Raw genomic sequence first — 57,671 nt, forward strand, 5'->3', positions numbered from 1 at the left:
ATGACCACAAATAAAAATGGTGGGCTTTATTTCTTTTAGGTGTTTCTTTACTCCCGTGGCGTATCTGGGAGGCTTGCCACCGATATGGATCATCATCACCCTAGCGCCTTCCAGATCAAAAATCAATTCCTCAGGATACTTTTGCTGACAGGCCAAGTCATCAATATTGCCATAGACAGCTCGGATTTTTTTCCCTTTGGGCAAGGCCTCCATGACTTTTTCATCGCCAATATCCCCTGCATGCCAGATTTCATCCACATCCTGCAGATGGGAAAGTGTCTTATCATCAATATAACTGTGGGAATCTGAAATTAACGCTATTTTCACCATATTGTTGCTGCTCAAATCTAAACTCAGACCAACTTGGATATGACCAAGCCGATAACAAAGAAATGGAATTTAACGACGCCACAAAAGATAAAGACGAATTCCCCCATCTCCATTCTTTTCTATGAAGGATTTTACTATTTTTAAGCTTTTAACAACAACCCTACTTACACTATGGCTTCAGGTTTTTTTGCAATTCTAGATGATATCGCCACACTCATGGATGATGTGGCCTCCATGACTAAAATAGCTACCCGAAAAACCGCGGGAATACTGGGGGATGATTTGGCCGTAAACGCCGAAAAAGCGGCGGGCTTTACTTCGTCCCGGGAGATTCCTGTACTCTGGGCCATTTCCAAAGGGTCCTTTGTCAATAAACTGATCATCCTTCCCATCGCATTTTTGCTAAGTTCGTTTTTGCCTTGGGCGGTCACGGTCATCCTGCTCATTGGCGGGATCTATTTGGCATTTGAAGGCGCCGAAAAAGTGTACCATTTCTTTGTGCCCCATCACCATTCCAAAAAAGAAGCCATCAAAGAAACACGGACCAAAGAGGAAATTTTGCAGGTCGAAAAAGAGCGGATAAAATCAGCCATTGTGACCGATTTTATCCTTTCTGTAGAGATCGTCATCATTGCCTTGGGAGCAGTGACGGGAGAGCCGCTTGTCAACCAGATCATCATCGTCACCTTTATCGCCATCTTGGCCACAGTAGGGGTCTATGGAATCGTAGCCTTGATCGTACGAATGGACGAAACAGGCTATAAAATCATGGCCAAAAGCAAGAAAAAATCCGGGCTTGTATTTAACATCGGCCAAGGTTTGGTCAATGCCCTGCCCATTGTCATCAAAGCTTTGGGAATCATCGGCACACTGGCCCTGTTATTGGTAGCAGGAGGAATCTTCACCCATAACATCGACTACCTCCACCACTTTGCCCCTGCTGTTCCTAGCATGCTCAAGGATTTTGTGATTGGGCTAATTGTTGGTTTTATCGCCTTGCTGATATTCAAAGGAGTGAAAAAGCTCCTTGGAAAGTAAACTTCCTTTAACGGATTTGTCAGTTTAGGAACAGTTTATGCTTCTTTATCCATAAGTCCATAAATTGATTTTGGACCGGATTTTAGCAATTATTAACCACTAAAACCTATCCTATGAAATCGATCAATCCCTATACAGGAGAACTTTTGGAAGAATATGCTGAACACACCGAAGAGCAAGTGGAATCAGCCATTCAAACAGGTCAAGAAGCATTCCTTTCTTGGCGGGAGTTGCCCATTGCCCAAAGGGCAGCACTCATGAAAAAGGCAGGCCAAGTCCTCAGGGACAATATCGATAAATACGGGAAAATCATCTCCCTAGAAATGGGCAAAGTCATCACTGAATCCAGGTCCGAAGTAGAAAAATGTGCCTGGGTATGTGAATACTACGCTGAGAAAGCCGAAGAGATGCTCGCTGACGCCCCCATATCACTGCCCGATGGAAAGGAGGCTAAAGTGGTCTATAACCCATTGGGCATAGTCTTGGCCGTGATGCCTTGGAACTTTCCTTTTTGGCAAGTGTTTCGCTTTGCCGCTCCCAACCTGACCGCAGGCAACGTAGGCCTGCTAAAACATGCCAGCAATGTCCCCAATGCGCACTGGCCATCGAAGAGGTCTTCACCAAAGCTGGATTCCCAGAGGGTGTTTTCCAAACCTTATTAATTGGCTCGGACAAAGTCGCTAACATCATTGCCCATCCTGATGTAAAAGCCGCTACCCTTACCGGAAGCGAAAAAGCAGGCCAAATCATTGCGGCGCAAGCTGGTGAGCAGATCAAAAAAACGGTGCTAGAACTGGGCGGAAGTGACCCTTTCATTGTTTTGAAAGATGCTGATGTGAAGGAGGCAGCCAAGGTTGCCGCCAAAGGACGTATGATCAACTTCGGGCAAAGCTGCATTGCCGCCAAACGTTTCATCATAGAAGAAGCCGTTTATGAGGAGTTCATTGCCCATTTTAAGTCAGCCATTGAGGCCTATTCCCCCGGGGATCCACTGGATGAAAATGCAGGATATGCCTGCATGGCCCGGCCTGACTTGGCGATGGAGCTTTATAAGCAAGTAGAAGCTTCTATTCAAAAAGGTGCAGAAGTGATTCTGCAAGGGGAAAAACCGGAAGAAGGCAAGGCGTTTCTCAAACCCTATATTCTAGGCAGCCTCCGTCCAGACATGCCCGCCTACAGCGAGGAGCTTTTTGGTCCGGTGGCTTCGGTGTTCAAAGTAAAGGATGAAGCTGAAGCGATAGCCATTGCCAACGACTCGGAATTTGGGCTGGGGTCTTCCCTATGGACAAAAGATTCAGAAAAGGCCGACCAACTGAGCAGGAAGATCGAAAGTGGCGCAGTTTTCATCAATTCCATGGTAGCCTCCAATCCCTATCTGCCCTTCGGAGGCATCAAGAAATCAGGCTATGGCAGGGAGCTGGCAGAAAACGGAATTAAGGAGTTTATGAATGTGAAGACAGTTTATATGGGGTAGGTGAATAGATTACACGGGTAGGTTCAGATATGTACTTAGGTCTCCAAACGAAATTTATTATATTTGTAATATGAATAAGCAAAAAAATGATATTGCCGGTCAAATCAAAGAATTCAAACGTAGGTTAAAGTTGCAAATGCCTCATGTTCGAAAGGAAATTTTGGTTTACGAAAAAAACACTGCCTTAGGTATACAAAAAAAACAACCTAAACCTTCTCCGCAATTTAAGTACTAAGTAATGTTATTGCCAGTACTTTTTGTAATAGGGGATGTAATGGAGCCGGAAAATCTACGTATTCTCGGGCCTTAACTCCTAGCACCATCGAGATTTTTGATTACGACAAGCATTTTTTGCGAATATATAAATCACTGATATCCTCAGAATTTCAGGACATCATGGCTCATAATATGGCCTTTCGAGAGCTAGAACAAAAAACGGATATTGCTATCAAAAATGGTCACAAAGCGTAACTTTAGGAGGTAAATTCCCTTAACCGAAACAAGAGGCAAGACTAAAACTTAATACATCATTTCTTTATAAGGTTTAAACACATCATTTTCTAAAGTGCGTTCATTAAAACACTACCACCTTAAAATATTCAAACCTTCTAACATTCCTAGGTTAATTCTGCAATCGACTTGGTAATTGAAGGATTACTTTCTATTTTTACGAGCGAAAATTTTGGCTAAAAAATGAGAGAAATACAATTTAGAGAAGCATTAAGAGAGGCCATGTCCGAAGAAATGAGACGCGATAAAGACGTGTTTCTCATGGGTGAGGAAGTGGCCGAATACAATGGAGCCTACAAAGTAACCCAAGGCATGTTGGATGAATTCGGACCAGACAGGATAATCGACACCCCGATCTCAGAAGGCGGTTTTGCCGGGCTGGGCGTAGGTGCCGGAATGAACGGTCTGAGACCAATCATCGAATTCATGACCTTTAACTTTTCCTTGGTGGCCATTGACCAAATCATCAATTCAGCTGCAAAGATGTACGCCATGTCTGGCGGTGCTTACAATGTACCTATCGTATTCAGGGGACCTACCGGTAATGCCGGACAATTGGGAGCAACCCACTCTTCCAACTTCGAAAATTGGTTTGCCAATACGCCTGGCCTCAAAGTAGTGGTACCAAGTAACCCCTATGATGCCAAAGGCCTGCTAAAAGCCTCCATCCGCGACGACGATCCGGTGATCTTCATGGAATCTGAGCTGATGTATTCCGACAAAGGCGAAGTTCCTGAAGGAGAATACCTCTTGCCTATCGGTGTGGCTGACATCAAGCGCAAAGGTGCTGATGTGACCATCGTCTCTTTTGGCAAAATCATGAAAGTAGCCCTCGAAGCTGCTGAAGAGCTTGCCAAAGATGGTATCGAAGCTGAGGTAATTGACCTTAGAACAGTTCGCCCTATCGACTATGGTACGGTATACGAATCAGTAAAGAAAACCAACCGATGTGTAGTGGTAGAAGAAGCCACCCCTGTCTCCTCATTGGCGACCGACTTGGCTTTCAACATCCAGAAAAACATGTTTGATTATTTGGATGCGCCAGTACTTAGGGTAAACTCCATGGACATTCCATTGAGCTATTCACCTACTTACATCGAGGCTACCCTTCCAAACGTGAAGCGAACCATAGAAGCTGTAAAGCAAGTGACTTACGTGAAGTAGTAGGCATGTTAACAATATAGATACTGAAAAGCATCCATCATCGTGGATGCTTTTTTTTATGCATCATACTTAACTTCTCCCGCATAGAATTTTCGCCAAACACCAGATCAAGCGAAAAAGTTAGGGAATTGGGAATGGTTTGGATAGAACGCTGATTTACCTAGGCAGGACAAGTGTTGCGGATGATTATGATTTGCACTGTTTTTTCTTTAACCAGATGCTAAGACATCAAAAAAGAGCATCATAAAGCAACTTACTTGACAACCACATTGGGCACAATAGGGGAAATTCCGTAATCAACCTACCCTGTACTTTTATATTGGGGCTTTGCTCCAACTGGTGGAACGTAGTGAGAGCCTTAAAAATAAATCTTCAATAACTTTCATTTTTATATCACAAAACAGAATCAAGGCTCACATTTTATTTTTCAAAACTAAAACAACAACAATACATAACTATTTTTTTTCATTTTTTATCATTAGACCATTTGCACAAATAATCAATATTCATTAATATTACAACAGCCTCCCTCAACACCCTATCATAACCACCTATAATATTATGGACCCACATAATATTCCGTAAACGACCCAATTTATCCAATTATCAAAAAAACAACTAAACGAAAGAAAAACCATAGCTTTCTTTAGTATTCTATTGCCTATTGATTAATGAATTTTATTTACCACCCAACTAAACGTTTATGAAAAAATTATTTACACTTATTGCCTTCTTCGCTGTAAGTCTGGCCTATGCGCAAGACGTTACAGTAAAAGGAACGGTAAAAGACGGAGAAACAGGAGAGCCATTAATTGGTGCCAATATCTTGGTAAAAGGCTCCTTAAGCGGTACTATTACCGATTTGGATGGAAACTACTCCATCACTACAGCACCAGAATCCACCTTGGTATTTAGCTTCATTGGATATGGAACCAAAGAGGTAGTTATCGGGAGTAAGACCACAATTGATGTAGCACTCTCGGGTTCTGAGCTTGATGAAGTCGTCGTAGTAGGTTATGGAACTCAAAAGAAGCAAAACCTTACGGGAGCCGTAGGCACATTAAACACAGAAGATATCGGAAGCCAAAGTGTTACCAGTGCAGCAAACGCATTACAGGGACGTGTCTCTGGGGTTCAGATAATCCAAGGTTCGGCTCAACCAGGAAATGACAACCCCACCATCCAAATACGAGGGGTAGGTACAGTAAGGTCATCCATTAGTGGTCAAAACAGTGACTCTGCCCCGCTGGTACTGGTAGATGGTGTTCAATCCACTCTAAACGATGTGCACCCAAATGACATTGAAAGCTTCTCCGTCCTAAAAGATGCCTCCTCAGCGGCAATATACGGAGCTAGAGCTGCAAATGGTGTTATATTGGTAACTACTAAAAGAGGAAAAACCGGGAAGCCAAAAGTGTCTCTGAACTCCTACATTGCGTTCCAAAATGCTACCGCCACTCCCAGTATGCTAAGCCCCTATAACTTTGCCCTCTTGAAAAACGAAGCCCAAACCAACACCGGAAGAGCTGAACTGTACTCACAAGAGGAACTTGAGCTGTTCCAAAATGGCAATGATCCAATGTACAATAGTGGTGGTTCATTCTTTGATGAAGGCTACCGAAAAGGAGCTCCTTTGCAAAACCATTACTTCTCTGTCACTGGAGGTACAGATTATGTAAAGTACATGTTTTCTGTTGGTTTTCAGGACCAAGAAGGCATAGTCATCGAAACCGACTCCAAACGATATAACTTCCGCTCAAATGTAGATGTTAAAATTTCAGAAAAATTCAGAACTGGTTTTAACATTTCAGGCAGTTATACAAACAGCAATGAACCTAATTACAATAACTATGGGGTAACCCAATTAATCCGGGACATGATCCGCTATGCCCCACTCAACCCATACCGCTATGAAAACGGCTACATTTCTATGGGCAATGTAGATCTGGCCGGACGTACTTCTAACGCTATCCATCCTATCGGATTAGCTAAATATGGAGGAGACGACAACACTAAATTTTATAGAGCCACCCCGAATCTCTATGTCGAATTTGAGCCAATCAAAGAGTTGGTGCTAAAGGCCAATGGATCGGTTTATGTACAAGATCGCAAGCAGAGTTTTTTCAGGAATAAAATGACTGTTTCAGACGGTGAAAGCGTGTTTACTTCCAACGGTTTAGGCGAATATAGAGAAACAGACCTCTTAAGCACCACCTCTACCTTCGAGCTTACTGCTCGGTACAACAAGACGTTTGGTAAATCTACCTTGGGCGGTTTGGCAGGATATACCAACCAAGCTTATCGCCAGGACTTCCTTTCTGCAGCCAATGAAGGCTACAACAGCGATTTACTTACCGAGCTTGACGTGGCTTCACTCAATCCCAGTGTAGGAGGAAATGCCACAGAATGGGCACTCCAATCGTACTTTGGACGCATTACATACGACTATGAAGAAAAATACTTGGCCGAATTCAACGTGCGCTATGATGGCTCATCCCGCTTTGGAGAAAACAACCGCTTCGGCACCTTTCCTTCCTTCTCTGTGGGGTGGAACATGGCCAAAGAAGCTTTCATGAGCCAGTTATCTAATGTCAACGAGCTAAAACTACGCGCCAGCTGGGGACAATTAGGCAACCAAAACATCGGTAACTACCCAAGTATTGCGACCGTAAACCTTGATCAACCTTATGTCTTCGGAAATAGCTTGGTCGCAGGAGCAGCCTCAAGAGCACTGGCCAATCCTGATGTAAAATGGGAAACGACCGAAACGACGGACATTGGGATGGACCTTACCATATTAGACTATAAACTATCGCTCACTGCTGACTACTACAATAGAAAGTCCAAAAACGTCCTGTTAAGCCCTCCTGTCGTAGCTACACTTGGCAACTTATCCCCTCCTGTCCAGAATCAGGGAGAAGTTCAAAACAAAGGATATGAATTCAGCTTAAATTACTACGGAAATATCGGAAGTGAATTTCAATACAGTCTTTCGGGAAACTGGTCTCATAACGACAATACAGTCTTAAAACTGGACAGTGAATTTCTCTCGGCCAATAAAGTTTTGACAAAAGAAGGATACCCCATCAATTCATTTTATGGACACGTGGTTACTGGCCTGTTCCAATCCGAAGCAGAAGCTCAAGATGCTGAAACATACGGAGCACAACCTGGGGGATCCTTGGTAGGCGCTGGGGATTATATTTATGAAGACACTGATGGAAATGGCATAGTGGACGCATCAGACCGGGTGATCATTGGTGACCCTAATATCCGAAACACCTATGGAATGACCCTTACGGTTGATTATAAAGGATTTAATTTCAGGGTAATGTTCCAAGGAGTACTGGGAAGAGATGTAGAAAATGGCGTATATGGTACTGATGGTCTAAGGGGGTTCAGTAACCTGACCAATCTCTACTTGGACAGATGGACTCCTGAAAACACCGACACAGACGTTCCAAGAGTAGCTACTGGATATAAATACAACACGTCGCTTTTTGTTGGTCCCGCCATCAGCCCTGCTATCTTGGATGCTTCCTATTTAAGAATGAAGCACATAGAACTTGGCTACACCTTTCCTCATGAAATGGTGGAAAAAATCGGCTTCTCCAACCTGCGCGTCTATATAGCAGGGCAAAACCTACTGACAATCACCAAATTTGCGGATGGGTTTGACCCAGAGGATGCTTCTACGTTCAATAACGTAAATGACAGTTACCCGCAGGCCAAAACGGTGTCTATGGGCGTAAACATTTCCTTCTAACATTGACCTCTCATACTATGAAAAAATACATTAACATAATCATAGCTGTACTGATCTGCAGCTGCACGGACTTAGAACGTTATCCACTTAATTCCATCGGTGAACCTCAATTTTGGGCCACCTCTGATGATGCGACTTCAGGAATAAATGGAGTATACAATGTACTGGCTAATAACCACATGTACAGGGACTTCATGCGGCACTCCGATGCTATCGGTGACAATGCCTATTCTCAGTTTTCATTCAATTATTATTTGGAAATCAGTGAAGGAAGAGGCTTTGATGCATCAAGTGTATGGCCCCAAAATTTTTGGCGTAAATCCTATGAAGGTATCGTCCGTGCCAATGAAGTGCTGGAAAATGTTCCAGCTATCACCATGGAAGAAGCAACCAAAAACAGAATATTGGGAGAAGCCAGGTTTTTAAGAGCCTTGTTTTATTTTCATCTTACCAACTTATACGGCGATGTACCGCTGATATTGGCCAAACAAACTATAAATGAATCCCTTGTGGCAAGAGACCCGAAAGCAGAGGTAACCGCTCAAATTCTGGAAGATCTTAACTTTGCCATTTCCAACTTGCCACAAAGCTACAGTCCCTCTGATCTGGGAAGAGCAACGAAGGGGGCTGCCTATGCCCTACAATCCCGAGTTCACTTGTACAACAAGCACTATGCACAAGCCATTACGGCGGCCAATGAGGTGATAGAGCTGGGGTATCAATTATTGCCAATGGAAAACTATAAGGATATGTTTTTACCCACCTTAGAAAACAATTCCGTTGAATCAATATTTGAGGTTCAATTTCTTGGCAAAACAGGTACTTCTGGTGTAGGAAGTGCTTTCAATGCCAGCTCAGGTGCCATTCCTGCATTTGGGAGCATCAGTTACTCCCCTTTACAGGAATTAGTAGACACCTATGAAGCTGGAGACATCCGTAAGAACATTACTGTACTTTCGGAAGGTCAAAGCTTCGCAGGCTTGGAATTCGACCCGGTCAGGTCCCTTACTGGCTTTGCGGTGATCAAGGGAGTCATTCCTGACGCAACGATCACAGATGATGGCGATGCTAATTTCGTAGTGTTTCGATTTGCCGAAATCCTCCTCAACCTAGCCGAAGCAGAAAACGAACTGAACGGACCTAATACCACAGTCTATGACGCTATCAACAAAATCAGAAACAGGGTCAACCTCAGTGATCTTCCATCAGGAATGTCCAAAGAAGCAATGAGAGTGGCTATCAAAAAAGAAAGAAGGTTGGAGCTAGCCTTTGAAGGGCATCGGTATTTTGACCTGCTGCGTTATGGTAAGGCTGACCTAAAAGCTTCCATGGAAAGTGTCACCAGTGTAGAAGGCCATGAAAGGGTTTATGCAGACAGACTGCTACAATGGCCAGTGCCTCAGAGCGAAATCAATATTGACCCAAACCTACTACCTCAAAACGAAGGGTGGTAAACAAATAGACTGTCTCATAAAATGCCTTATCGTTACGCTAACGATAAGGGGCCTGATATGCTCATTTTGCATGTTTTAGAAGATTATGTCATTCAACGAATATAGAATGGCGTAATCTTTTGAGACAGTCTATTTAACCCGGTTTCAATGCCGTTTAGTTAAGGGGATTCCCTTCTTTTCATATACCTAAAAGTCCTTTTTTTGATTGACTTTGGCTGGGGAAACCTGATCATCTTGGTGGATTTTATCCTTTTCCTTTTTTCCATTGATGAAAAAAGAAAGAAAAAAATCTAGGCCGGTGGTATGCCTTTTAAAATGGAACATGGATTTACCCTGCGACCGAGATCCGTCACCCATTTTAATTTCCACCCGATGGCTACGACCTAAAAGTGAGTGGGTCTCGCTGTTCCACGACGCGAGCCAACTCACTTTCTTAACGGCCTCCACCATCGGCTGGAAAACAGGCATACCAAGGGCCGTAATAAGGAAGCGATATCTTTTTTGGCTCAGGGGGGCTTATAGTTCTCGCTCAACTTGGTTACTTAAGAAAATATACCACTACATGGAATAATGATGATAATTTATCCATAAGAAACTTATTAATCGGATCCGCCTTGCAGGTATTGGGCGTTAAGAAATTAAAAAGCGGGTGGGCAAAAAGGCAGGCTTGTTTTACGAAATGCTGCCCAAAAAGAACGTTGGCAGCTAAAGAAGGTTTACCTGGCTTTAGATAAGCCTGCTTGGCTTTAGACAGGAGGAGTTTGCCTGCATGAGGGAAGATTTTAATTTTAGGCCAATAGATGCACAGCGGCGGGTTTTTTTGGTCACTTTTTTGACCTGAAGCAAAAAAGTAACAAAGGTAAAGGGATGAAAACCACCTAGGAATTTAGCTAGAAAAATAACTGCCCAAGGAAAAATATAGAACCCATATTTTCCAGATACACACTAAACTAAACGGCATTGATCCCAGTTTATGCATTAGGAATCGTGATCGCCTGCCTCGACTGGTGTCGGAAAGACCTGAAAGTAGAATACCCAATGCATAAATCGGGCTCTAATCACTTCTTTATACACTAATACATTCGTTTATTCCCAAAGGTATACCCCATCCCAAGCATTAGGAAGTTGGCCTGGCTAAAATCCTTGAGGTTATAACCGATGTGGATAAAGGCACTTTTGCTCACCCTTGTCTTCAATAAAAATACCTGATAAGTACCTTTGAAATCCCCTCCCCTGTGCAGCACATTCGTGCCAAGGCCTACACCGACGGAAAATACGGGCATGACAAACTCTGCACGTGCTGACACTCCAAGCGCCAACTGGTATTTTAAGTCGGGAGTGATGAAAGGCTGCTCCGTCCCAATGATAAAATCTTCTGTGTACACATTGGCACTGCCATCATAAAGGGGGTCGAGTGAAAGCCCTGCCCTAAATTTATGGCTAAAATTGTACAGGGTACTGATGTTTGCGCCGATGACCGGATAAGAATCAGGGGAAGGAACTCGCTCTCCATTATAAGCCACTCCCTTCCTTCGCCAAGAACCAAAGAGCACCACATCATAGCTCACGTGTTGTGAAAACATCAAATCAGAAGAAAACTGCTTTGATTTCGGATATTGATGGCGATCGACTTCCCCCAGCCGGTACACTGCACCTAATTTACCGCCAAGCATATTGACACCGGCATTGGGGTAGACCGTGTTGCCATTGGAAAAATGGGTAAGATCAGTACCCAAGGTAAAATAAAGGCGGTCGCTTGGCTTCCATTTGAGCAATAGGCCTGTATTGATATAGGCATTGAACCGCGATCCGACAGTTTTGTTATTTGGGTTACTTTCCACATCATAGGGCTCCCAACCTCCGGAAATACCAAAATTCCATTCAAAATTCAGCGTGATCTTTTGGGAGAGATTAGCAATCCGCGCACCTTGATACAGGTACAGGGCCAGCGGATTACCCAGTTCCTTTTTATTGCCAAAATAAAACTGCGCCATACCAATCCCCCAATACGTGTCCCCGTACACACGGTAGCGATTGGTTCCTTCAGGAAGATAAAACCCATACCGTAAATGCGCTGAAAACACGCTTCTGGACAGTCGTGAAGACGATTCTTGGTTTCTGTAAAAGGGCTTAGGCGGAAAAACATAAGCATATCGCATTTCCGTCTCGATTCCATGCAAGTACTTCTTTGCAGTTAAGTCACTTACAGAATCCACTTCAGGGTCATCTTGAGAAAAGACAGGGAAACACAAAAAAAACAAAGGGAGACAAACACTCCAAAAAATCCACACTTTACGCTTCTTCATTATGGACAATAATATAGTTTTACAGATGCCTTTAAAAGTCCAATTTACGATTTTATTCATTCGCTACCTCGCAACTTCATGAAATCCATATTGTCGAGTAGTTTCCTCAAAGCGGGGACACTTGATATTTCTATCTTCTCATTCCATATACCGCTCTAGCCATCATTGGTACAAAGCCAATTTTACTAACCTGAGCTCAACTTATTTTTAGTATTAAAATGTCATTGCGGTCCTTTTTTAGGAGGATATGGATTGGATCCAGATCGGCCTGCCTTTGGCTTCAGACAGGCTCTCAAGGAATGTTCCGACCACTGTACGGAAACGGTTTTATAGTCGAACTGAGGTTACTAGACTTTGTCTGGCTACTTAATCATCAAAAATCATGATACACCCTTGTCTATTTAATCAATTCACTTGGTGCATACCCAAATTGCTTCTTAAATCGTCGACTAAAATAAAGAGGGTCATTGAACCCAACAGCATGGGCGACTTCCGAGACATTATAGTTTTTTGTTTTCAACAGGGATGCCGCTTTTTTGAGTCGTATTGTCCTTATAAACTCATTTGGGGACATATCGGTCAGCTCGGATATTTTTCTGTATAATTTGGATGAGCTTAGTGCCAATTCCGAACTTAAAAATGCAGGGGTCAATGCAGGATTAGCAAGGTTTATCTCTACAATTTCCTTGATATTTGAGATCAGGTCAATATCGAGTTGTGAATACGCCAAGCTGGTCACCTCACTTTCTGTCTCTTCAGAAAACCGCTGTTTAAGTTCAAACCGGATTTTGATAATATTATCGATTCTTGATTTTAACAGCGAGGGATCAAAAGGCTTCACCAAGTACCCGTCTATTCCAATTTTATATCCTTTTATCCGGTTTTCATTTTCGCCCAAAGCAGTCAGCAATACAATGGCCGTGTGACTGATAATTTCATCGCTTTTGAGTGCTTTGACAAATTCAAAACCATCCATAACCGGCATCATCACATCAACCACACAAAGGACAGGTTTGATCTTACGGCACAGCTCTAATCCCACCTTGCCATTTTCTGCTCCATAAACTTTAAAATGCCCGGAAAGGAACTCTATTAAATAATTTCGAAGTTCCGAGCTATCATCAATTACCAATATCGGTGACTTCACGTCTATATTTGTTTTGGGAGTAGTGTAGACATCAGGCGTGTTCAATGGTTTTGCGAAGCCAGAGGAAGCTGTTTCCTGCGTATCCGGCACGAAACTGGATAGTTCACTGCTGCTATATGCACTTTCAGAAATCGGTAATTCTACCGTGAATATACTTCCCGAGCTGTCACAAGAACTTTTAACAACTATTTTACCTTTGTGAATTCCAACTAAAGATTTTACAAGTGATAACCCAATACCAGTACCTGTAGTATTATCTTTACTATTTGAGGCCTGATAAAACCTATTGAAAATTTTCTCCTGACTTTCTAAAGGAATCCCAATCCCATCATCACTGACTTCTACTATCAAGGTTTTGGACCCGTTGCCCTTTACTCCGATAAACAAATCTACATGTCCATGACTGTTGGTGAATTTTATGGCGTTTGACAGTAGATTATATAGTATTTTATTGTATTTATCTATATCTATCCAACATTCAATAGACTCCTCTTCCACATTAAAATTGATATTTATACTTTTTGACTGCGCCAATTCTATAAAAGAACAGAAAATATCTTTTGTTCTGGGCACTATATCTACTTTGGAGACTTTTAACTTGATCTCTCCTCCTTCGGCACGTCTGAAATCAAGAATTTGATTGACTAACCTTAAGAGTCTACTGGTGCTATGATTGATTAGGTTGGCTTTGCTCTTAATATAATCATCGCTGTTGTCATGTTCCAGAATTTGCTTTACAGGCCCCAGTATCAACGAAAGAGGTGTCCTGAGCTCATGAGAAATATTGGTAAAAAACCGTAGTTTTTCATTATTGAGTTTTTCATCCCGCTCCCTTTGAACTTTTTCTGTCAGCAGTTCTTGTTTTAGCATAACACGAAACTTTATTTGCTTTCTTGTAAAATAACCTATCAAACCCAAAAAGCATAGCATAAGGGCTATTCCCGGGTAACTAGCCCAAAAAGGAGGTGATATTTTGATCATATATGATGACACCTCACTCCATTTACCATCACTGTTACTAGAGCGAATCCTGAAATGATAAGTCCCCGAAGACAAATTGGTGTATTGGACTGTCCTGGAGTTGCTACTGGTCTCTATCCATTCTTGATCAAATCCCTCCAGCATGTATTCGAATTTGTTTAAACGCTGATTGGTAAACGAAGCATTCGAAAACTGAATCGAAAAGTTTCTGTTTTTATAGTTAAGCGAAACGTTTCTGGAATAATTAAAATCTTTAGTAAGAGGAACTTGTCCGTTTATCCTCACTCCTGGCACCACTAATTCATTATTTACTTTAAACGCTGTAATTACCGGTTTAGGAGACCACTCATTTTGCTTAATACTCAACGGGGAAAAATAGATGACCCCATTCTTTCCGCCCAAATAAATTTTTGAATTATTGAAATGGTAAAATCCACTGGAACTAAATACATCAAGCCTGTTACCGCTGCTTACATTATAAATATTCACCAAGTTGTTATCTACATCAAGCCTGGATATATTATTGTCATTCATATTGAGCCACAAATAACCATTGGCATCCTCAACAATATCAGTCACCCACTCACCATTCAATTCTTTTGGTTTTGATAGTTGTTTGAAAGTATTGTTTTGGTAATCAAAAACTGCCAGCCCTTTTCGGGTAGCAGCCCATATTAAGTCCCTGGAATCTATCATTATATCGCTTACATTCTCATGGGGAAGGCCACGGTTGGATTGATTACTCTCTCCAAATACGACGGGTTTCTTCTTTGCCACATTGTACATAACCACCCCTGTTTCGGTCGCAAACCATAGGTTCTTGTCCAAGTCAACGGCTACTTTGTTTATTTCAAAATTTGGTAGTAGGTGAATAGATGGTTTTAACGTATGCTTATCGATAAACCTGGCACCTTCACCATAAGAACATACCAAAAAATAGTCCTCATAGTCGACAAAATTAATAATGGGAGAGGCTTTAAAACCAACATCTATAATTTCGGACGTTTGTTTGATATAATTATAAACCAGTACTTGTCCATTCCATAAACCACAATAAAAGGTTTCTCCATCAGGAGAATATATGCTTGCAATGTCATAATTGCCACTGAACAGCGGGACGAAATCTCCCGCTTCAGAAATAAAAAGACCATTATGCCTAGTGGCGACTACTACTTCATCTAAATAGGTCTTCGAAAATCCCCTAATTCGAGGAGCCTGATTTTCGATGTACTTTGATATGCCCTTATTGGTTTTAAATTGGTTTTCGTAGGGATCATATTTATCCAGCCCCTCTTCCGTCCCGATCCACAGCACACCCGATGGGTCAAAATACAGCGCGGACACCAAATTATCAACTAATGACTGGTCGTCTGATAATACGGCGAAGTGCCACTGATAATCCCCTTTACTTATATCTTCCAAAGCATCACAAACCAGCAAACCTCCTAGCGTTCCCACCCAGTATTTACCATCTGGAGCTTGTGCCACACATAAAAAATAAGGCCCTAGCTTATCCCTTATCTGATCATCTTCTATATATAAATTGACAAAAACATCAAGGGCTTTATCAAACTTGTATAGCCCTTCCCTGGTTCCTACAAAAATATCACCTTTTGCATCTTCGTATATAAAATACAAGTATGGGTTAATGGCTGACGCATCCGGTATCTCCAATGTGAAATAGCTGATTTCTGAAATAATCCCTGTACTGCCAAGTTTGATTCTGGCAACGCCAGCAGTTTCATAAGAACCTATCCAAATATTGCCCTTATTATCCTCAAAGATTTCTTTAACATAGTTAAACCCTTCCAGCGGAACTTTAGTAAACGTATTCTTATCACGTTCAAACAAATATAGGCCTGCGTATTTTGTACCAACCCAAACCCGGGCAAACTTATCTATATAGACAGAGCGCACTTCCTCATCAGGTAAGCTATTCGGATCATCTTTATCCGGTAAATAGGTCGTAAAAACATGCGTATCGAGCTGCAGGTGGGACAGACCTTTCCTAGTCCCAATCCATAAACTATTCGATGTGCTATCTAATTTTAAAGCTGTAATATCTTCATTATATAGTGAATTCGTTCCTACATCATTACTCAAATAGTTCTTAAACTGGAATCCATCAAATCGATTTAAACCATAAAAGGTCCCCAACCAAACAGCCCCCTGCTGGTCCTGAACTATATGTCTGATGGAATTATGAGACAATCCATCTTCATCGTTATAATGCTCAAATTCTATGCTTTGAGCTACAGCGTATGAAATCGACATGATCAATAAAAATGATAGAACTAAACGTTGTTTCATTAGCAAACTGCATTACACCCAGTAATCTACTTCTTTCTAACTTATAGTAGAAATAGGATTTGTTTATTGTCATCAGCCATAATCCAAACCCCGATCAAAAACTGCCTAAGAACAGAAAGCCAGATGCTTTCATATGCATCACGAAAGCACTCCATTCTTCACCAAAGGACTTGTATTGACCTATCTACGCCGCGCACAGGTATTGCGGTCTGATCTGGCGCAGCAGACAAAATCAGTCGCCTCGCTGGGGAATTGGGATGAACCAAGTGCTTTGTCCCATTTGATGCTGGCTTTATGAGAGGTCATTTTTCAGACTGCACAAACTCCACATTTGTCAGCTTCACTACGATGGGGTTTGGCCAAGTTTTGTTATTGTAAACCCGCTGGGCCCTGGTGATAGATAATTCCAGTTTATCTTCTCGCTGACTGTAGCGGGTGGTGGGCTTATTATCGGGTGAATACTCGACCACCAAATCGTTTTGTCCTAGGACGGAAATTTCAGTTTGATCGGTTCCCCTGATGCTTTCGGTATAAAAAAGTCTTCTTTTACCATAGGGCCACGCTGTCTGGTTGGTGATAAAAACATAGGCCGTATTGTCATCCTTGGCCTTGGTAAACCATAAGTCCCCTTCTTTGATCACACTGGGCACCGTTCTTACATTCTTGACTGATTCGTTATTTATAAACATCCAAAGTGCCATTTCACGCAAACGTTCCTCCTGCTCTATGGGGATTTCACCATTGGGCTTAGGCCCAATATTCATTAAAAAATTACCTCCTTTGGCCCTGATTTCTATCAGCTTATTGATCAAGTCCCCTCCATCTTTGTACTCTTCGTTGGTAGGCTTGTAGGCCCACTGTGTTCCCATGGTCATACAGGTTTCCCAAGGACCCGGAAGAGGAGCGTCAGGGATTTTTTGTTCCGGGGTTTCCATTTCCCCTCTGGTCACGACGATGTCCGGATACTCTTCATGTACATATTGCACCAAGTTCTGATTAGAAAAAGAGTCAAAAAACACCATGTCGATATTGCCATAATTGGTGAATAATTCGTCCACCTGTTTTTTGGCATATTCATATAGTTCTTCATTGTCAGTAACCTGTGTCATTGGGCCTTTTCTCGAAATCAAATGTCCTTGATTGTGGATAAAACTAAAGTCTTCAGGAGAAAAATAAAACCCTACTTTTAATCCAAATTTCCGCAATGACTCCACTAACATAGCGGTAATGTCTTTGCCGTATGGCGTATTCATGATGTTAAAATCTGTCGTTTGTGTATCCCACATGCAAAACCCATTGTGGTGTTTGGTAGTGAATACCACATACTCAGCCCCTGTCAATTTAAATAGCCTTGCCCATTCGTCCGGGTCATAATCCTTTGGGTAGAATGTACTCGGGAGTTCTGTCATATAGCGCTCCACATAATCTTCGGAAGCCCCTACCATGGAATGGCTAATGACACTTCCCAACTGTGAGTCTACGCTCCAATGCACAAAAATCCCAAACCCCATATCCATAAAGTCTTCTTCCAACGCAGGGTTGTTTTTAAGCTGACTAAAACCAGCAATACTCAACAGACATAATAAAAACGTCAATATGCATTTTTTACTTTTGATCATTATTTTATGGTTTTTGATTATACGCTTTCTTGCCAGTAGTTTTTATTTCTCGCCGAACGCACAGAAAACCCAGAATGAAACAACGCTTTTCTGAGATTTCCGTGGTTTCTGTGAGGACCTATTTCATATCCCTGTGATTACTGGTATCATTGCGGATATACATATTATGGTTTATTAATCAATCAATTTCACTAGTTTTTTGTCCCGAAAGAGGCATTGACATTGGTCGATCTACGCCACACAGATATTATGTCCTGATCCGCCGCGTGGATGCCCACACCTCCAAGGATACTATTAACCCGGATTATGCATTAGGAATCGTAGTGAGAGCTGAAATTGCAAGAAAATCAGTTAGTTTGGAGGCATTAGCGTAGCACCGCTACGGTTATGCCGAAAACTAAAGTGAAACGGCTGATTTTGAAGCAGTTTCAAGTCGCAACAGATAGGCTAATGCATATTCCGGGTTTAATTACGGTGATTTTTCTATTGCCAAATCACCTTCGATAAGTGGCCATGAATCAAAATCCCTATTGAGTTTTTGCCCATCTTCGGCCACCAACACCCATTGGTCTTTTTCAGCATTGACATCGTAGGTTAGTAAAGGCCCACCGGGAAATTGAAATTGAGTATTCAAACGCCCAGAATCAGGGTTATTATTTAAGACCTCTTCGAAGATGGCCGATGCTTCTACATCCTCAAATACAGCTATTACCCCGAGGCTATCACTAGAATACATCACTATGCTTACCCCGTTGGCTCCTGAAAAAGAAGACCAATTACCTTCTTTGACCACTGCATCCATCCCCTTGGGCACAGATACGGGGCCTGCTGCACACGCAAAATCTTCATATACGCCTGTATTGTTCCAGTCCATAAAATCCTCCCCAGGCCCGGATAAGTGGATTATTTCAGACAAATGATCGGCATTATCCTTTATAAAAAGACAAATGGGCCTAGCGACAATCTGTGAACTTCTTCCCCTGTTCACACCGCCGGCACTAATCAGGAAATTCTTCCCTGCACTACTGATTTCTGGTGACGCTTCCGGTCCATGGCCCTGACGGACAAAATACCCTTCACCTTTATTAAAGAGCACCTCTACAAACAGGTCAGATGGCCGATAAGGCATGCAGGCTCCCATCACAGCATGCCTGATGGCTACGCCCACGTTTTTGTCATAGTCTTCAATTTGCGAATAACTCAGCCAGGATTTAACAAATGCCGCATGGTAATCCGTCGTAAGCTCCTCGATACTTGCTTTTTCATACCTCCTGCGCATTGGTGGAAAATGCTTTAAATGGAGACTGTTCAACGCATAACTCCAGTTGATATAGTCGAGTACGTCTCTGGCCGATTGCCTTACTTTATCGGAGGCGAAAGCTTCTAGGTTAAGCAAGGCAGTAATGGTATATCCTAAATAGGGAATGGAATTAAATTCATAGAGGCCATTGGTTTTCATCTCATCCAATAGGGACAATAGCTTTTCCTCCATGCCATTTTGCACATTATCATAGCGGCTGTCGGTATTCCCCTCCAACCGTAACCATCTGTTTTTCAGGTACCTCGACCCTTCTGTCATCAGCAGGTGATTTTCGGTCTCCATGACCAGCCCCAACGTTCTAGGAACGGTGTAGCTGAACCTGCCACCATCCTCCGACAAGAGGACATCCACCAAGTGGTCTTTGGTGTCGGGATAAATCACCGCAGGATCATCACCGAATTTCCAAAGGATGGTCGTCAGGATGGTGAGTGGAAAATCATAGTCACCTTTCGGGTTTAATGGCCATGAAGAACCACAATTTCCCCAAACGGTCATCTTTTGTATTATTTCATTTACTTCGTCAACATGCTGTTTTAGCATCAGCCTAGCTAAAAGAACCCGGGCAGTATTCCCTTTTTTTAAAAGCATCTCTTCGGTAATGGGCATTTTGGCAAGGATGCTATAAATACTATCGGCAAAAGCCGACTCCTCTTTCCACGCCAATGTCCGGTCATGAGGAACAGGCATATTACCTGTCGCCACCTCCACGTTACGGTATTTTATTGGACCAAAGGCCCAGGATTTAAGCTGCTTATTATTGAGCACGATCAGTAATGACAATATCCCCAGAGGAATAGCCAAATAATACATTACTACCTTCTTAGCCTTCATCGGTCTTACTATTGACATCCATCACCTGCGTCCAATGTTACTGGTCGGCCATTTGAAGGACCAGTCTTCCTCCTTTTGTAATCTGACTATTATGAATCACGTAGCCCTCAAGCACTTCATTATTCCATTTCGCTGACTTTACATATACATTTTCTTCGCTATTATTGTCCGCTTCAATGGTAAAAGTAGCATTGGAATAGAAGTCTGGGTTCAAGTCAATACTAATTTTATCAAAGAGGGGACTGCCTATTTGATACACAGGATCTTCATCTACGCCTCCATTCATTTGAAAAAGACCTATTTTCATCATTACGGCCAAACTCCCCATCAGTCCCTGGTCTTCATCACCATTATAGCCCGTGGATGGGGACAAACCGCTGAAGGTTTCCCTTACCACATTACGGCTCCAATACTGCGTCAAATCCGGTCTTCCTATCTGATGAAAAACAAAAGCCGTCTGTATCGATGGCTGGTTTCCATAGTTTATTGGTATTTTTCTATACTCAGGATGCTCTTCCAGGTCGTGGGAGGTCCCCGCTGTAAAGTCCAATTTACTAGCCTCTTCAAATTGCCCATTTAGTTGTTGGACCGCTTTATCACGCCCTCCCATCAGCTCCGCCAGCCCTTCTAAATTATGGGGTACAAACCAAGTGGCCTGTGCTGCGTTAGCTTCGACAAAACCGACTTTGTACTGGTAAGGATCAAACTTCTCCAACCACTCGCCCTCGACATTTTTTGGACGCATCCATCCAGTTGTTTCATCATATACATTTTTGAAATTTTCGGAACGTTTTATAAAATAGCCATAATCCGCTTCATGCCCCAGTTTTTTGGCCAACTGTGCGAGTGTCCAATCCTGATAGGCGTATTCCATCGTAAGGCCTGCACCATCCTGATGACCTCCAAATTTCCCTTCCGGTATCGGGTACGGCACATAGCCATTTTCAATATAGTATTTGAGCCCTCCACCATAATTTGTGTGATGTTCATATCCTGCTTTTTCCATGATTCCGCCGATCATGTGGTTTTTTTTCAGGATTTGGTAAATGCTCTCCAAGTCTTCTGTAACCAGCCCTTCCTGAATAGCGCTCACGATAAAAGGGGTACTGGAAGCTCCTGTCATCACATAGGTGTAGTTTCCTCCAGAAGGCCCCCTGGGCACCAGGCCACCGTCTTTTTGATATTGTAGGAGCGAATAAACAAATTGCTGTTTAATCTCAGGATAGACGAGTCCCCAAAGGGTGTTGATTGTCCATTGGGCGCCCCAATAAGAGTCGGAGTTAAAGTGGTTGAATTCTGGTTTGCCATTTGAATCAAGAGGTAACTGACCTATCCTAAACACTTCACCTGTATTGTCTGGATAGGCACCATTTACGTCGTTAATGATCCTTCTCCCCTGCAAGGAATGCCACAAATCCGTATAAAATCTTCGTTGATCGGTGGCTGTTCCTCCCTCTACTTTGATCCTACCCAATAGACCATTCCACTCCTCGGTAGATTCCCTCACTACCTTATCAAAATCCCAATGAGGCATTTCTTCTTCGATATTAAGCCCTGCATTTTCTACTGATGTATAAGAAACCCCAACTTTCATTAGGACTTTCTTGCGGGGATCATCAAGTTTTATCAAATAATTGCCGGTCTTATCATCCTTTTTTACTGAGGTGACATCGGTATTCAACAGTACTTTAAAATAAACTGTAAAAGGCTTTGGCCTTCTGTGGGTAGCATCCATCACCACTTTTCCCGAAAGCTCATTATCGCTGTTCTGGGTGAGCTCTCCATCCATATTTTCGCATGGCCCGAGCATGGTGTTAAGGTTAAATAAGATGGCTGACTGGGAGTCTTCTGGATAGGTATACTGATGGAGGCCTACACGTGTGGTACTGGTCAGTTCAGATGCTATTTTGAACCTGTCTAGGTCCACATAGTGATATCCCGGAGAAATCCTTTCAGTTTCGTGGCTAAACTTGGAATAAAAATCTTCAAAAATGGTGCTTTCATTTGCAGCTGACACCGTCACTGGCATTACGGAGATACCGGACATTTGCCATGCATGAATATGGCTGAAGCCTCTTATCGTGTCGGTCTTATACCTGTAGCCGCTCCCCCATGCACCATCAATTTCTGTATCGGGACTTAGGTTAACCATCCCAAACGGCCGGCTTGCGGACGAAAAGAAAAACCACCTGGAATTCTCCGAATCCAACAATGGGTAGACCAACTCTGAATAGGTCTTCTGCTCTCCATGTTTATCTACCGTTTTTACTTTTTGTTGACAAGAACTGATGGTTCCCAAAGTCAGGTATATGATAACCTGCAAATACAATTTCCTCTTATCCATGTATTTTATATTTAAAACAACGAAAGTATTTTATATTTCCAAACCAAACAAATAATCAAAAAAGACTTTTGTATCAATATTTTTAATCGTCAAAGCACAAGCCCTACTGAATATTAGGGCACATTATATACTTTTACTATTCTTTTCCTTTTTCCGATGGCTCAATCTTGTGACCATCTCCTTCCTATCGACCTTTCTGTCAGTTTTTACTGCCTCCCATACGAGCTGGCATACATTTCTCCATCTGCGCTCAGCCCTCTTGTCATGGTAGTCATTCTCGCATGTTCATTACCGAAAACGAACTCCTTTACAGAAATAAAAAACCTATAAAACATGGTGATTCAAGGGTGTTTGATAAAAAGGCAGACTGAATATATCATCTGCCTTTCTTAACCCGGAATATGCATTAGGAATCGCAGCGGAAGCTGAAAGCACAAGAAAATCAGTTAGTTTCCGGTTCTATCTGGCCATTTGACAGGTTTACCGTCCGCCCCGGCGAATCAGGTCGCAATACCTGAGTGCCGGAGCGTAGATAGCCTAATGCATATTCCAAGTTTAAAACTACCAATTAATATCCAGAATGAATAAATGCTGAATCGATCATTCTAATACCCTTCGTTTTGGGAAATCGACGGGATTGACCTATCAATCTCTTTCTGGGGAATCGGACGTAAGTAATGCTTGGCTTCCATCTGCCCCAATGCGGCGGTCCAAGGGTTCATCAAGGTGGTCCGATCGATCAATCTACCAGTTCTTTTCAGATCAAACCACCGGCAATATTCGCCCATCAATTCCCTCGCCCGTTCATCCAAAACCATATCGATGTCCAAGTTTCCGTTTGCCCGGTAGGATACCGTGCTCAAGGAAGCCAAGTTGGCAGGCTCTTCAGCACGCAAGGGATCAGCACCCGCATTGGCTCCTAGTGCTCGGTCCACTATCGTATTATAATAGACCTCTGCTCCTCCCAAGTCACCAGGTGCAGCCCCTTTTAGGATCGCTTCTGCTGCTATTAAATAGGCTTCTGCAGAGCGGAATAAGGCCAGATCAAAGGTTCCCATAGCATCATCGTAAGGAATGCCCGGCTCCCAAAACTTCCACATTAGGGGCGTTTTATCATCCACATGATAGGGAGAAATTGGATTAATACCGATTTCATCCACATTCAGTACGGCATAGGGCTTACTACCTCCTACATCCATGCCTTTGTTTTGGTCACTGGCTGGATTGTTCCACGGGGGAAAATACAATACCGTATCGCCTTTTGCGATATCGATGGTGGTAGACGGATCATCAAAATTCGGTACAAAATCAGCCACATCTATCAATGCGTACATGGCTTCTACGAAATTGTGATGGTACCTAGTATCAATATCCGGATCAAACAACCGGTATGCGGCAGGAGTGACGATATAGTTCCCTTTTGATCCATGACGGTTATAGTCACTCGTTCTTCCCAGAGAACCTGGAATATCTTCCGCACCACTGCCAAAAATCGAATGGTAATCATTCCCTATAGCATACTGACTGGGTTCATCATCATCACTGCCATTCGTCAAGATATTGTCACTGAACTGTACAGCGAAGACAATTTCATCGTTTTTATCGTTTTTTGGAGGAAACGTTTCTTCAAGTGGATTCTCCGCATGAAGTGGGAATAAATTCCGATATTCAGCCTCCAATGGATAATCAGCGATGATCATGTCGGCATATTCGACGGCCGATTCAAAATCAGCTGCCGTTCCCCCCAAGGAGTTGTTAAAATTCCATCCCCTCGTCAAGTGAACTTTTGCCAATAGAAACCGGGCGGCACCTTTTGTTGCTCTACCGTACTCGGCATTGTCTTTTGCAGGCAATATCGATTCTGCCTCTTCCAAGTCTTGGATGATCTGTTCATAAACCTGAGCTGCAGGTATTTTGACCACTTCCCGACTAGCAGTAGTCGTCTCCTCCAAAGGCATTGGAATATCCCCCCATTGCTGTACCGCATAGAAATAAGCCATTGCTCTAAGGAATTTGGCTTCTGCTACTCGTATGGCAAGCAGCCCTGGATCCATTCCCTGCACACCTTCCTGTCTTGAGATGGCTGTATTCGTCCTGGCAATTTGCTTATATAGCAAATCCCAGAGCTTTGTTGCTGCGCCCACACTGGGTGTAAACCGGATATCATATGCATTTAACACCCCGCCTTGGTTTCCATTGGCGGCTTCATCCCATGACGTACTGGTAAATATATCCGTCCCCATCAATACCAGATCACGCTCTTTGTGTATCTCCCTGAGCTTAGTATAGTTTGACCGGACCAGGTCTTCGAATCCCTGTTCGGTAACGTAGTAATTATCTGTAGTCTGGTAGGAAACCGAATTCTCATCCAGAAAGTCATCGCAACTGGTACCTAAAAAAGCCAAGAGAACCAGTGCTGTTATATGCTGTTTATTAAATAGTTTCATATTTTGAGTTTTTACTGTCCGAAATAAAATGGTTAAAATGAGACATTTAATCCAAACAAATAGGTGGCAGTTGGTATACCATCATTGTAGGTACTGGAATTAAACTCCGGATCCATTCCATCAAAATCGTAGAAAACAAATGGATTGCTCACTTGGGCATACATCCTAAATTTGGTAAATCCAATTTTATCCAACGCAGCCCGCGGCAAGGTATAGCCAAATGTAATATCAGAGATTCTCACAAAACTTGCATCTTGATAGAATATCGCTCCCCCGTGCGGATTAGGCACGCCTGGGCCATAGTAATCATTGGTGGGATTGTTAACCGTCCAGTAATTTAGGTTCAACGTATTATATCTTCCTGCACCTATTTGGCCCATTGTTCCACTTAGCATATTGTTTCTATATATAGCTCCCTGACTGGTATAGATCAGGAACGACAGGTCAAAATTGCCATAGCTAAATTTATTGGTCATCCCCATCGTCCAATCAGGCTGTTCTGAACCAATAATGGTCCTGTCATCCATTCCCTCATTGGTAGAAATAGTGCCATCATCGTTTTGGTCAACTACCTTTACCGAACCGGGTACCTGACCATATTCAGCAGCGGCAGCCTCTTCGTCCAATTGCCAGATTCCGGCAAATTCATACGCATAATGCGCCCTTAACGGCTGACCTACAAAAAGACCTGTAGCTATATCCGCCATGATTCCCTCACTGCCTATGGAGACTACCTCATTCACGTTTTTGGCAAAGTTGATACTGGTAGACCATGTGAATTTACTATTCGCTATATTTACTGTATTCAATGTCAACTCAACGCCCTTATTGGCCACTTCGCCAACGTTGGTGGTCACACTGCTAAATCCGGAAGAGGTAGGGATCTGCTCGTTATAGATCAAGTCCACCGTATTTCTGTGGTAAAGTTCAAAAACACCACTTATCCTGTTATTGAAAAATCCCACATTGATACCTATATTCCATTCCTTGCTTTTTTCCCAACCTAAGGATTTATCGGTCAGGTTTTCGGGAGCAAACCCAAATGCCGGTGAACCGTCAAAATCATAGGGCGTTTTGATCAATCTCGCCTGCGTACTGTAAGGAGCTACCGAGCTATTTCCGACATACCCATAGCTCACACGAAGTTTCAGGTCGGATACCGCACTCATATTCCTGATAAACTCTTCATCCCCTAATCTCCATGCAATGGCAGCTGAAGGGAAGAAGTCCCATTTATTTTCCTCGCTAAGCTGAGAAGCACCGTCCCACCGGCCTGTAAGTGTCAAGAGGTATTTATCCTTAAATCCGTACATAACCCGGCCCATATATGAAAGCAATGACCTTTCTGTCAGTCGTGTGTTTAATTCGACTGGCCTTCCTGTCCCTAATGCGTACCATAAAGAGTTATAAGGGATTTCATCGGCATAGCTATCCATTTCTTCATTTCGCTGATGAAAAATACTCTGTACACCTGTAACCGTGACATCATGGTGGCCCATCTCTTTCTTATAAGTGATGATGTTATCAAGTGTATAATTGGAAATATCATCTGTTTGACGGAATGCTCTCGGCAATAGTGAAGTCTTTCGGTCCTTGGTCATTGTCCCCCTGAATTGCCCCCACCTTGAATTGCTCACACTCGCAGACAAGGAGGACTTGACGGACAATCCTTCGACGGGCATCAGTTCTACATAGGCATTCCCGAAGAAATTATCAGACCTTGTTTCATCTTGGAAATTCTCAGGGTCGATTTCGATGAGAGGATTCAACACCTGCTTATCATTGATCCCCATCCAAGCGGCATAACCATTCCATGCAAAATCCTGGTTTTCGTCCGGATTAAGGATATCATCATACAAGGCCACTCCAGTCGGACGTGCACGGTAAGCACTTCTCAGTGCTTCATTTGATCCCAAATCTTTCTTTGCAACACTGTAGTTAGCTGTAAAACCAACCCTTAGGAATTTGGTCAACTTACTATCCATACTTCCTTTGATGTTGTACCGTTGGAATTTTGTATGCTGCAATGCCCCGCCTTCATTCAAATATCCACCTGAAAAATGGTAGTTGGTATTATCGCTTCCTCCTCCTACTGATAAGGAATGGTTTGTTTGTAAAGCTGGCCCGGAGATCTCATCAAGCCAATTCGTGCTATTACCAGAATCAACCATGTCAATCTCTGTAGAACTGAAAGGCCGGCCCTGAGGATAGCCATTGAGTTCACGGTCAGTTACACTTGCCTTATAAAATTGCTGGGCATTCATCATATCTGGAAGATGGGCGGGAGTCTTAACCCCCACATATCCATCATAGCTTACGACCGGCTTACCTTTCACTCCTCTTTTGGTAGAGATAATTATCACGCCATTTGCACCCCTAGAGCCATAAATAGCTGTGGATGAAGCATCCTTAAGAATATCCATAGACTCGATATCCGCAGGGTTCAGCGCATTTAGATCGCCCCCCATGACCCCATCGATCACCACCAATGGTTCATTGCTGTAATTAATCGAACTCAGGCCTCGAATGTTGATATTATACCCAGCACCTGGCCGGCTGTTTTGCTTGGAAACCGTCACACCTGCAGCTTGGCCTTGGATGGCCTTGGCAGCCTGGACGGGATTTGCGCGGACAATGTCCTCCGACTCCACCGAACCTATTGCTCCCGTTGCATCCTTCTTTTCTATCTCGCCATATCCAATCACCACCACTTCTCCTAGGGAACTGATATCAGGCTCCATGGATAGATTAATAAGGGATTTGGTGCCTACGGTGACTTCTTGGGATTTATATCCAATGGAGCTAAATACCAAGACCGTATTTTGACCTGGTACCTCAAGTGAATAGTGCCCTTCAACATCCGTTACGGCACCTGTTGACGTTCCTTTAACGAGGATATTTACGCCAGGTATTGGCACTTTTTCTTCATCTGTAACTACCCCTGAAACTTTTGTCTGAGCCCAGGAAGCACTTGCGTAGCTTATTAATAAAGCTATCAATAAGAGTTTACGTTTTTTCATAAAGATTATTTTAGGTTTAAAGTGACCCACGTGGTTACTCGTGGATTAATTGACAATGAAGTAAGGAAATTCGCATTATTACATGATGGATATATCATTCAAAAACATGGATGAATTGCGTTTTTACTAAAAAACAGCCTGTACATCACTAAAAGAGGCAATCATAAAACCTATTCCGCCTTATTTATTGTCATATTATAAAAAAGGCCCTTCCCTTAAACCCGGATTATGCGTTAGGAATCGTAGTGAGAGCTGAAATTGCAAGAAAATCAGTTAGTTTGGAGGCATTAGCGTAGCACCGCTACGGTTATGCCGAAAACTAAAGTGAAACGGCTGATTTTGAAGCAGTTTCAGGTCGCAACAGATAGGCTAATGCATATTCCGGGTTAAAGCAAAAATAGCATCGAGTATACACCCGATGCTATTTTTGTTTATCCTACATTCTAAAACGCCTATTGCGGACCAGTCATATTTCTCCTGTCCGGTTCTAGTTTGGTCCCATCATTCCTCCCCCGCTGTCGTCCCCTTTGAGGTCTTCATTTTCGATGGATCTCTTTTTTCGTTTTGGAGACACGCTCATTTTACCTATCCTATAACTAAAGTTGATCTTAAAGTTCATGTTGCGCATAGAATTGGTGCTGTATTGGGTGATGGTGGGTGATACGATTTCACTGTTCATCTTAAACTCCGGCGTAAAGAAGTTTTCCGCACCAAAACCTATACTTCCCTTTTTGTCATCAAATTCCTTGTTAATATTTAGGCCATAGATACCAAAACCACTATCATAACCCTGAAGGTTTACTTTTCTGCCACGGGCAAAGGCAAAACCTTGCAGCACCCATGTTTCGGTAATATTATAGTTACCAAACATTCTTCCGCTTACCACAAATCCCTCATTGGAAGCATTGTACAGCGGGTCATCCACATTGTTGTCGATCATGGCATAATAAGCATCGATTCCACCATTGAAGGAAAGCTTGTTGGAGACATTGATATTGGCAAAGAGGTTTAGCCCTACTGCTTGCTCACTACCGATGTTTTCATAAGTGGTATATATCACCCCTTCGTCCAATACACTCCTGATCGGCTGAATGGATCCAGAGGTATTGCGGTAAAAACTGGCAATATTGATACTGGCAGATTTAAAGTAAGTACTGTAAGCCAATTCAAAATTATCGGTGTATTCCGGATCCAAGAGTGAATTTCCTTGGGTGATCTGAGTGGGATTGGATCCTTGGATGTTGGGATTAAGATACCTCAGGGAAGGACGCTGTATCCTTCTGTTATATGCAGCCTTGATCATATTGCCACTTTCCATCTTTCTGCTGAGGTTTATGCTAGGTACCAATACACCGTAGTCCGGGATATCCGCTTGGGTTTCTCCTGTCTTGAAATCCGCATTGATAGTGGTGTACTCGTATCGCAGCCCTGCCTTGGCCGTATAGTTTTTCAGAAAGCCTTGCGTAAATGAAACATAGCCAGCAGTGACATTTTGATCATAATCAAACTCATTGGAATAGGATGCATCATCATTTTCAACATACTCACCATCTGCGCCGTCCGCCGTAAAATAAGCATAATCACTACTTACCCTTCTCAGGATGTTTTTAGCTCCGTATTCTAGGATCTGGTTCTCTCCATCTCCTAAAGGGGTAACATAATCGAGCTGTAGGGTAAATTCCTGATTATTAGAGGGGTTTTCATTTTTGACCCTACTGGCAACGGTACTAAAGTCGTCTTCCAATACGGCCTGAACAAAATCATTCGTTCGGTTATTACGGCTATACAATCCCATAATACTGAATTCCTTCTGCGGTTTCTCATATGTACGGGTATAATTTAGACTCACATCCACTGTATTGGAAAGGTTTTCGGTATTCACTCTCCTCATCAAAGCACTCACCAGCTCATCGTCCAAGAAATTCTCTGTCAACAAATTATCCTGCTTGCTCTTCCTGTTAAACATCCCAAAATTTACAGATGCAGCCAGCCAATTGTACTTGTCTATTTCGTAGTCCGCTCCGAAGTTATACCTTCCCATTAGCATATTGTTTCTCGTATCCGAACTTTGGATGATATTGGATACAGAACCATCTTCATTGGTGACCATTTGGTTATTTTCGAAGCCTCCTTTTATGTTATAGCCGGTCCGGCCAAAACCACCAAGGTTAAAGCCCCATTTGCCTGTCCTGGCGCTGGCATTGATCCCCAAGTTCGACCCTCTTAATCCCGCACTGGTATTGATACTAATGGACTTTCCTTGCAGGTTATTTTTCTTGGTGACGATATTGATCACCCCTCCTGTACCTTCTGCATCGTACTTGGCTGATGGTGAAGTGATGACTTCCACTGTCTTGATCTCATCGGCCGGGATCTGTTTCAGTGCATCTGCTATGGAGCTGGCCGACATGGTAGAAGGCTTATTGTCGATAAGTACCGTAATATTGCTACTTCCCCGCATGGATACATTACCATCCAAGTCAACAGACAGCATCGGCACTCTCCTCAATACATCCGAAGCATCTCCGCCGACAGTAGTTTTGTCATTTTCGGCATTGTAGATTGTTCTATCCACTTTCTCGGTGATCAGTTCTCTTTGGCCCTGTACAGTCACTTCATCAAGGGATACAGACTCTTCTTCCAAGCCGATATCTCCTAGGTCAATGGCTCTCTGACCTGGTGAAACCGTAATCCCCGCTCTACTAAAAGCTGCAAATCCAACAAAATTCACCTTTAACACATATGTCCCCGGGTCAAAACCCGTAATGAAAAACTTGCCTTCATCATCGGCCACCCCTCCAGACACCTGCTTGTCGGTGTCCGCATCCAGCAAAAGCACTGTCGCATAAGCTACAGGATCCCCGCTGGTATCCTCCACTACGGTTCCAGTCAACTGGTATTCTTTTTCGGTGTTTCCCGACACTTCCTGTGCCTGGACTGACTGTAAGGTCCCCGCTAGGAAAAGAGCCCACACACCGATTTTTCGAATAAATGATTTCATGTATATCGATTTAGATTTGAAAGTTCACTTAAATGGATTTAGCCTGAACGTACATCAGGTTCCGACAAAATTCAAAAGCAAAGTAATTCTATTCGAAATCACAAAAAAACACAATAGATGACAAGCGGTACTTTATCGACAAAAGTGGCATTACAATAGACGGATGGATATACACCTTAACCCAAAACACTTCCATTGGGTCAAATCACCGATCTATAGGTAAAAAAACGCATTTGGACGATTATATTTTTCAGATATGGACAGTTTCTTTTAAGTTTATCAAATAACCAATCGTCCTACGCATGAACCAAGGTCTCAAACTGCACAAAAACATCTCCATCCTCATCCATATCCTAGCATGGATCCTGATAGGTGCAGTACTTTTTCTTTTAGGGCCACTTTCATGGAGCACCACCTTACCTGCGGAATTTTGGTACAGGCAGCTGACATTGATGGGCTTATTGGTCGCACTTTTTTACACTAATAAAGACATCTTTGTCCCCAAGCTTTTGTTTAGGGGAAAAACCTGGCTGTTTTTATTGCTCACTTTGTCGATATGTTTTGGTTTGATGTTTCTCATGGAATATTTCGAAAACCTGATCCACCTGCCAGAATTGATGCATAAGGCCTTCCACCCTGAGGGAGACAAGCCCTTTAAGCCAAAAGACGACTATATAGACCTCTTCATGCTCCTCGTGCTCCTTCTAGCATCTGGCATCAGCACGAGCGTCGCCACCGTGCAAAAATGGCAGGCAGATGAGGCTCTTAGAAGGCAATTGGACCAGCAGCGGATCAGCTCTGAGCTGTCCTACCTCAAAGCCCAGATCAATCCCCACTTTTTCTTCAATACGCTGAACAATATCTATTCGCTCACCAGTATCGATGTGGAAAGTGCCCGGATAGCGCTACATAAGCTTTCGAGAATGATGCGCTACGTGCTTTATGAAACGGAGAAAGACCAAACATTGCTCAGCAAGGAAATTGGCTTTATCAAGGATTTTATCGAATTGATGAAGCTGAGGATTTCGGACAAAGTGACAATAGAGCTGGATATCACCGAGCACTTTGAAGACCGTGTAGTGGCTCCTATGCTGCTTTTGCCTTTTGTGGAAAACTGCTTTAAGCACGGCGTCAGTAGCCGACAACCAAGCACCATTTCCATAAAAATCCACACACAAGACAATGCCCTTACCCTGGAAACATCCAACAAAATCGTCCCACAAAACCCTACCAGCCCAGAATCCAAGCAGCAAGGTATCGGACTGACCAATACCAAAAGGAGACTATCATTGCTGTACCACCATAAACACGAACTTGTCATCGATGACGAAAATCCAGAAAATGAATATCGTGTAGCCCTTAAAATCAACCTCTCATGAAGCTAAAATGTATCGCTGTAGATGACGAGCCTTTGGCGCTAAAGTTGTTGTGCAGCTTTATCGAGCAGACGGCCTTTTTGTCCTTGGAAGGCCAGTTTGAAAATGCCATAGATGCCCTTGCCCACACGCACAACAATGAGGTGGACCTGATCTTCTTGGATATCCAGATGCCCGACCTCTCTGGGATGGAGCTGGCACGAGTACTCGAAAGCAAGAAATCTTCCAAAAACACCCGAATTATCTTTACTACTGCCTATAATCAATTTGCCGTAGAAGGATATAAAGTAGATGCACTGGACTATCTGCTGAAACCCTACAGCTATGAAGAGTTTCTTAAAGCAGCCACCAAAGCCTATCAATTTTTCGAAGCCAAAAGTCAGGTTTCTACCAGAGAAAAGGACAATAAAGAGTACATTTTCCTAAAAGTCGAATACCAACTGGTCAAGGTAATGCTGAAGGATATTCTCTACCTGGAAGGATACAAGGATTATGTAAAGGTTCACCTTATTGGCAAACCCTCTCCTACACTCTCTCTGACAAGTCTGAAGAACATGGAAGAACTGCTTCCTGAAGACCAGTTTATGCGCATTCACAGGTCATATATCATATCTCTGGACCATATTGACTCTATCACCCGGAATACCGTGAACATCGGCAAGACGACCATCACCGTAAGCGATCACTACAAGGATCACTTTCTTCAGTTTGTCAATAAATGGATTGGGTAGGGCTACCCCAACGCCAAAAAAATGCATTTGTCCCCTTCCTTTCCATTCCGTAAACTTCTCAACACGACTTTTCAATTTTGATTTTATTATTCCCAAAACTGTCCTATTTTAGAACATCATTACTAGGTTCACCTGATTTATCTCAGTTTAACCCGGATTATGCGTTAGGAATCGTAGTGAGAGCTGAAATTACAAGAAAATCAGTTAGTTTGGAGGCATTAGCGTAGCACCGCTACGGTTATGCCGAAAACTAAAGTGAAACGGCTGATTTTGAAGCAGTTTAAGGTCGCAACACCTGTGCGCCGTGGCGTAGATAGGCTAATGCATATTCCGGGTTTAAGCAGTAGGAATCGTTATAGTCTGTTCCGAAAGATGTCAGGAAATGCTGAAAACCACCTTGGAGTTTAGCACAAACACTAGTTACACAATGAAAAAACATAGGACCAATATTACCAGCTACACACTAACTAAACGGCGTTGATTCGGGATCCAAAGTCCACTTTTAAACAATCGTACATGACAGCTCTTCAAAAGACATTTATGGAGATGGCCATCAGCCTCTCACGGGAAGGAATGAATTCCGGTAAAGGAGGCCCCTTTGGCTGTGTGATCGTCAAGGACGGCGTGGTGATCGGAAAGGGAAACAACCAAGTCCTGAGCACCAATGACCCCACCGCCCATGCGGAAGTCGTTGCGATCAGGGAAGCCTGCAAGACGCTTCGTACCTTCCAGTTGGATGGATGCGAAATCTACACCTCATGCGAACCCTGCCCCATGTGCCTGGGCGCTATTTATTGGGCCCGCCCTGCAAAAGTTATTTATGCCAACACACGTCAAGAAGCCGCTGATGCGGGATTTGACGATGATTTCATCTATCAGGAACTTCCACTGTCTCCATCCGATAGAAAAATCTCCATGATTCACTCTCCTGACAATGCCGCATTGGAAGTATTCCAGGAGTGGATTTCTAAAGAAGACAAAAAAGTTTACTGATTTTTACCGCAGTTTTTTACCCTGTCATACTGACAAAACCCATTATCAATGCACAAAAGTATAGAAAACGACCTCAACCAGTTTGATGAGCTACTTACTACAGTAAAAGACAAAGGCATAGCCTATCTTAACGCACTTTCCGAGCGGCCAACTTCATCTACTCATCAAGTTACCGAACATATTAATTTGCCGGAGGAAGGTCCCGGCACCCTCAAAGCACTCGAACACTTCCTTCAGCGTTTCGAGCCACTTATGGTGGCTTCTTCAGGTCCTCGATTTTGGGGTTTTGTAACAGGAGGCACCACACCTGCGGCTATTGTCGGGGACTGGCTTACCTCCATTTATGACCAAAATACACAAACGACAAAAGGCGATGGGGATGTGTCTGCCACCATCGAACAGGAAACCATCCAGTTGCTCCTTGAGCTGCTCCAGTTGCCAAAAGACTACCTAGGCGGGTTCGTATCTGGGGCGACCATGTCCAACTTCACCTGCCTGGCCGTAGCACGGCAGTGGGTAGGGCATCAACTAGGCAAGGACTTCGCTAGGGACGGTATCACGGAGACCATTCCTGTAGTATCAGCCACACCGCACTCCTCCTCCATCAAATCCCTGGCTATGCTCGGTCTTGGTAGCAAAAACATCATACACATCAACACCAAGAATGGCAACCGCGAGGCCATGGATATGGAGCATCTTGAAAGCACCATTCAAAATCTGCAAGGTCAGCCTTTTATACTCATCTCAAGCGCTGGCACGGTAAACACAGTGGATTTTGATGACTTTTCGGCCATTGCCAAACTAAAGGAAAAACACCAGTTTTGGTGGCACATCGACGCGGCTTTTGGTGGCTTTGCGGCTTGCTCACCATCCTATAAGGGGCTACTGATGGACTGGCACCAAGCAGATAGCATCACCCTGGATGGCCATAAGTGGCTCAACGTCCCCTATGAAAGTGGCGCGTTCCTAATAAAAGAAAAACACCAATTGCTCCAAGTAGCTTCTTTCCAAAACTCCAATGCGCCCTACCTGGGAGATCCCATGGAGAGTTTTAATTACCTCAATTTACTTCCAGAAAACTCAAGGCGCCTCAAAGCCCTTCCTGTTTGGTTTAGCCTCGTTTCCTATGGACGAGAAGGCTACCAATCCATCGTTGAAAATTGCATCACATTGGCAAAGGAATTTGGCCAGGCAATTGAGGAGAATGAGCGTTTTGAACTCTTGGCACCCGTGAGACTGAACACGGTCTGCTTTTGCTTAAAAAACCAGGCCCGTACGGCTTCATTTTTGTCTTCCTTGAATGCCACTGGCAAGGTATTCATGACCCCTACTACCTATCAGGGAAAAGCAGCCATCCGAGCAGCCTTTGTCAACTACAGAACAACCAAAAAAGATATTACCTCTACCTTAAAACTAATGGAAGAAACCTGTCGATAATGCCCAATAATGGCTATAACGAGGGCTGTGTCCGGCATGTCCTTTGATACAACCATTCTCATTCTTGGCCTGCGCTTATCTCATGTCTCACATCTCAATACTCACGTCTCTAGCCATTGCTTTCAACCTCACTTTTCCCTTACTATTTTCTTCTGGAACTTTTCCCTAATCACCTCTTGGACGGGGCGGTTTTGGATCTTGCTGTCCAGCCAAGAAATGATATCCAAATACAAAAATGCACGTTTCTCATAAGGGTGGTTTTCGTATTGCACCAGCTTGTCCCTCAATTCCCTAAAAGCGGATTTCAACTCATATTCATAAATCCTGTTGAGTTTTCTGACGAAATGCATCATCTCCTGCTGCACCAAATGCAAGTCCTGCATCTTGATCAAAAATTTATAGACATTTCTGATCTGCTGCTCCAAGTTATCATCCAGGCCTTCTTCATAGCTGGCAATCAGCTTCAGGATATGGGCAAAACACTGTAAATCCTCCCTCAGTCCATCACCTGTATGGCTGATCACCTCATCCAAATGCCTGATAGCACCCAAATTATCCCCACTCCCAAAATACAGACAAGCAATCTTATAGTGGAGAACGACCACATGGTGCACATCCAGTTTTGACCGGAGCTCACGCATTTCTTTCAGTAGAGGCGGAATGGCTTTTTCCACCCCCAAACTAAAGTCGCCAATTAAAAAGTAATAGTTGATGCTATTGGAATAATAATAGAGAAAGGCCAAAATGCGGCAGTTATCGTCCATTCTAAAATCATCATTTTCCAAGCTGTCCTTAAACTGTTCAAACACAACGATAAACCGCTCATACCGCTGCAAGTAAAACAAGGTATCCAGCAGATAATGATAGGCTTTCAGGTAATTGCCCGTAGCCACCTTTTTCATTTGGGGATGGTTTTGGTACAAGCTTACCCACCGTTGTGCCGCTCGGTAACATAAGGGAAAATCCTGTAAAATATGGTAAAACCAGACCTGTGCCTGAAACAGGTATAGTTTTTCGTAAAAGTTCAGCTCATCCAGCTCGTATTCCGGCATATTTTTTAGGTAATAGGCCTCCACCAACCTCCTGTCATATTCATCCTTGACATGGCCCATTTTAAGGTACAGCCCATAAAGCTGCAAGGAAAGGTTACTCAGAGTGTTCTTCAGCGAAGCACTGCTGACAAGCCCCTTTGCTTCATTGGCCAATATCTCTGCCCTGTCCCGCATACTCCTGGTAATGTGCTGGGATTCTATCACCTTCTCCAGCTCCACGATCCGTAGCATGATCGTGTCCAGGTAGTACTTTTTGGCCGTTTGCTTGGCCTTGTCCAGCAACTTTAGGCTCTGCTTATACAGCCCCTTATTATAGAGAATCCGTGCAAAATCTATCTGCTCATTCAGCTGTAACTCCACATTATGATCCGCATAGATCAACCGTAAACTGACCAAAATCTGCTTGTATAAATGGGATTTCATATTGGCCAACTGCTTTTTGGTAACAGGAGCCTTCTTCAGGAGTACTTTTTCATCATAGACCTCCATTTTATCCAACGCATCAAAAAGCTTCACAAATTTGGCGTTTTCGTTGGCTCCAAACCGTTGGGTGTAAAGCTTAAATCCCCGCTTATCCGAAGCACTTAAGGACTTGATCAAAATAAATACACTATCTTTTTCCTTGTCAGACATCAGACAAATTACACGTTTAAAATACTCAAAATCAATTATTTAACAAAATACACAGCCTGTTAAACATTGGACAAATAAAGTTAAGGCAATTTACAATCAATCCATAAGATTTTACTTTAGATTTTAGAATAAAAACTCAGATTATGGATAAACGACAAGTATTGATCTTTGACACTACCCTAAGGGACGGAGAACAGGTCCCTGGCTGTAAATTGAACACCCCACAAAAAATCGAAATTGCCCGACAACTGGAAAACCTCGGCGTGGATGTGATCGAAGCGGGCTTTCCGATTTCAAGCCCTGGGGACTTCAAATCAGTCGTAGAAATATCAAAAAGTGTTTCTGAACCTATTATCTGTGGACTTTCCCGTGGAGTGGCCAAAGACATAGAGGTAGCTGCCGAAGCCCTAAAATACGCCAAAAGACCGCGTATACATACTGGTATCGGCACATCCCCTTCCCATATCAAATACAAATTCAAAAGTACACCCGACCAAATCCTTGAACGGGCAGTAGCTGCAGTAAAACACGCTAAATCTTTTGTAGAAGACGTAGAGTTTTATGCGGAAGACGCCGGAAGGACTGACAATGAATACCTGGCTCGCGTCTGTGAATCGGTCATCAAGGCAGGAGCCACTGTCCTTAATATCCCGGACACTACTGGTTACTGCCTACCTGATGAATACGGTGCAAAGGTAAAATACCTCATGGACAATGTGAGGGGCATCGAAAACGTCATCATTTCCGCCCATTGTCATAACGACCTGGGACTGGCCACAGCAAACTCCATATCCGCTGTCATGAACGGTGCTCGCCAAATCGAATGTACCATCAATGGTATAGGAGAAAGAGCCGGCAATACTTCTCTGGAAGAGGTCTCCATGATCATGAAACAGCACCCTAGGCTGAATGTCTATAACAACATCAATTCCAGACTACTAAACCCAATTTCCAGACTGGTTTCCGAACGAATGGGCATGTACGTCCAGCCCAATAAAGCCATCGTTGGATCCAATGCCTTTGCCCACTCTTCGGGCATTCACCAAGATGGTGTCATCAAAAACCGTGAAACTTACGAAATCATCGATCCAGCAGAAGTCGGTGTTCATGAATCCATGATCGTATTGACCGCTAGAAGTGGTCGAGCAGCTTTGGCCTTCAGGCTTCATAAAATCGGCTATACCATCACCAAACTACAGCTCGATGAGGTTTACCAACTTTTCTTAGAACACGCCGATTTGAAAAAAGAAATAACAGATGAAGATCTTCATGAAATCATGAAAATTTCCAGTGTACCTGGAAACGTAGAAGCGTAAACACTGAACCCCGTTTATGCTTTAGGAATCGTGACAGCCTGTCCCGACGGATGTTGGGAAGGTTTAAAACTGCAAGAAAATCAGGCTGTTTTCGATTCTACGTAGTGGCCAAACAGGTTCCCCATCCACCGCAGATCAGGCAGTAATAATGGTGTGCCGTGGCGCAGATAGCCTAATGCATATTTCGGATTGAAGATCAATTGTCCATAAAAAAATCCAGTGAATCATGATTCACTGGATTTTTTTATCTCTTCTATTAAGGGGACTTTCAGCCCTTAGGCCCATTAGGCATCAAATTACCTAAGGCACGTTGAGCTCCTCCCATCTTATTCATCTGCTTCATCATCTTCCTCATGTCCCTAAACTGCTTCATTAAGTTATTGACCTCTTGAATGGATCTTCCGCTACCGTCAGCGATCCGCTTTCTCCTACTTCCATCGATCACATCTGGATTTTCCCTTTCCAGCGGTGTCATGCTTCTGATGATCGCTTCTATTGGCTTAAAGGAATCATCATCGATATCCATTCCTTTGATCATTTTGCCCATCCCAGGGATCATGCCCATCAGGTCTTTCAGGTTACCCATTTTTTTGATCTGCTCGATCTGGGAAAGAAAATCATCAAAGTTAAACTGGTTTTTTCGAATCTTGGCGTTGATACGCTTGGCTTCATCTTCGTCAAAAGACTCTTGGGCCTTTTCTACCAAAGACACAACGTCTCCCATACCAAGGATCCGCTGGGCCATCCTGTCCGGATAGAAGACGTCCAAGTTTTCCATTTTCTCACCAGTGGAGATAAACTTGATCGGCTTATCCACTACGTGGCGAATCGAAATGGCCGCACCTCCACGGGTATCGCCATCCAGTTTGGTAAGCACTACCCCATCGAAATTCAACCGTTCATCGAAGGTCTTGGCCGTATTCACGGCATCCTGCCCCGTCATGGAATCCACTACAAACAAGGTCTCCGCAGGATCAAGGTGCTTCTTCAGGTCGGAAATCTCATTCATCATCTGCTCATCAACGGCAAGTCGCCCAGCTGTATCGACGATGACATTTTTCTTTCCGTTCTTCTTGGCGTATTCTATAGCCTTGGAAGCAATATCCAGCGCATTCTTATTCTCTGGCTCAGCGTAAACCTCCACTCCGATCTGCTCACCCAGCGTCTTCAGCTGTTCTATGGCCGCAGGACGATAAATATCACAAGCCACCAACAATACCTGTCGGCCTTGCTTTTTTAAATGTGTAGCCAGCTTACCAGAAAAAGTGGTTTTACCAGAACCTTGAAGCCCCGAAATCAAAATCACATTGGGATCTCCCTTGAGACTGATATCTTCTTTGGTCCCCCCCATTAACTTGGTCAGTTCTTCTTGTGTGATCTTCACAAGCAACTGCCCCGGGGAAACAGAAATCAACACGTCTCTACCAAGCGCTTCTGTCTTGATCGTATCAGTGACTTCCTTGGCTACCTTATAGTTTACGTCAGCATCGATCAACGCACGCCTGATCTCCTTAACTGTCGTGGCTACGTTGATTTCGGTAATCTTACCGGTACCCTTTAGGGTCTTAAATGCTCTATCTAGTTTATAACTAAGATTATCAAACATGTGCTCTTTCCTTCTATTTTACTGCAAAAATACAATAAATTAATTTCTATCGAAGGACTGCGTTATTTATTCGCCCAATTCTTTTATCTCGGCTTATGAAAGTTGTTTTCCTTGCTACAACAAAAAAATATAATATACCAACATTAAACTCATTTATTTACACATAAAACCTAAAAATACCACGATTACGGTATTTTATTTCTTAAAAATATCCCGTACCTTAGAATTACTGTTTCACTTTTTAAAACCAAGAAGTAAAAACATACTTTACTTTTAATTTTTAATCCTAAGAAGAAAAGCCGTCGGGTAACTTCGACGGCTTTTTACTTTTTCATACCAAATCTCGGATCATACGGAAAAGTAGGTTTAAAAGATAAGAGGAAAGGTTTTTTCGATTTCCTAAAACTAGCCCGTACACTGAAGAGGTGGTCAAAAAGCCCCTTTCATGGGATTTAGGGGTAAATTTTAACTAAATTCCTTCAAAAACAAAGTCTTTGCTCGGACGCCACTAGATATAAATAGCGCTTTATTCCAATACTCAATAAGGAGAAGCAATGTTAAGAAAGTGCGTCGAAAATCCCCCAGATATATTGCTTGATCGATCAGAAGAATTTTCTGTTCAATATTTCAGAAACCACTACGGCATCTTTCAGGCTTTTTGGATCCTTTAGCATGTCCCTGTAGCGATTGGAAGAAGCCTTTTCTTCGGCCACATCCTCTACTTCCTTCAGCAACCGCTCATCGGAATCTATTTCTACTTGGTCATCCAGTTTAACCAATTTTTTACCCTCAGAGGAATGCTCCGCCTGATAAGATCCTTCGTAGTATTGTCTTGCTGGTTTGGGCCGCTCTTGCGCAGGGATTTTTTCTAACACCTCGTTAGTGGTTTTGGGAGTCCTTGGCGCTTTCTCAAGCTGCTTCTGTCCGGATTTCTCCAGGTCAGCTTTTCGTTCATGCTGTTCGTTTCGGATCTCTTTCAGCAACTCTTCAAAAGAAACTGGTTTTCGTGGAGTTTCATCCTCCCCGGACATGTCCATATCTCCCTGTCCTTTGTCCTTTTTCTTCTTGGTCAAAGCCTGAATCACAAAAAACACGATTGTCAGAATAATATATATCAGCGTTCCGTTGTCCACCTTTATTGTTGTTTGATCAAAAGCAAGGTAAGAAAAAAAACCAAAACCATTACTGCGTTCTTATCACCAACTACTAAAAGCCTCTGATCCATAGAATGGGTGATTTTGCAAAGGGCAAACGCGTTTAGTGTTTTGAAGGGAAACACTTTTCGTGTAGGCATAGCTATCATCCGTGCCGCTGGCACTCCTTCGGGACCTGGAGGAGTGCTTAACGTCCTGCGGATGAATCCGCAGGTTACTAAATTCATCGTGCCGCTGGCACTTTGCCCCGATTTGTACATTGGAAACCGCAGTAGCCTAGGGTCAAGTCAACGCTTAAACCCGGATTATGCGTTAGGAATCGTAGTGAGAGCTGAAATTGCAAGAAAATCAGTTAGTTTAGAGGCATTAGCGTAGCACCGCTACGGTTATGCCGAAAACTAAAGTGAAACGGCTGATTTTGAAGCAGTTTAAGGTCGCAACAGATAGGCTAATGCATATTCCGGGTTAAATGACGGGTAAGGCGGTAGTGAATTTTGGGCGAGATCAAGGAGCAAAAAACGCCCCTATCCGTAGCTAAGGAAGTCTTTTTGCAACGTAGAGATAGGCCAAAAGGCACACCGGATTACACGTAGGTTTAGGTTTGGCTTGACACTAGATTGCCGAATGGCGGGATAGGCTGAAAGAATGATTAGTTGATTTGGATCGTACAAGCCGTCGCAGCTATCTGCTCATGTATATGTGGTTGGCTTGGTTGAGGTTAAACCCTAAATAGGCGTTAGCAACTGAGCATCCTGCCTCATCCGCCTTTGGCGGAGGGTCATATAGAAGGTGCAGGTGACAACAAAAAATGATTACACACAAAAGGGTAAGTTCCAGAGGAACGGTAGATATAAATGCAAATAGGAACATCTTTTTAAATCCGTTTGCCCCACTATCACGGCCACTCATTTGCTTATTGCCCTGAACTGATTAATTTTGTTAGTCTTATTCTATTTTAATTGAGCGTACATGCAGCTGACCAAGCTTGAGATCAAAGGTTTTAAAAGTTTTGGGGACAAGGTCACCATTCATTTTGACAAAGGCATTACTGGTATCGTAGGGCCTAATGGCTGTGGCAAGTCCAATGTCGTGGATGCCATCCGGTGGGTGCTGGGTGAACAGAAGACCCGAATGCTACGCTCTGACAAAATGGAAAATGTGATCTTCAACGGCACCAAAAACCGAAAGCCTACCAATATGGCCGAGGTCTCGCTGACATTTGAAAACACTAAAAACCTGCTACCAACGGAGTACACCCACGTAACCATCTCGAGAAGGTACTACCGCTCAGGAGACAGCGAATACCTCCTCAACGGTATCGCCTGCCGCCTCAAAGACATCAACAACCTCTTCATGGACACGGGAATCCAGTCCAACAGCTATGCGATCATCGAACTCAAAATGATCGATGAGCTGCTCAATGACAAGAACAATTCCCGCCGCGACCTTTTTGAGGAGGCTGCGGGGATCTCCAAGTTCAAAACCCGCAAAAAAGAAACCCTCAAAAAACTAGGTGACACGGATGCCGATCTGGACCGCGTGGAAGACCTGCTCTATGAGATTGAGAAAAACCTCAAGTCGCTGGAAAAACAGGCCAAACAAGCTGCCAAGTATTTTGAGATTAAAAAGTCCTATAAAGCCTCCAGTATTGCTCTTGCCAAAAAAAGTGTCAAAACACATACGGACAACCTCATCGGTACCAATGAGAAAATCACCGCCGAAAACGACCGTAAACTCGAACTAAACAACCAAATCACCTCCAGAGAGGCCGAACTGGAAAAGACGAAGTCTGACCTGATCCATAAAGAAAAACTCCTCTCCTCTCGCCAAAAAACCCTCAACGAACATGTCAACAAAATCCGGCAGTTTGAGAGCGAGAAAAAAATCAAAAATGAACGCCTACGCTTTCTGGAAGACCGCGCCGTAAAACTCCGCGAACAAATCGACCAAGACCGTAAGTCCAATGACCGCGCAGGGTTCAGCATCCGTTCACTGGAACAGGAAAAGGAAGTAGCCGAAAAGCTTCTTGCCGAAAAAGAACATACCGTACAGGGACTCAAGGAAGAATACGAGGAGCAAAAATCGGCACATGCCATTCAGCAAGAACGCCAGCGGGTCCTTAGCAAAGACTATGCATCCCGCAAGGACACCATCTACCAGCTCGGCAAAGAACTGGAAATAAAGCAAATACAACTATCCTCACTTAAACAGGAATTGGAAAAAACCGCTTCCGATGACGATAGCCAAGAAGCCAATCTCGCTGAGTTTGAAGAAAAAATCGTAGTACTTAAAGGTGAACTGGATACTAAAACTGAGCAACTTCAAAAAATAAAAGCCAAAGAAGAAGACCAAAACCAGAAAATAGAAGATTCCAACCGCACGATTGAGCTGATTCGCGAAGAAGTCACCCAGCTGGGCAGAAAACTGGACGCCAAGCAAAACGAATTTAACCTGACCAAATCCTTGGTGGAGAACTTGGAGGGCTTTCCAGAGGCTATAAAATTTCTCAAGAAAAAATCCAGCTGGGGAAAGGACACGCCTTTGCTTTCTGATATCCTCACCACTAGTGAAAACTATCGAGTAGCGATCGAAAATTACCTCGAGAGCTATATGAACTATTACGTGGTAGAAACAGAAACCCAAGCTATTGCCGCAGTCAACTTACTGAGTGATGCCGCTAGAGGAAAAGCCAATTTCTTTATCTTGGAGCACTTTGAGCGCTTTAGACCTGCCCAAAACAAGCTTTTTCCCAATGCTATCGCTGCCACGGAAATCATCGAATACGATGAAAAATACAGTAAACTGATCAGCTATATCCTTGATGAAGTCTACATCGTCCGAGGAGAAATCACCGATGTTCCCCCGGACAATGATGCCATTTTCATCACCGAAAGCGGCAAGTTTACCAAACGTAAATTCAGCATTTCAGGTGGATCCGTTGGACTCTTTGAAGGCAAACGGATCGGCAGGGCCAAGAACCTGGAAAAACTGGAAGTGGAAATCAAGGAGCTCAATAAAAAAGTAAGCGCTGCCAGGTCAAACCTTGACAAGAACGTAAGTGACCTGATGAAGCTCAAAGAGGTGTCCTACAAGAAGGATATCGAAACCCTCCAAGGTGAAATCAGCGAAGTCAACCAACAATATATTTCCGTCAAAACCAAAAAGGAGCAGTTGGCAGAAATGCTATCAACCAATGCCAACAAGCGGGAAGATATATTGGAAAAAATCGAAAGCCTCAATGCAGAGGTCGATGACATCGGCCCTAAACTGGAGGAAGCCAAAAGCGGTTTTGATGGCATGGAAGAAGAGCTGGAAATCATCAATGATCAATTGCTCCAAGAGGAGGAAAACCTCACCGTACGATCCAGCAACTATAACCAAGAAAACATCCAATACCACCAACACCTCAACAAGGTCGAAAGTCTGGAACAGGAAATCTCCTTTAAGAAAACGGCATTTGAGAATAGTAAAGAACGGATAGAAAAATCCCAAGGTGAACTCAGCAGTATCGATCAGGAAATCAAAGGCCTCCTGGACAATAACGAAATCAAAGATGATGAACTGATCGAACTGTACACTGAAAAAGAAGGCATCGAAATCGGCGTAACAGAAGCCGAGAAAAATTACTACGCTTCCCGTGGGGATATCGATGAAATGGAAAAAGGCATCCGTGCACTTTCCAAGCAAAAAGAAGGCATCGACACCATCATCATGGAGCTGCAAAATGCCCTAAACGAGGTCAAACTCAAGCTTTCAAGCATGAAAGAAAGACTGAGTGTCGAATTTGAAATCGACCTGGACGCCTTGATGGAGGAAGACCCTGAAGTGGCCGAAGACTATCAAGAAAAATCCACGGATCAGATCCGGGAAGAAGTCAGCAAAGCCAAGCAAAAACTCGAAAAAATCGGCCCCATCAACCCTATGGCCATGGAGGCCTATGATGAGATCAAGGAACGCCATGTCTTCATTACTGGCCAAAAAGAAGACTTGGAGAAGGCCAAAAACTCCCTGATGGACACCATTAAGGAAATAGACACCGTAGCCAAGGAAACCTTCCTGAATGCCTTTGATCAGATCAAAACCAATTTCATAAAAGTATTCCGAAGCCTCTTTACAGCCGAAGATGATTGTGACCTGAAGCTTACCGATCCCGACAATCCGCTGGAAAGTACCATTGAGATCATGGCCAAGCCGAAAGGCAAGCGGCCACTGACCATTAACCAGCTTTCGGGTGGAGAGAAAACCCTTACGGCCACTTCCCTACTCTTTTCCATCTACCTACTGAAGCCTGCGCCATTCTGTATTTTTGACGAAGTGGACGCCCCACTGGATGACGCCAATATCGACAAGTTTAACCAGATCATCCAAAAATTCTCACACGAGTCCCAATTCATCATCGTGACGCACAATAAGCGCACCATGGCCAGCACGGACATCATCTACGGCATCACCATGATCGAAGCCGGTGTATCACGTGTCGTTCCGGTGGATTTGAGGGAGCTGGAGGATATTATTGAGGATTAGTTTTATTGGCAATAAGGAAATTCATAGTCCTTGTTTGCAACAGGGAACATACGAGCGTGGCATTTGCAATGCCCGCATCCTACATCAAAAAGTCAACGTAAACACCAATAGAAAATCCTGCAATTTTCGATAAACAACCAGTTCCAATTTATTTCGTTAATAATTTAATATGAATAAATTGGAATTCATTTACTTACAATCAATTATCAGGTAAAGCAATAAGAAAAAAAATGGAAACGATAACAGTAGATATCCTTAACCCTAAAGCAAAAAGTTTACTTAAAAATTTGGCTGATCTAAATTTGATCAAGATAAATAAAGTAGACAAAAAGTCGGATTTTTCCTCCTTGCTTAAACATTTAAGAAATAATAATCCCCCCCTGTCTCTAGATGAAATCACTGAAGAAATAGAAGTGGTTCGAAAATCCCGTCATGAAAAGTAAGAAAATAGTCCTTGATACTAACTTATGGATTAGTTTTCTGATTTCTAAAGACCTGATCCAACTTGATGAGCTTATCGCTACCCAAAAAATTAAGTTGGTATTTTCTCTTGAGCTTATTGAAGAATTTATTGAGGTAGTAAGTCGGCCAAAATTCAAAAAGTACTTTTCCACGAATGATATCGAAAATATACTGGAGTATTTTGACCAATATGGGCAGATTTTTAAAGTAAAGTCAACCATTAAAGCTTGTCGAGATGAGAAAGATGATTTTTTATTGAACCTTTCAATAGACTCCAAAGCTGATTTTTTAATTACCGGTGATAAAGACTTGCTGTCCCTTGGGAAAATCGAAAAAACGAAGATTATGACGTTTAAAGAATTCACCAACTTCATTTCCTTCAATTATGAAAAAAGCTAAGTTAATGCTAAACTAACCCTTATTTAACCCGGTTTATGCATTAGGAATCGTGATGAGGTTTGAAACTGCAAGAAAATCAGGCTGTTTGGAGATTGAGGCATAGCACCGCTATGGTGAAATCGAAAACAGCAGCGAAGCGACTGATTTTGAAGTAGGTTCATACCGCAATACCTGTGCGCCGTGGCGTAGATAGGCTAATGCATATTCCGGGTTTAACATAAAAAGGCAAAGATGAGCCTCGTTTGCAACGAGGCGCTCAAGAGCGTGGCATTTGCAATGCTCCCATCCAACATCAAAAAATCAACAATCCCTGCTCTCTTAAAATCTCCCAAACTTCAGACTCTACCAATTCTCCAAAGTCCCCCATGGTCGCTTCATAATCTTCCCAAATCACCTGCAGCCGGTTGAGTGGCTGGTCATAGGACACCCTCGCAAGGAGACTCATCACCCACTCCCCAAACTCCAATGGTAACTCCATGGCAAAATCTTCCTTTTTGCCGGAAAAGACCAATTCTACAAAACCATCTTCTTCAGCATCCTGAATATCCGGCTGTGCCCCTATCCAAACGATCCGCAAATGCTTCTTATAAATCAATGGAGGCTCTTCCAGTAATTGCTGCTGGATGTAGTTTTCGGAAACGGTGGTAGAGGGAATTTCAAAATCAAACCATTGGGCCAGGGGCATATCAAAGCCAATTCCATGCATATAATTAAAAAGAGATTTGCGAAGCCCCTCCGAAAAAGCAGCATGGTCCACACCTAGAGGGTCTTCATATTCCACCTCGTTATTGGCAAAGGGAGCCAAACTCAAATCAGTACGGTGAACGCCAAATGCTGCTGGATCCAGACCTACTGGACTATGTGCGGTCATGGCAAAACGATGCCAAAAGCCAGACTGCAATACACCCTCTTCAAAAAGCTGCCGCACCATCTCCAAGGAATCCACAGTCTCTTGGGCAGTCTGCGTAGGATAACCGTACATCAGGTAAGCATGTACCATGATGCCCGCTTGGGTGAGGTGATTGGTCACTTGGGCCACCTGTGCCACAGTCACCCCTTTCTTGATCAACCCCAGCAAACGATCCGAAGCCACTTCCAGCCCACCAGAAATCGCAATGCACCCTGAAGCACGCAAAAGACGGCAGAGATCAGCAGTAAAATTGCTCTCAAAGCGGATATTCGTCCACCAGACCACTACCAGTCCACGCCTCAAAATCTCCAATGCCAAATCCCGCATCAAGGCAGGAGGAGCCGCCTCATCCACAAAGTGAAACCCGTTGGTTCCCGTCTTCGCCATGATCTCTTCGATGCGATCACAAAGCATCGAAGCGGTAATCGGCTCATAACGGCCTATATAATCCAGCGAAATATCACAGAAGGTACATTTGCCCCAGTAGCAACCGTGGGCAAGCGTCAGTTTGTTCCATCGACCATCACTCCATAGACGGTGCATGGGATTGGCCACCTCGATCACCGAAAGATAATCGCCCAAGGGCAAGTCGCCGTAGTCCGGCGTCCCCACTTCCCGCTGCGAGACATCTTTGACAGCAGGATTATCCATCATCTTCACTTCGCCGTCCAAACGCACAAAAGTACGCTTCAGCTCCTCCATTGGTCGCAGGCCATCCAAGTGCTCCAGCAACAAACGTACAGGAGCCTCCCCATCATCAAGCGTGATATAGTCTACATAATCAAATATCCGTGGATCTTTCAGTGTCCGAAGTTCTGTATTCGGATAGCCTCCTCCCATCCAGATTTTAATGTTTGGATGCTGATCTTTAAGGTATTGGCCGCATTTGAGACCACCATATAGATTACCCGGAAAAGGAATAGAAAACGCCACAGACGTGGGCTGAAATTCTTGTATTTTCTCTTCCAGCACATCCAGAAGCATGGAATCGATCAAGGTAATGGGCGTTTCCAAAGCAGCCTCCATCCCATCAAAAGTACTGGCCGACATCCCTAACTGCTCTGCATAACGGCTAAACCCAAAATGAGGATCAATGGCCTCTGTAACCAAGTCACCAAGATCCTCCAAATATAAAGTGGACAAATAGCGGGCCTTGTCCCTTAGTCCCATACTCCCAAAAGCCCAATCCACATCATCCAGCTGCGCAAAACGGCCTGCTTGCGGCAGGAAATTCCCTTCGGAAATATGATAGGCCAATGTAGGGTTTTTGTCCTGCAAAAAATCAATCACCGTATCGATGGTTTGCAAATATGCCTCCTTCATCCTAATGATCCGCTGTACATTTTCTGTGTGCTCCAGACCTTGCTCCTCCACCAAATCAAACACCTGAGACAATCCTTCCTTAGAGAATAACCGCAACATCACCTCCAGCCCCAAATCTGCCTGATGGGAAGTAATATTCAGCGTATTGAGATACCCCTTAAGATAAGCCGTAGCTGGATAAGGGGTGTTGAGTTGGGTAAATGGCGGAGTGATAAATAATACTTTTGTGGCCAAAACGGAGCTGTTTGATATGGGGCAAAGTTAGCAAGAATAGATGGAATATTGCATCATCAAAACCTTAGCAATTCCCATCCACATCACATGCTACTCCATCACCATTTCCGCTAAGATCCTGGACGGAAGGTTTGCTCTCCGCATATTCCTTCCAGGAAGTTGCCAATGCTTGGGAAAAAGTCTCCTTGGGCTGTGCTCCAGACACCCCGTACTTCTCATTCATCACGAAAAAGGGCACACCCCTTACGCCAAGTTGATGGGATTCATAAATATCCTGGGTCACCAAAAGGTCCAAATCACGGGAATCAAGCGCTTCTTTTGACTTATCTGCATCCAGCCCCACTTCCACCGCCAGTCTTACCAACGTTTCCGGGTCAGCTGTATTGGCTCCCTCCGTAAAATAAGCCTTAAACAGTCTTTCCTTCATGGCATCCCCTTTCCCTTCGGACTTGGCAAATTGTAAAAGTCGATGCGCCACGCGTCCATTGGCCACGACCACTTTGTCAAAATCATAGTCAAGGCCTTCCTCTTTTGCCATTTCAGCCACTTGATCGCCAGCCTCCTTGACCTGCTCTACGGTCCACCCTTTGGTCTCTGCCAAATATTCGGCAATACTCTTATCAGGATCGGTTTTCATATCTGGATTAAGCAAAAAGCTCTTCCAAATCACTTCTACCTCATCCTTGTGTGGAAATTCTGCCAAAGCAGCTTCCAGCCTTCGCTTGCCGATATAGCAAAAAGGACACATAATGTCCGACCAAATTTCTATTTTCATCTTACTATTTAATTTTAATACCTAAATCAAATGAAGGAAATTTGAGTTCCCAATTGTTGGTTTCTTTTAGCAATCTTCATCTATAAAAACCCACCAATAACGGATAACTTAGTAACTTAACAACTACCAATCGACACTACCAAGGATAACCAATAACATAATAACCGATAATCCAATAACTAATATGAAGACCAAAGAATGCCCATCATGCGCCATGGAAGTAGACGCCAAAGCCAAAATCTGCCCGATCTGCCAATTTGAATTCCCACAACGGAGCCCCATCATCCAATGGGTGGCAATTTTGTTGGCGATATTGTTTGTTTTGTTGTATGTGCTATAATCACATTGAGCAGTGAACTGATCAACATTAAAAAAACGGATCATTTATTGATTGGCAAAAAATCATAACTCATCTTATTAATCAGCGACTTCTACGTGCCATTTTTCTTCATCAAACACCACCAAAAAGGGAACTCCGAAAAGTCCCCTTTTACCTAAAACTATACATTAAACCATCTCCAAATGCTGCTGAAGGGAATCCTTCACCGCATCTGCTACCAATTGATAGAAAGGCACCGGGTCATTATTGACCTGTACCGCTTCCAGTGCTTTGTAATAAGCCAACCTCGATGTTTGATCACCTTTCAGGTTAGCGATTGTATAGCCATTTCCCACCAGCACCAGATTCATGATCAAACGGCTAGTACGTCCATTCCCATCCACAAATGGATGGATGCTCACCAACCGCTCATGCATCTCTGCAGCTAACAGCACCGGATGTAACACATTCTTTTGCTCCTGATAGTGGACAAAATAATCCTCCATCATCTTATCCACCAGATAAGGCTGAGGAGGGACATGCTCACTGCCTGCAATCCTCACAGGAACGCTACGATACTTCCCGGCATTTTCCCTGTCAATACCTTTCAGAATAAGATAGTGCAGCTCCAATAGCGATCGGTTATAGATATCGGCCTTTTCCCTGATCAACTCCTCTAGGTAATCCACCGCTTCAGAATGATTGATGGCTTCCAGATGCTCCCGCATGGATTTACCACCAATCGTAATCCCTTCATTGACCACCAAATGGGTTTCCTGAAGGGTCAGGGTATTTCCTTCGATCCGGTTACTTTCAAAAGTATAGGCCACATTAAAGTACTCTTTCATCTTTTGCAGCTGAGTGGATCCCAATGGCCGCCTTTGCTGCCATTGTTCTTTAAGCTGGTCGATTTCTTCCAACTTCTCCTGTACACTGGCAGGGATTTTATCCATCACCAGTGCTTTTTCTCCTGCCAAGTATTCCACTCGACTCTCTGCCAAAGTCAAAATTTCTGCTGCTCCCACTTCATACTGCACAAGGTCCAACACTTTTTCTGCCAACCACTGTTTCTTCAGCTCAGCAAAAGACAGTCCATAAGCTTCTGACAAGGCCTTTAAATTGGCGGCTGACGGCATTCGCTTACCTCGCTCAAATTTACTGATCAGCCCAGCATCTACCCCGCTATGCTTTACGGCATCTTTTAGCGTAAAGCCTTTTTTCTCTCTGGCTTCTTGTAAGATCTGTGCTAGGGTTTTCATTTTTGACTATTTTACTTTTGACAAATTTAGTCATTTTACAAGGTTTTTAAAAACTTTCAGCACTTTTTCTCTTCCCCTTTTTACAAACCACTAATTGAAAACCGCTACCTTTAATGTTATCAGGTCAAAAAAAGAATCCGTACAATCATTTGGCAATAAATGAAATAAAATTTCATACATCTAAAAACACAAACTACTCACTCTCCCCAAACTATTGAAAAAGGCCATGCCCCCAAATAATCATCGGCAAAAAATCACATTCGTATAAACGAACAGCTACAATATTGAGAGCCTCACAAAGCAAACTATAACGACAGGGTTGCTTTTATAAAATTTATCAAAAAATATTTTGTATATTTAATTTTTAATTCGAACATTTGTACCGCATTAGAAAATGAGCAACCTAATCAACATAGCAACCTTTAACAGCAAGATGGACGTTCTCTCCATCAACAGTATTGCTATGCCTATTTTTTCGCCTAGGAAAAGCTTCAGGAACCTTTTTAGGGCATAGTCCCTGCTATATTATTTGACGTCCTACGCGGATGTCTGCCTTCAAAATCATAATCAAATTTATTTCTTAGAACATTCAAGAGTCAACAGTTGGCCACACGTTATTGGGGTTTTGTGCCAATCCGAGCTCTACCGATAAAGACCAAAAATGACAAAAAGTCAATTTATCATACAAACTGCGGGCGTTCAGCATTGTAAATACGCAGACACCATCGTGGACGAAATGGCCCTTTCTGCCAAAGCACGCGGTACCGGCATTGCCAAACGCTCTCCCGACTATATCATCCAAAAAATGATGGAAGGCAAAGCCGTAATAGCGCTTTCCAAAGAAGGTGAGTGGGCGGGATTCTGCTACATCGAGGCGTGGGGACACGGTAAATTCGTAGCCAACTCCGGCCTCATCGTATCCCCTAACTTCCGGAAATCCGGCTTGGCCAGGGATATCAAAAAAGCGGTATTCAAACTCAGCCGAACCAAGTTTCCCAATGCCAAAATCTTTGGACTGACCACCGGAGCCGCGGTCATGAAGATCAATTCCGAACTTGGTTATGTACCCGTAAGCTACTCAGACCTTACAGACGACGAAGAATTCTGGAAAGGCTGCCAAAGCTGTGTCAACTATGAAATCTTGAAAAGCAAAAACCGTCAAAACTGCCTCTGCACCGCCATGCTCTACGTCCCCAAAGACCAAAAGAAAAAAGACGTGGCCATGAAAAAGGATTTTGGCAAAAACCTCAACCTGTTCGAACGATTGGTGCGCATGAAGCGCGCGGTATTTACAGGTATAAAAAAAAAGACAATAAAGACCTTTGAATTAATATAAACTACACACATGAAAAAAGTTGTTTTAGCATACAGCGGTGGTTTGGACACTACTTTTTGCGCCATTCACCTATCCCAAGAAAAAGGCTATGAAGTACATGCCGTTTTGGTCAATACCGGCGGATTCAGTGAAGAAGAGCTAAAAACCACCGAAAAAAGAGCAGGTAAATTGGGCATCGCCTCTTTTGAGGTATTGGACGTCACCCAGACGTACTATAATGAAGTGATCAAATACCTGATCTTTGGCAACGTGCTAAAAAACCAGACATACCCCCTTTCTGTAAGTGCAGAAAGAATCCTTCAAGCCAAAGCCTTGGCCGAGTATGCCAAAAAGATAGGCGCTAAGTCCATTGCGCATGGTAGTACCGGAGCAGGAAATGACCAAGTCCGTTTTGACATGATCTTCCAGACGATCCTGCCAGAGGCAGAAATCATCACTCCTATCCGTGACCTCAAGCTCAGCCGTGAAGCGGAGATCGAGTACCTGAAAAAGCACGGAGTGGAAATGAATTTCGAAAAGGCAAAGTACTCCATCAACAAAGGCATCTGGGGTACTTCTGTGGGGGGCAAGGAAACGCTTACTTCTGGAGACACACTCCCTGAAGAGGCTTACCCTACCCAACTGACCAAGGAAGAACCAACCAAAATCACCCTTCAATTTGAAGCGGGAGAATTGGCGAGAGTGAATGGTGACAAATTCGACAATCCTGTTGATGCCATTCTAAAAGTGCAGGAGCTGGCAGACCCTTATGCCATTGGCCGTGATATTCACGTGGGAGACACCATTATCGGCATCAAAGGCCGTGTGGGATTTGAAGCAGCAGCCCCTTTGATCATCATCAAAGCACACCAACTACTGGAAAAACATACCCTCACCAAATGGCAGACCTTCTGGAAAAACCAACTGTCCGAGTTTTACGGCAACCATCTTCATGAAGGACATTACCTGGATCCAGTAATGAGAAACCTGGAGGCTTTCCTGGCCGACACGCAACAGTTCGTTACCGGCGAGGTCAAAGTAGCCCTGAAACCCTACCAATTCCAATTGATTGGCATCGATTCTCCGCACGACTTGATGTCGGCTAAATTTGGTAGTTATGGAGAAATGAACAAAGGCTATACTGCCGAGGATGTCAAAGGCTTTACCAAAATCCTAGGCAACCAAACCGCCATTTTCCACAAAGTGAACCAAACCTTAGACAATGACTAAAATAAAAACGGCCGTCATCGGCGCTGCTGGATATACAGGAGGTGAATTACTGAGAATTTTGGTACACCACCCCAATTGTGAACTGGTGTACATCCACAGCAACAGCCAAAAAGGCAAAAAAATAGATGCAGTACACCCGGACCTTATCGGTGATTCCGATTTGGTCTTCACGGATGAAGTGAGCACCGAGGGACTGGACACTGTTTTCTTGGGATTGCCCCATGGGCAGGCCAAGTCTTTTCTGGAAGAACACAAATTTGATGACAACACCGTCATCATTGACCTGAGCACTGACTTCCGTGACGAATCAAATGGTTTCCTGTACGGCCTGCCTGAAGTAAATGCATCCAAAACCAAAGGAGCTAAGCGCATCGCTAACCCGGGCTGCTTTGCCACTGGAATCCAGTTGGCCCTGGCTCCTGCCATCGCCACTGGACTGGCCAAAAACGATATTCACATCACAGGTATCACCGGAAGTACAGGGGCAGGAAAAAAACTGAGCGAGACCACCCATTTCAGTCAACGAAACCAAAATGTATCGGTGTACAAGCTCTTTACGCACCAACACCTCAAAGAAATCAACCAAACTTTCGGGCAATTGCAAGCAGACTTTGATCAAAACCTGTTGTTTGTTCCCTACAGAGGTAATTTCGCCAGAGGAATTTGGGTGACGGCCTACTTCCCCTTTGATGGATCACTGGATGACGCCTATAAAGCCTACCATGACTTCTATGCTGAAGCGGCATTTACCCATGTATCGGAAAAAGACATTGACCTAAAACAGGTAGTAAGCACCAATAAATGCATTGTCCACTTGAAAAAAGAGGCAGGACAACTGGTGATCTATTCCGCCATTGACAATTTACTGAAAGGAGCATCCGGCCAGGCCGTCCAAAACTACAACCTTGCCTTTGGGCTGGACGAAAAAGAAGGTCTCAGGCTCAAAAGCGTCGCTTTCTAAGCAACCTGCCTTGCTATCATTTATCAAAGCGGGCAGTGGACAATGGTCTGCCCGCTGTTGACCATTAACTAAAAAAAACAATAACTTCACACCCTAACGCATGAAACCATTTGACGTATATCCCCTGATCAATGTCACTCCCGTAAAAGCTTCCGGCAGTAAAATCTGGGATGAACAGGGCACTGAATATTTAGATTTATACGGTGGCCATGCTGTGATCAGCATTGGACATAGCCATCCCCATTATACCAAACGGATCAAAGAACAGTTGGACAATATTGCCTTTTATTCCAACTCCGTTCAGATTCCGATCCAAAAGGAATTGGCCAATAAACTGGGAGCACTTTCCGGCTATGCCGATTACGACCTTTTCCTCTGCAATTCCGGCGCAGAAGCCAATGAAAACGCCCTAAAACTGGCATCGTTCGAAACCGGTAAAAAAGGTTTCATTGCCTTTACCAAAGGATTCCATGGCAGGACTTCTGGAGCGGTAGCCCTCACCGACAATCCCAAGATCATTGCCCCATTCAATGAGCACGAAAATGTGCACATCCTGCCTTTCAATGAGCTGGAAGCAGTGGAAAAACAGTTGGCAGCAGGATCCATTGCCGGTGTGATCGTAGAAGGCATTCAGGGAGTTGGTGGCATCCAAGTGCCTGACCCTGATTTCATGCTGGGGCTTTCCAAATTGACCAAACAATACGGTGCCAAACTGATCCTCGACGAGGTCCAATCCGGCTATGCCCGCACCGGAAAGTTCTTTGCCCATCAATGGGTCGAAAGCCTAAAACCTGACTTGATCACTGTAGCCAAAGGGATGGGCAATGGATTTCCTATCGGTGGTGTGCTGATCAGTCCTGAATTCAAAGCTTCACATGGCTTGCTGGGAACCACCTTTGGAGGGAATCACTTAGCGTGTGCGGCTGCTCTGGCGGTGCTTGAAGTCATCGAAGAAGAAAACTTGATCGCCGCAGCAGCAGAAAATGGAAAAGCCATCATGGCGGCATTGGAAAAAGTAGCAGGCGTAACAGAAGTACGAGGCAAAGGCTTAATGATCGGTTTTGATCTGGCATCAGAAGCGGCTCCTGTCCGCTCAGCACTGATTCATAAGCATAAAATCTTCACAGGAAGCTCCGGAGGCAAACACACTATTCGCCTGCTCCCGCCGCTGAATATTGAACCAAAAGCCTTAACTTTATTCGTGGAGAAACTAGAAGAAGTACTGAAAATAAAACAGGCTTAACTTCACCAACTCACTCAACATAAAATATAAGGTGATTTCTTTGAATGTGTCACCAGTTAAAAGAATAGGGAAAACACAGCAAAACCGAAAAGACCAAGTGAAAGCAGTCCGTGAGGTTTTGCTAGAAAACAAAAAAGTATGAAGTACTATACCCAATTTGAAAATAAATCCATTGCCGATCTGCTTATTCAAAAAGCCTTGCAATATAAAAAAGCGCCACTTTCGGATAGTAACCTGGGCAAGGGAAAGCGAATTGGATTGTTATTTCTAAACCCTAGCCTCAGAACGCGCGTCAGTACCCAAATTGCCGCATCAAACCTAGGTATGGAATCCATTGTCCTGAATATGGACAAGGAAAGCTGGGCACTGGAAATGGAAGATGGAGTAATCATGAACCAAGGCAAAGCGGAACACATCAAAGATGCCGCAGGTGTATTGGGAAGCTATTTTGACATCTTGGCATTGCGTGCATTCCCTTCGCTTACCAATAAAGATGAAGACAGTGAGGATTTCATTCTACATCAATTTGCAAAGCACAGTGGCTTGCCCTTGATCAGTTTGGAAAGCGCCATCCGTCACCCTTTACAGAGCTTGGCTGACATGGTCACTATCCAAGAACTCAAACAAAAGGAAAAGCCCAAAGTAGTCCTCACTTGGGCGCCGCACATCAAAGCCATTCCCCACGCAGTGGCCAATTCCTTTGCGGAATGGTCCATTGGATGTGGACACGATGTGACCATCACCCATCCTGAAGGGTATGAGCTCGATGAGCGCTTCACCAACGGTGCCAAAATCGAACACGACCAAGACAGAGCACTGGCCGATGCGGATTTTGTCTATGTAAAAAACTGGAGTGCCTTCAACGAATATGGCAAAATCCTTTGTACTGACGAATCCTGGATGCTCAATGAACAAAAACTTGCGCAGGCTCCAAACGCCAAAGTCATGCACTGCCTACCAGTGAGGAGAAATGTAGAGCTTTCGGATGAAATCCTTGATGGGCCCCGGAGCCTTGTCCAGCACCAAGCCCACAACAGGATCTTTGCTGCACAGGCAGCCCTAAGTGAACTTTTGAAATAACCCTACGACCACAACAACCTATTGACCCATTATGAAAATAAGCATTGTCAAAATCGGTGGTAACGTCATCGATGATCCTGCAAAACTACATGAGTTTCTGACGCTATTTGCCAGACTGGAAGGAAAAAAAATACTTGTCCATGGCGGCGGTGTAATGGCTTCCAAATTTGGCCAGCAATTGGGGATTGAACCCAAAATGGTAGACGGGAGACGCATCACGGATGAAGCGACCCTAGACGTCGTCACCATGGTTTATGCAGGAATGATCAATAAGAA

Annotated in this window: 35 protein-coding genes and 1 pseudogene (2 of these 36 cut by a window edge); 20 read left to right on the top strand and 16 right to left on the bottom strand. The window is 43.6% G+C overall.

Features of this window, described 5'->3' with window-relative positions; genetic code table 11:
- On the bottom strand, positions 1-330 hold the 5' portion of the coding sequence (locus DN752_RS02425) for a metallophosphoesterase family protein (RefSeq protein WP_112782505.1). The gene continues 174 nt to the left of window position 1, outside the view; 330 of the gene's 504 nt are visible here — the first part of the coding sequence; it begins with the start codon at positions 328-330; its stop codon lies off the left edge, out of view.
- A gap of 171 nt (positions 331-501) precedes the next feature.
- Between DN752_RS02425 and DN752_RS02430 the strand changes: the two genes are divergently transcribed.
- The 5 genes and pseudogenes from DN752_RS02430 to DN752_RS02450 all read left to right on the top strand — a co-directional run bounded on the left by DN752_RS02430 (position 502) and on the right by DN752_RS02450 (position 9,736).
- A complete protein-coding gene (locus DN752_RS02430) occupies positions 502-1,368 on the top strand; it encodes a DUF808 domain-containing protein (RefSeq protein ID WP_112782506.1) in 867 nt (288 codons plus the stop codon).
- Positions 1,369-1,481: 113 nt separating this feature from the next.
- Positions 1,482-2,842 (top strand): annotated as a pseudogene (locus DN752_RS02435) (NAD-dependent succinate-semialdehyde dehydrogenase).
- Between the two features lie 693 nt (positions 2,843-3,535).
- Positions 3,536-4,516 carry a pyruvate dehydrogenase complex E1 component subunit beta gene (locus tag DN752_RS02440; RefSeq protein ID WP_112782507.1) on the top strand — a complete coding sequence of 327 codons (981 nt, stop codon included), beginning with the start codon at positions 3,536-3,538 and terminating at the stop codon, positions 4,514-4,516.
- A 703-nt stretch (positions 4,517-5,219) separates the two neighbouring features.
- Positions 5,220-8,282 carry a SusC/RagA family TonB-linked outer membrane protein gene (locus tag DN752_RS02445; protein ID WP_112782508.1) on the top strand — a complete coding sequence of 1,021 codons (3,063 nt, stop codon included), beginning with the start codon at positions 5,220-5,222 and terminating at the stop codon, positions 8,280-8,282.
- 17 nt (positions 8,283-8,299) lie between these two features.
- A complete protein-coding gene (locus tag DN752_RS02450) occupies positions 8,300-9,736 on the top strand; it encodes a RagB/SusD family nutrient uptake outer membrane protein (RefSeq protein WP_112782509.1) in 1,437 nt (478 codons plus the stop codon).
- A gap of 186 nt (positions 9,737-9,922) precedes the next feature.
- Here DN752_RS02450 and DN752_RS24330 read toward each other — a convergent pair whose 3' ends face one another.
- The 9 genes from DN752_RS24330 to DN752_RS02490 form a co-directional block, all read right to left on the bottom strand.
- Positions 9,923-10,204, bottom strand: a complete 282-nt coding sequence (locus DN752_RS24330; protein ID WP_162633081.1) for a hypothetical protein — start codon at positions 10,202-10,204, stop codon at positions 9,923-9,925.
- A 605-nt stretch (positions 10,205-10,809) separates the two neighbouring features.
- Positions 10,810-12,042, bottom strand: coding sequence for an acyloxyacyl hydrolase (locus DN752_RS02455; protein WP_112782510.1), 1,233 nt, complete (start codon positions 12,040-12,042; stop codon positions 10,810-10,812).
- Positions 12,043-12,439: 397 nt separating this feature from the next.
- On the bottom strand, positions 12,440-16,480 hold the full coding sequence (locus DN752_RS02460; protein WP_245949432.1) for a hybrid sensor histidine kinase/response regulator transcription factor: 4,041 nt from the start codon (positions 16,478-16,480) through the stop codon (positions 12,440-12,442).
- A 302-nt stretch (positions 16,481-16,782) separates the two neighbouring features.
- On the bottom strand, positions 16,783-18,099 hold the full coding sequence (locus DN752_RS02465) for an alpha-L-fucosidase (protein ID WP_112782512.1): 1,317 nt from the start codon (positions 18,097-18,099) through the stop codon (positions 16,783-16,785).
- A 469-nt stretch (positions 18,100-18,568) separates the two neighbouring features.
- Positions 18,569-20,251: a hypothetical protein gene (locus DN752_RS02470; protein WP_245949433.1), complete on the bottom strand. Its 1,683-nt coding sequence runs from the start codon at positions 20,249-20,251 to the stop codon at positions 18,569-18,571.
- Positions 20,252-20,288: 37 nt separating this feature from the next.
- Positions 20,289-22,595, bottom strand: coding sequence for a GH92 family glycosyl hydrolase (locus DN752_RS02475; protein ID WP_112782513.1), 2,307 nt, complete (start codon positions 22,593-22,595; stop codon positions 20,289-20,291).
- 605 nt (positions 22,596-23,200) lie between these two features.
- Complete coding sequence (locus tag DN752_RS02480; RefSeq protein WP_112782514.1) at positions 23,201-25,042, bottom strand: RagB/SusD family nutrient uptake outer membrane protein; 1,842 nt, start codon at positions 25,040-25,042, stop codon at positions 23,201-23,203.
- 32 nt (positions 25,043-25,074) lie between these two features.
- Entirely contained in the window at positions 25,075-28,062 is a 2,988-nt protein-coding gene (locus tag DN752_RS02485; RefSeq protein ID WP_112782515.1) for a SusC/RagA family TonB-linked outer membrane protein, read from the bottom strand.
- Between the two features lie 487 nt (positions 28,063-28,549).
- Complete coding sequence (locus DN752_RS02490; RefSeq protein WP_112782516.1) at positions 28,550-31,063, bottom strand: TonB-dependent receptor domain-containing protein; 2,514 nt, start codon at positions 31,061-31,063, stop codon at positions 28,550-28,552.
- Positions 31,064-31,365: 302 nt separating this feature from the next.
- Between DN752_RS02490 and DN752_RS02495 the strand changes: the two genes are divergently transcribed.
- The 4 genes from DN752_RS02495 to DN752_RS02510 all read left to right on the top strand — a co-directional run bounded on the left by DN752_RS02495 (position 31,366) and on the right by DN752_RS02510 (position 35,600).
- Positions 31,366-32,442 (top strand): sensor histidine kinase, encoded by a 1,077-nt coding sequence (locus tag DN752_RS02495; RefSeq protein ID WP_112782517.1) that lies wholly within the window; start codon positions 31,366-31,368, stop codon positions 32,440-32,442.
- Entirely contained in the window at positions 32,439-33,170 is a 732-nt protein-coding gene (locus DN752_RS02500; protein WP_112782518.1) for a LytR/AlgR family response regulator transcription factor, read from the top strand. The genes DN752_RS02495 and DN752_RS02500 overlap by 4 nt, the downstream gene beginning before the upstream one ends.
- A 516-nt stretch (positions 33,171-33,686) precedes the next feature.
- Positions 33,687-34,163, top strand: a complete 477-nt coding sequence (locus tag DN752_RS02505) for a nucleoside deaminase (RefSeq protein WP_112782519.1) — start codon at positions 33,687-33,689, stop codon at positions 34,161-34,163.
- Positions 34,164-34,211: 48 nt separating this feature from the next.
- Positions 34,212-35,600, top strand: a complete 1,389-nt coding sequence (locus DN752_RS02510) for a pyridoxal phosphate-dependent decarboxylase family protein (protein ID WP_112782520.1) — start codon at positions 34,212-34,214, stop codon at positions 35,598-35,600.
- 128 nt (positions 35,601-35,728) lie between these two features.
- Here DN752_RS02510 and DN752_RS02515 read toward each other — a convergent pair whose 3' ends face one another.
- Complete coding sequence (locus tag DN752_RS02515; RefSeq protein ID WP_112782521.1) at positions 35,729-37,285, bottom strand: hypothetical protein; 1,557 nt, start codon at positions 37,283-37,285, stop codon at positions 35,729-35,731.
- 143 nt (positions 37,286-37,428) lie between these two features.
- On the opposite strand from DN752_RS02515, the gene DN752_RS02520 reads away from it, so the two are divergent.
- A complete protein-coding gene (locus tag DN752_RS02520; RefSeq protein ID WP_112782522.1) occupies positions 37,429-38,601 on the top strand; it encodes a 2-isopropylmalate synthase in 1,173 nt (390 codons plus the stop codon).
- A gap of 268 nt (positions 38,602-38,869) precedes the next feature.
- On the opposite strand, the gene ffh is transcribed toward DN752_RS02520, so the two are convergent.
- Together ffh and DN752_RS02530 are read right to left on the bottom strand one after the other, a co-directional pair.
- Complete coding sequence (ffh, locus tag DN752_RS02525) at positions 38,870-40,207, bottom strand: signal recognition particle protein (protein WP_112782523.1); 1,338 nt, start codon at positions 40,205-40,207, stop codon at positions 38,870-38,872.
- A gap of 602 nt (positions 40,208-40,809) precedes the next feature.
- On the bottom strand, positions 40,810-41,340 hold the full coding sequence (locus DN752_RS02530) for a hypothetical protein (protein ID WP_112782524.1): 531 nt from the start codon (positions 41,338-41,340) through the stop codon (positions 40,810-40,812).
- A gap of 990 nt (positions 41,341-42,330) precedes the next feature.
- Here DN752_RS02530 and smc point away from each other — a divergent pair.
- The 3 genes from smc (at position 42,331) to DN752_RS02555 (ending at position 46,746) form a co-directional block, all read left to right on the top strand.
- Positions 42,331-45,885, top strand: a complete 3,555-nt coding sequence (gene smc, locus DN752_RS02545; protein WP_112782527.1) for a chromosome segregation protein SMC — start codon at positions 42,331-42,333, stop codon at positions 45,883-45,885.
- A gap of 230 nt (positions 45,886-46,115) precedes the next feature.
- Entirely contained in the window at positions 46,116-46,328 is a 213-nt protein-coding gene (locus DN752_RS02550) for a hypothetical protein (RefSeq protein WP_112782528.1), read from the top strand.
- The gene (locus DN752_RS02555) at positions 46,318-46,746 is read left to right on the top strand and encodes a putative toxin-antitoxin system toxin component, PIN family (protein ID WP_112782529.1); all 429 of its coding nucleotides are present in this window, start codon (positions 46,318-46,320) and stop codon (positions 46,744-46,746) included. Before DN752_RS02550 ends, DN752_RS02555 begins: the two co-directional genes overlap by 11 nt.
- A gap of 292 nt (positions 46,747-47,038) precedes the next feature.
- Here the strand turns inward: DN752_RS02555 and DN752_RS02560 are convergent, their stop codons facing one another.
- Together DN752_RS02560 and DN752_RS02565 are read right to left on the bottom strand one after the other, a co-directional pair.
- Positions 47,039-49,213 carry a B12-binding domain-containing radical SAM protein gene (locus DN752_RS02560; protein ID WP_112782530.1) on the bottom strand — a complete coding sequence of 725 codons (2,175 nt, stop codon included), beginning with the start codon at positions 49,211-49,213 and terminating at the stop codon, positions 47,039-47,041.
- Between the two features lie 64 nt (positions 49,214-49,277).
- On the bottom strand, positions 49,278-49,988 hold the full coding sequence (locus DN752_RS02565; RefSeq protein ID WP_112782531.1) for a DsbA family oxidoreductase: 711 nt from the start codon (positions 49,986-49,988) through the stop codon (positions 49,278-49,280).
- Between the two features lie 184 nt (positions 49,989-50,172).
- Here DN752_RS02565 and DN752_RS24660 point away from each other — a divergent pair, with 184 nt between their 5' ends.
- Positions 50,173-50,328: a hypothetical protein gene (locus DN752_RS24660; RefSeq protein WP_170134440.1), complete on the top strand. Its 156-nt coding sequence runs from the start codon at positions 50,173-50,175 to the stop codon at positions 50,326-50,328.
- A gap of 167 nt (positions 50,329-50,495) precedes the next feature.
- Here the strand turns inward: DN752_RS24660 and DN752_RS02570 are convergent, their stop codons facing one another.
- Positions 50,496-51,566 (bottom strand): Fic family protein, encoded by a 1,071-nt coding sequence (locus DN752_RS02570; RefSeq protein WP_112782532.1) that lies wholly within the window; start codon positions 51,564-51,566, stop codon positions 50,496-50,498.
- Positions 51,567-52,227: 661 nt separating this feature from the next.
- On the opposite strand from DN752_RS02570, the gene DN752_RS02575 reads away from it, so the two are divergent.
- The 6 genes from DN752_RS02575 to argB all read left to right on the top strand — a co-directional run.
- A complete protein-coding gene (locus DN752_RS02575) occupies positions 52,228-52,902 on the top strand; it encodes a GNAT family N-acetyltransferase (protein ID WP_112782533.1) in 675 nt (224 codons plus the stop codon).
- Positions 52,903-52,911: 9 nt separating this feature from the next.
- Positions 52,912-54,111: an argininosuccinate synthase gene (argG, locus tag DN752_RS02580; RefSeq protein WP_112782534.1), complete on the top strand. Its 1,200-nt coding sequence runs from the start codon at positions 52,912-52,914 to the stop codon at positions 54,109-54,111.
- The gene (gene argC / locus DN752_RS02585; RefSeq protein ID WP_112782535.1) at positions 54,104-55,072 is read left to right on the top strand and encodes an N-acetyl-gamma-glutamyl-phosphate reductase; all 969 of its coding nucleotides are present in this window, start codon (positions 54,104-54,106) and stop codon (positions 55,070-55,072) included. The genes argG and argC overlap by 8 nt, the downstream gene beginning before the upstream one ends.
- 100 nt (positions 55,073-55,172) lie before the next feature.
- The gene (locus DN752_RS02590) at positions 55,173-56,315 is read left to right on the top strand and encodes an aspartate aminotransferase family protein (protein WP_112782536.1); all 1,143 of its coding nucleotides are present in this window, start codon (positions 55,173-55,175) and stop codon (positions 56,313-56,315) included.
- 138 nt (positions 56,316-56,453) lie between these two features.
- The gene (locus DN752_RS02595) at positions 56,454-57,395 is read left to right on the top strand and encodes an N-acetylornithine carbamoyltransferase (RefSeq protein ID WP_112782537.1); all 942 of its coding nucleotides are present in this window, start codon (positions 56,454-56,456) and stop codon (positions 57,393-57,395) included.
- 31 nt (positions 57,396-57,426) lie between these two features.
- Positions 57,427-57,671 carry the 5' portion of an acetylglutamate kinase gene (argB, locus tag DN752_RS02600; protein ID WP_112782538.1) on the top strand. It continues 556 nt past the right edge of the window, so the window shows 245 of its 801 coding nt (coding positions 1-245); its start codon is at positions 57,427-57,429; its stop codon lies beyond the right edge, outside the window.

This window comes from Echinicola strongylocentroti (assembly GCF_003260975.1).
In the GTDB taxonomy this organism is placed as follows: domain Bacteria; phylum Bacteroidota; class Bacteroidia; order Cytophagales; family Cyclobacteriaceae; genus Echinicola; species Echinicola strongylocentroti.

Bases quoted from the DNA above. Each gene is read 5' to 3' on its own strand.
- DN752_RS02445 (WP_112782508.1), top strand. From the start codon at position 5,220: ATGAAAAAATTATTTACACTTATTGCCTTCTTCGCTGTAAGTCTGGCC.
- DN752_RS02550 (WP_112782528.1), top strand. From the start codon at position 46,116: ATGGAAACGATAACAGTAGATATCCTTAACCCTAAAGCAAAAAGTTTA.
- DN752_RS02500 (WP_112782518.1), top strand. From the start codon at position 32,439: ATGAAGCTAAAATGTATCGCTGTAGATGACGAGCCTTTGGCGCTAAAG.
- DN752_RS24330 (WP_162633081.1), bottom strand. From the start codon at position 10,204: ATGCCTGTTTTCCAGCCGATGGTGGAGGCCGTTAAGAAAGTGAGTTGG.
- DN752_RS02575 (WP_112782533.1), top strand. From the start codon at position 52,228: ATGACAAAAAGTCAATTTATCATACAAACTGCGGGCGTTCAGCATTGT.
- DN752_RS02510 (WP_112782520.1), top strand. From the start codon at position 34,212: ATGCACAAAAGTATAGAAAACGACCTCAACCAGTTTGATGAGCTACTT.
- DN752_RS02455 (WP_112782510.1), bottom strand. From the start codon at position 12,042: ATGAAGAAGCGTAAAGTGTGGATTTTTTGGAGTGTTTGTCTCCCTTTG.
- DN752_RS02505 (WP_112782519.1), top strand. From the start codon at position 33,687: ATGACAGCTCTTCAAAAGACATTTATGGAGATGGCCATCAGCCTCTCA.
- DN752_RS02555 (WP_112782529.1), top strand. From the start codon at position 46,318: ATGAAAAGTAAGAAAATAGTCCTTGATACTAACTTATGGATTAGTTTT.
- DN752_RS02515 (WP_112782521.1), bottom strand. From the start codon at position 37,285: ATGTCTGACAAGGAAAAAGATAGTGTATTTATTTTGATCAAGTCCTTA.
- DN752_RS02565 (WP_112782531.1), bottom strand. From the start codon at position 49,988: ATGAAAATAGAAATTTGGTCGGACATTATGTGTCCTTTTTGCTATATC.
- DN752_RS02450 (WP_112782509.1), top strand. From the start codon at position 8,300: ATGAAAAAATACATTAACATAATCATAGCTGTACTGATCTGCAGCTGC.
- DN752_RS02470 (WP_245949433.1), bottom strand. From the start codon at position 20,251: ATGAAGGCTAAGAAGGTAGTAATGTATTATTTGGCTATTCCTCTGGGG.
- DN752_RS02460 (WP_245949432.1), bottom strand. From the start codon at position 16,480: ATGAAACAACGTTTAGTTCTATCATTTTTATTGATCATGTCGATTTCA.
- ffh (WP_112782523.1), bottom strand. From the start codon at position 40,207: ATGTTTGATAATCTTAGTTATAAACTAGATAGAGCATTTAAGACCCTA.
- DN752_RS02430 (WP_112782506.1), top strand. From the start codon at position 502: ATGGCTTCAGGTTTTTTTGCAATTCTAGATGATATCGCCACACTCATG.
- DN752_RS02595 (WP_112782537.1), top strand. From the start codon at position 56,454: ATGAAGTACTATACCCAATTTGAAAATAAATCCATTGCCGATCTGCTT.
- DN752_RS02485 (WP_112782515.1), bottom strand. From the start codon at position 28,062: ATGAAAAAACGTAAACTCTTATTGATAGCTTTATTAATAAGCTACGCA.
- argC (WP_112782535.1), top strand. From the start codon at position 54,104: ATGACTAAAATAAAAACGGCCGTCATCGGCGCTGCTGGATATACAGGA.
- DN752_RS02490 (WP_112782516.1), bottom strand. From the start codon at position 31,063: ATGAAATCATTTATTCGAAAAATCGGTGTGTGGGCTCTTTTCCTAGCG.
- DN752_RS24660 (WP_170134440.1), top strand. From the start codon at position 50,173: ATGAAGACCAAAGAATGCCCATCATGCGCCATGGAAGTAGACGCCAAA.
- DN752_RS02440 (WP_112782507.1), top strand. From the start codon at position 3,536: ATGAGAGAAATACAATTTAGAGAAGCATTAAGAGAGGCCATGTCCGAA.
- DN752_RS02520 (WP_112782522.1), top strand. From the start codon at position 37,429: ATGGATAAACGACAAGTATTGATCTTTGACACTACCCTAAGGGACGGA.
- DN752_RS02570 (WP_112782532.1), bottom strand. From the start codon at position 51,566: ATGAAAACCCTAGCACAGATCTTACAAGAAGCCAGAGAGAAAAAAGGC.
- DN752_RS02495 (WP_112782517.1), top strand. From the start codon at position 31,366: ATGAACCAAGGTCTCAAACTGCACAAAAACATCTCCATCCTCATCCAT.
- argG (WP_112782534.1), top strand. From the start codon at position 52,912: ATGAAAAAAGTTGTTTTAGCATACAGCGGTGGTTTGGACACTACTTTT.
- DN752_RS02480 (WP_112782514.1), bottom strand. From the start codon at position 25,042: ATGAAACTATTTAATAAACAGCATATAACAGCACTGGTTCTCTTGGCT.
- DN752_RS02475 (WP_112782513.1), bottom strand. From the start codon at position 22,595: ATGGATAAGAGGAAATTGTATTTGCAGGTTATCATATACCTGACTTTG.
- DN752_RS02465 (WP_112782512.1), bottom strand. From the start codon at position 18,099: ATGATCAAAAGTAAAAAATGCATATTGACGTTTTTATTATGTCTGTTG.
- smc (WP_112782527.1), top strand. From the start codon at position 42,331: ATGCAGCTGACCAAGCTTGAGATCAAAGGTTTTAAAAGTTTTGGGGAC.
- DN752_RS02590 (WP_112782536.1), top strand. From the start codon at position 55,173: ATGAAACCATTTGACGTATATCCCCTGATCAATGTCACTCCCGTAAAA.